Here is a 57,671-nt window from a genome sequence, read left to right as displayed (position 1 = left end):
CGAGCGCTACGTGCTGCCGCTTTCGATCGCGTGGGGGACCGAGACCACGTCGCCGCTCTACATGCAGCTTGCGCTCGCTCGCGTGCGCCGTGGCCGCACCATCGGCCATATCACCGATGCGTTCGCCGTGCCGCAATTCACCTACGGCATCCTGCAGAAGCTCAAGCAGCGCGCCGTCGTGCCGACGGTGCAGAAGAGTGAGATCCGCTTCATTCCGACCGAGCGCTTCGACGAGCTCGACATGAGTCCGGCATCGCCGCCCGAGATTCGCTGGCTCGCGGCGGAGCAGAGCAACAGCTCGCTCGTGATCGGCGACAAGGTCGTGTTGAAGCTCGTGCGGCGCGTGGTCGGCGGCATCCATCCGGAAGCGGAGATGAGCCGCTATCTGACGAAGCTCGGCTATGCGAACACCGGCCCGCTGTATGGCGAAGTCGTGCGCGTCGATCCGCAAAACGTGCCGCACACGCTCGTGATTCTGCAAGGCTTCGTCGACAACCAGGGCGATGCGTGGAACTACGCGCTCGATTATCTGCGCCGTGTCGTCGACGAGCTCGCGGTCACCTGCGAAACCGACGAGACCAAGCCCGACCAGACCGCGCAGGCAGGTGGCTTCGAAGGCTACGGCAACATCGCGGGGATCATCGGCAAGCGGCTGGGTGAGTTGCATGTCGCGCTCGCCACGCCGACCGACGACGAAGCGTTCTCGCCGCGCCGCGCCACCGCGAAGGACGTGAAGGGCTGGGTCGACGGCACGCTGCAACTGCTTACGAGCGCGCTCGACATTCTCGGGCAGAAAGCGGCCAGCTTCAGCGAGCACGACCAGGCGCTCGCGCAAAGCCTGCTGGATCGTCGTGACATGCTGGTCGATGCGGTGAAGAAGCTCGTTCCTTCGGATGCCGATGCATTGTGCACGCGCATCCACGGCGACTTCCATCTCGGACAGGTGCTGATGGCGCAAGGCGATGCGTATCTGATCGACTTCGAAGGCGAACCCGCGCGCACGCTCGATGAGCGCCGCCGCAAGACCAGTCCGCTGCGCGACGTCGCGGGCTTGCTGCGTTCGCTGTCGTATGCGAGCGCCGCCGCTCAGCCGACGACCGAAAACGCGCCCGCACAGACGGCCGACCGCAAGCGCGCGCTGTTCGAGAAGATGCGCGCGTTCGCCGAAGACAAGTTCCTGCGGCAATACCGGCAGGCTATCGAGACATCGCCCGAGACGATTGCGGACGAGAGCGTGTTCACTTCGCTGCTCGATCTCTTCCTCATCGAGAAAGCCGCTTACGAGATCCGTTACGAAGCCGCGAACCGGCCGACGTGGATCGGGCTGCCGCTGCGCGGTCTCGCATCGCTCGCGAGCCGGCTGCTCGGCGACACCGGCGCGCCGCCCGCGCCCGGCACGCGTCACGTGACCGACGCCACCAAGGACAATCCGGATGGAACCCAACATGAATAACCGTAGCGATGCGGGACCGGACACGCGCGACCCGGCGCATGGCCTCAATCCGCTCGATATCGATGCGCTCGTGGAAGCGCGGCATCCCGATGCGTTCTCGATGCTCGGCCTGCATCAGACCGAGCACGGGCATGTCGTGCGCGCGTTCCTGCCGAACGCGTCCGGTGCGAGTGTCGTCGATGCATCGAGCGGTGAGCCGTTAGGCCAGCTGACGCGCATCCACGATGCCGGGCTTTTCGCGGGCTATGTCGAACGTCCCGCTGCATATCGGCTGGCGATCGACTGGCACGGCACGCCGCAGGAAACGCACGACACGTATTCGTTCGGCCCGGTGCTCTCCGACGACTGGCTCGAACGGCTATCGCACGCGGACCCGTATGCGGTGCTCGAATGTCTCGGCTCGCGGCCGATCACGCATGGCGGCGTGGCCGGCGTGCGCTTCGCGGTGTGGGCGCCGAATGCGCGGCGCGTATCGGTGGTCGGCGACTTCAATACGTGGGATGGCCGCCGTCATCCGATGCGTCTGCGTCATAACGCCGGCGTCTGGGAACTGTTCATTCCGGGCATCGGTGCGGGCACGCGCTACAAGTACGAGATCGTCACGCGCGAAGGGCACACGCTGCCGCTGAAGGCCGATCCCTGCTCGATGCAGAGCGAGAGGCCGCCCTCGACGGCATCGGTGGTGGCGGATGCGGACGCCATCGATCATTACGCATGGACCGACGACGAATGGATGAATTCGCGCGCCGCGAAGCAGACGCCGCAAGCGCCGATCGCCATTTACGAAGCGCATGCGGAATCTTGGCTGCGCGTGCCGGAAGAAGGCAATCGCGGCATGAACTGGCATGAGCTCGCGGAGCGACTGATTCCGTATGCGAAGACGATGGGGTTCACGCATATCGAATTCATGCCGGTGGCGGAGCATCCGTTCGGCGGGTCGTGGGGTTATCAGCCGCTCGGGCAGTTCGCGCCTTCTGCTCGCTTCGGCACGCCGGAGCAGTTCGCGGAGTTCGTGAATCGCGCGCATGAGGCGGGAATCGGCGTGATCATCGACTGGGTGCCTGCGCACTTTCCGAACGATGCGCATGGCCTCGTGCAGTTCGACGGCACGCCGCTTTACGAGCATGCCGACCCGCGCGAGGGGTATCACCAGGACTGGAACACGATGATCTACAACCTCGGCCGCAACGAGGTGAGCGCGTTCCTGATCGCGTCGGGTCTGGCGTGGCTGAAGCGTTACCACGTGGATGGCTTGCGCGTCGATGCGGTGGCTTCCATGCTGTATCGCGATTATTCGCGCAAGGCGGGCGAGTGGGTGCCGAACATCTATGGCGGCCGCGAGAATCTCGAATCGATTGCCTTTCTGAAGCGATTGAATCAGGAAGTGCGGCACATTCCGGGTGCGATCACGATTGCCGAAGAGTCAACGGCATGGCCGGGCGTGACGGCGAGCGTGGAGAGTGGCGGGCTGGGCTTCGACTTCAAGTGGAACATGGGGTGGATGCACGACACGTTGCATTACATGCAGGAAGACCCGGTGTATCGGCAGTATCACCATCACCTCTACACGTTCGGCATGGTGTATGCCTATTCCGAGCGATTCGTGCTGCCGCTTTCGCACGATGAGGTGGTGCATGGAAAGGGATCGCTGATTGGCAAGATGCCGGGGGACCGGTGGCAGAAGTTCGCCAACTTGCGGGCTTATCTTTCTTTCATGTGGACGCATCCGGGCAAGAAGTTGCTGTTCATGGGCGGCGAGTTCGGGCAGGTCGCGGAGTTCAACCATGACGAATCTCCGCACTGGCACTTGCTCGACGATCCTTTTCACGGCGGGCTGCAGAAGCTCGTGCGCGATCTGAATCTGCTTTATGTGGGTGAGCCTGCGTTGCACAAGCTCGATAGCGATCCGCGAGGGTTCGAATGGATCATTGGCGACGACAACGCCAACAGCGTGTTCGCTTATCGGCGTACCGACGCCGAGGGGCGGGAGCTGGTCGTTGTTTGCAACATGACGCCGGTGCCGCGCAATGGGTATCGCGTTGGATTGCCTCGCGGCGGGCGTTGGAGTGAGGTGCTCAACTCCGACGCTGCCATTTATGGCGGGTCTAATACGGGGAATGGTGGCGTTATTCATGCTGACGACGCGTTCAGTCATGGGCGGCAGCAGTCCGCTGCTTTGACCCTGCCTCCCCTGGCTACTATCGTTTTGCGGGCCGATTGATTTCTTATGGGCTTCGCATTTTCGCGTCGGTCTATTAGCGCGCCCCGGGGAGGGCCGCACCAATAGACCGACGCGAACAAAAGCCAACCACCAGAAGCGCCGCTAGCAGATAAAGAAAAGACCACAATGCCGAACGCACTCCCCGATAAATTACTCCCGGGCGCCCCCTACCCGCTAGGAGCCAACTGGGACGGCTTGGGCGTCAACTTTGCGGTATTCAGTTCGAATGCTCACCGCATCGAGGTGTGCCTCTTCGACAGTACCGGCCGCAAGGAACTGATGCGCTTCGACCTGCCCGAATGCACCGACGAGGTCTGGCACGGCTATCTGCCAGGCGCCCATCCCGGCACCGTCTACGGCTTCCGCGCACACGGCCCCTATCAGCCGCAGCAAGGGCATCGCTTCAATCCGCACAAGCTGCTGCTCGACCCCTACGCGAAAAAGCTCGTCGGCCCGTGGCGATGGTCCGACGCCCTCTTCGGCTATCGCGTGCATTCGAATCGCCTGGACATGTCGATGGATCGCCGCGACTCGGCCCCCGCCATGCCTAAATGCATCGTTACCGACGACGCCTTCGACTGGTCCCGCGACGTACGCCCCGACACGCCCTGGGGCGAAACCATCATCTACGAAACACACGTGCGGGGGGCATCGATGAACCGCAGCGATATCCGCCAGCACGAACGCGGCTCGTTCGCTGCGCTGTCGTCGCCGTGGTTCATCGAACACCTGCAAAAGCTCGGCATCACCGCCGTCGAATTCCTGCCAGTGCACGCGTTTCTCAACGACCGCTTTCTCGTCGAGCGCGGACTGCGCAATTACTGGGGCTATAACACCGCCGCCTTCTTCGCGCCCGAACCGTCGTATCTGTCGACGCATCGGCTCAACGAAATGCGCATCGCCGTGCGCCAGCTGCATGCGGCCGGCATCGAAGTCATTCTCGATGTCGTCTACAACCACACATGCGAAGGCAGCGAACTCGGGCCGACGCTCTCCTGGCGCGGGCTCGATAACGCCAGCTACTATCGCCTCATTCCCGGCGACGAACGCCATTACATCAACGAGACCGGCTGCGGAAACACCGTCAATCTTTCGCATCCGCGCGTGCTGCAGATGGTGATGGACTCGCTGCGCTACTGGTGCACCGCGTTCAATATCGACGGCTTCCGTTTCGATCTCGGCGTCACGCTCGGGCGTGAAGGCCACGGCTTCGACCCCGGCTCCGGCTTCTTCGATGCAATCCGCCAGGACCCGATTCTCTCGACGCGCAAGCTCATTTCCGAGCCGTGGGATATCGGTCCCGATGGCTATCAGGTCGGCAATCATCCGCCGGGCTTCGCCGAATGGAACGACAAGTTCCGCGACGGCGTGCGACGCTTCTGGCGCGGCGATGCGGGCATGCGCCCCGATCTCGCGGCGCGCCTGACCGGCTCGGCGGAACTGTTCAACCGGCGCTTCAGAAAACCGTGGGCGTCGGTGAACTTCGTCGCGTCGCACGACGGCTTCACGCTCGCCGATGTCACCGCGTACACGCACAAGCACAACGACGCCAATCAGGAAGGCAATAACGACGGCCACAACGAGAATTGCAGCGCGAACTGGGGCGTCGAAGGGCCGACCGACGATCCCGCGATCCTCGATGTCCGCGCGCGGCTCGCCCGCTCCATGCTCGCGACGACGCTGCTCTCGCTCGGCACCCCGATGATCCTCGGCGGCGACGAATTCCTTCGCACGCAGCAAGGCAACAACAATGCGTATTGCCAGGACAACGAGATATCCTGGATCGACTGGGACGCGGCTCACAGCCCGCGCGGCGTGGAGATGACCGAGTTCGTCGCGCGCGTCATCGCCCTGCGAAAAAAATATCCGGTGCTGCGCGAGACGCGTTTTCTCTACGGCGATCGCGAAGTGCTGCCCGGTCTCTACGATGTGAGCTGGTTCGACGAACGCGGCAACGCGCTTGCTATAGAAGCATGGCAAGACCCGGAAGGCCGCGCGCTGACCTTGCGTCGCGCGGGACCCGGAATCAACGGCGAAATCGATGTCATCCTGCTCATGATCAACGGCTCCGCACAGACGCTCACGTTCGCGCCGCCCGCGCCGCACTTGGAATGGAACGTGCTCCTGGATAGCGCGGAGCCCGACGCCGTCGAACGGCCGCTCGTCGGCAGCGCACTGGAACTGGCGGCGCACAGCATCGTCGTGCTGCTCGCACAGCCGACCGGTGAAGCAGACTGGCAAGCCGTATGGATGGCGGGTGCGCATCAGGGTCCGCGTCTTCTGACCGCGCTGCCGCCGGACCCCGGAACGCTTCCCTCGCATCAGGCCCCGGAATCCGATCCGACGCCGTAGCGAGCATCGCGTCACCTATCGAGGCTCGCGGCAGACATCACATCAAATGGCAATGCGGTAGCAACCAGGCACGAAATCATGTCCGAACGTCCGATCGATCCTCACAAGCACCAACACGCGCATTGCCTCCCCTTCGGCGCGCATCTCACCGGCGCGGAGCGCGAGCATCCGCGCACGCGCTTTCGCTTCTGGGCGCCGTCGCGCGACCAGGTGCAAGTCGAGGTTCAGCGACCCGGCAGCGCGACGCCCGAACTCGTCGACATGCAGGCGACCGGCGACGGCTGGTTCGAAGCCGAAGCCGATGCTGCGGCCGGCACGCTGTATCGCTATCGTCTCGACGAAGACCTCGCGGTGCCCGATCCGGCGTCGCGCTTTCAGCCGCAGGACGTGCATGGGCCGAGCGAAGTCGTCGATCCGCGCGCGTATCGCTGGACCAACACGGACTGGCACGGCCGGCCGTGGGAAGAAACCGTGCTCTATGAGCTGCACGTCGGCGCGATGGGCGGCTATGCCGGCGTCACCGCGCGCCTGCCGGAACTCGCGCAACTGGGCATCACGGCCATCGAACTGATGCCGCTCAACGATTTCTCCGGCACCCGCAACTGGGGTTATGACGGCGTGCTGCCTTATGCGCCCGATTCGGCGTATGGCCGTCCCGAAGAACTGAAGCAGCTCATCGACACCGCGCATGGCCTCGGCCTCATGGTGTTCCTCGATGTGGTCTACAACCACTTCGGCCCGGACGGCAATTATCTGCACGCCTATGCGAAGACGTTCTTCCGCGAAGGCGTGAATACGCCGTGGGGTCCCGCCATCGACTTCGAGCGTCCGCAAGTGCGCGACTTTTTCTTCGACAACGCGCTCTACTGGCTGAACGAATATCGCTTCGATGGCCTGCGCCTCGATGCGGTGCATGCGATCAACGACGACGAATGGCTGCGCGAACTCGCGGATCGCGTGCGCAGTTCCGTGGAAGCGGAGCGGCACGTGCATCTCGTGCTCGAAAACGAGCACAACACGGCGAACCTGCTGGAAAAGCACTACAACGCGCAGTGGAGCGACGATTCCCACAACACGCTGCACGTGCTGCTGACCGGCGAGAGCGAAAGTTATTACGGCGCTTACTCGGAGAAGCCCATCGAGAAGCTCGCGCGCGTGCTGTCCGAAGGCTTCGTGTATCAGGGCGATCCGTCGCCGATTCATGACGGCGCGCCGCGCGGCGAAAAGAGCGCGCATCTGCCGCCGACTGCGTTCGTGATGTTTCTGCAGAATCACGATCAGGTCGGCAATCGCGCGATGGGCGAACGCCTGCGCTCGCTCACCGACGATCAGTCGCTGTTCGCCGCGACCGGACTTTTGCTCATTTCCCCGCAAATTCCGATGCTTTTCATGGAAGAGCAATACGGCTCGAAGCAGCCGTTCCTCTTCTTCACCGACTATCACGACGAACTCGCGGACGCGGTTCGCGAAGGCCGCCGTCGCGAATTCGCGAAGTTCTCCGCCTTTGCCGACGAAACGCGCCGCGCGCAGATTCCCGATCCGAATGACAAGCGCACGTTCGAGATGTCGTCCCCGAACGTGGCGGACAAGAGCGATGAACTCGACCGCCTCGACTGGCTGCACTTCTATCGCTCGGCGCTGACGGTGCGGGCGAAGCTCATCACGCCGCGTCTGAAGGGCGCGAAGGCGCTGGGCGCATCGGTGCTTGGCGAGAAGGCAGTCGTCGCGCGATGGAAGCTGGGCGATGGCGAAACGCTGACCATCGCGCTCAATCTCGCGGATGCGCCCGTCGCCCTGTCCGATGCGCCGCAAGGCAAGGTCATCTTCGAGACGCCCGCGCGTGCGCAGGATCGCGCGAGCGAAGGGGAGTTGAGCGCGCGCACGTTCGTTGCGTGGATGACCGGCGACGTGAACGAATACGCGACTGCGCACGATGCGCGTCATCTGGAACCGATCGAAGGACAACGCACGTGAGCGCGAACCAGCAAAAGGATGCGCGTCCGCGCTCCGCCATCGAAACCCTCGCCGAACGCGCGGGCTTCGAAGTGGAGTGGCAGGACGCGCACAAAAACACGCAGCGTGTGCCGGAAAACACGTTGCGTATCCTGCTCGAGAAGCTCGGCCTGCCATGCGGCAACGCCACGCAGATCAGACAGAGCATGGCCGCCGTCGATGCCGAAGCGAGCGGCCGCAAGCTGCCGCCGCTCATCACGGCGGAAGTGGATCGCGGCATTGCGCTGCCGGTGTCGGTCGCGAAGTCGGGCGCGCGTTATCGCGTCGAGATGGAAAGCGGCGAAATTATCGACGGTCGCTTTACATCGCCCAAAGGCGAGACTGCGTTGCTCGCGCCGATTCCGGAGCCCGGCTATCACACGCTCGTCATCAACGACCATCGCACGACGCTGGCCGTCGCGCCCGCACGCTGCTACACGATCGACGATGCCTGGCGCTCCCTCGACGACGACGCGAAAGAAGCGCCGCCGCTCTTCGGCATCGCGGCTCAGGTGTATGGCTTGCGCCGCAATGGCGACGGCGGCATCGGCGACTTCACGGCGCTGGCATCGCTTGCGACCAAGGCGGCGAAGCACGGCAGTCACGCGCTCGCTATCAGTCCCATGCACGCGATGTTCAGCGCGGAGCCGAACAAGTACAGCCCGTATTCGCCATCGTCGAGGCTTTTCTTCAACATCGCGCATGTCGATCCCGCCGCAGTGCTCGGCGCACCGGCCGCGCGCGCAGCGATCGAAAAAGCAGGCGTCGCCGATGAACTCGTCGAACTGGAACGCACGCCGCTGATCGACTGGCCGCGTGCGATGAAGGCGCGCATCGCGGTCTTGCGTGCGCTGTTCGATGCGTTCTCGGAGGACAGCGAATCGGCATTCGCGAAAGACTTTGCATCGTTCGTCGAGGAAGGCGGACGTCCGCTCGAAGACCACGCACGATTCGAAGCGCTGCAAGCCGAACAGATCGCGCAGAACGGCGAAGGTCACTGGCGCAACTGGCCGGAAGCGTTGCGCGATCCGCGCAGCGACGCGGTCGCCGCCTTCGCGGAAGCGCACCGGCGCGAAGTGGACTTCTTCCTCTTCACGCAATGGCTCGCCGCCAAAGGTCTGATGCATGCGCAGCACGCCGCGCGCGATGCGGGCATGGCCGTCGGTCTCGTTGCGGACCTGGCTGTCGGATGCGATAGCGCGGGCAGTCACGCATGGTCGTATCGCGACGAGATGCTGACGGGCGTGTCGGTCGGTGCGCCGCCCGATCTCTTCAATCAGGCGGGGCAATCGTGGGGACTCACGACGTTCTCGCCCCGCGCGATGCGTATGCAGGGCTTCTCCGCGTTCATCGACATGTTGCGCTGCTCGTTCGCGCAGGCAGGCGGCATCCGTATCGATCACATTCTCGGCTTGCGGCGGCTGTGGCTCGTGCCCGAAGGCGAGAGCGCGAAGGACGGCGCGTATCTGCGCTATCCGTTCGACGACCTGCTGCGACTGATTGCGCTGGAATCGTGGCGGCATCGCGCGATCGTCGTCGGCGAGGACCTCGGCACCGTGCCGCCCGGCTTTAGCGAACGTCTGCAGGAGCACGGCTTGCTGGGTATCCGGGTGCTATGGTTCGAACGTGCTGAGGATGGCGAAGGATTCAAGCCGCCTCGCGAATGGAGCAACGGCGTGACCGCGACGACGACGACCCACGACCTGCCCACTGTCACCGGATGGTGGCGCGGGGAGGATATCGAGTGGCGCTCGAAGATCGGCCAGACGATGGCGCGCGAGGATGGCCGCGATCCCGTCGAGGCCGCGATGGAAGAGCGCGGCGAGGATCGTGCGCATCTGTGGCGCGCGTTTCAGGAAGCGGGCGTCGCGCCTGCCGATGTCGATGCGCCGCCGGTCGATAACGCGCCGGTGGACGAGGCGCTTGCCTTCGTCGGCATGACGCCTGCCCCGCTCGTCACGTATCCGCTCGAAGATTTGCTCGGCCTCGCAGAGCAGCCGAATCTGCCCGGTTCGATCGACGAGCACCCGAACTGGCGGCGCCGACTTGCGCTGCCGGTCGATGAACTGTTTCTCGACGATGCCTTCTGCGATCGCCTTCTCGCCGTGGATTCAGCCCGCAAGCGCGCCGTTCACCCCGATAACTCAGACACCCCAACGCCCGAATCGCCATGACCGTACCGCGCTCCACGCTGAGGCTTCAGCTTCACAAGGACTTCACGTTCGACGACGCCGCCGCGCAAGTGGACTATTTCGCGTCGCTCGGCGTGAGCCATGCGTATGCATCGCCGATCACGACTGCAACATCCGGCTCCACCCACGGTTATGACACCGTGGACTACACGAAGGTCAATCCCGAGCTCGGCGGCGAAGAAGGCCTGCGCCGCTTCGTCGACAAGCTGCGCGCGCACGACATGGGCCTGATCGTCGATGTCGTGCCCAATCATATGGGGGTCGGTGGATCGGAGAATGCGTGGTGGCAGGACATTCTCGAATGGGGCCGCCATGCGGCTCATGCGCGCTTCTTCGATGTCAACTGGCATTCGCCCGACCCGGCTTTGCGCGGCAAGGTGCTCGCACCGTTTCTCGGCGCGGCTTATGGCGAAGAATTGCAGGGCGGCAAGATCAAGCTCGCCTATCGTGCGGATGAAGGGCGTTTCGTCATCGAGTATTACTCCCATGTGTTTCCTGTGTGCCCGGTCGATTACCCTTCCGTGCTTCAGGAAGCGCCCGAACTTGCGCAGCGCTTCAACGGCCTGACGACGCAGCCCGTCGATCAGCCGCGCGCCGCCGAAGCGCGCACGGCCCTCGTGACCATCGCGCAGACCGAGGGCGGCCAGGCCGCGATTGCCGCGGTGCTGGCAGCGCATTCGCCGGAGACGCAGGCGGGACGCGAGCGGCTGCATCGACTTCTCGAACGGCAGCATTACCGGCTGGCGTGGTGGCGCACCGCTGCGGACGAAGTGAACTGGCGGCGCTTCTTCGATGTGAGCACGCTCGGCGGTGTGCGCGTGGAGCGGCCCGAGGTGTTCGAGGCATCGCATGCGCTGATTTTCCGGCTCTTTACCGAAGGCTTGATTGATGGCGTTCGCATCGATCACGTCGATGGTCTCGCGGAGCCGCGCGAGTATTGCCAGCGTCTGCGTGCGCGGCTCGAGGAGCTGTCCACTGAACGTCCGGAGGCGTTGCGCAACGGCGATGGCCATACTTATTTCGTAGTCGAGAAGATTCTTGCGCGTGGTGAACCGCTGCGCCGTGACTGGCAAGTGGATGGCACCACCGGCTACGACTTCATGAACGATGTCGGCGCGTTGCTGCACGATCCGGCGGGCGCGGAGCCGCTGGCCACGTTGTGGGCCGAGATCACCGGCAAGAGCAGTGAATTTGCCGATGAAGCGCTGATCGCGCGGCGCAAGATACTCGCCGAGAACCTGGCGGCGGAACTGGATCGTGTGACGCGTGCGTTGCATCGCATTGCGCGCGATGCGCAGACCACGCGCGACTTCACGTTCACGTCGATTCGACGCGTCGTCGCGGAGCTGGTCGTGCATTTTCCGGTGTATCGAATCTATCCGGTCGGCGGCGTGCGCAGCGCCGACGACGAGCGTTATTTCTCGCAGGCGCTGGAGAAAGCGCGGGCATCGCTCGCTCATGCGGATCACGTGATTCTGGATCAGGTTGCACAATGGCTCGGCGGCAAGCTGTCCGACGATGCCGCGGCGGCCGAGCGTAACGAGCGGAACGACCGGCAGCGCGAGCGTGCTGCGGAGCGCGGTCGCGATCGCGATCGTGATCGCAATCAGGCGCAGGCGGGACAGAATCCGCAGGCATCGACCGGCTCGCAGCGTCGCGCGGCACAGACCTTGTTCTCGCAACTGACGTCGCCTGTGGCGGCGAAGGCGGTCGAGGATACGGCGTGTTATCGCTATGGACGGCTCATTTCGCGCAATGAAGTGGGCGCCGATCCGGGGGAGTTTGCGTTATCGGTCGAGGAGTTTCACAAGGGCAATCGCGAGCGTCTTGCCGACTTTCCGCATGCGATGCTTTGCACCGCGACGCACGATCACAAGCGCGGTGAGGACGTGCGTGCGCGCATTGCTGCATTGAGTGAGATTCCCGGTGAATGGGCCGCGACGCTCAGGGCATGGTCGACGTTGAACACGCCGTTGCGGCGCGGTACGGATGGCGGGCAGGACTGGGCGCCCGGTCCTGCCGCCGAAGCGATGCTGTATCAGACGCTGGTGGGCTGCTGGCCGCTCACGCTTGCCCCGGACGATGAAGCGGGCGTTCAGGAGCTTGCCGAGCGCGTGGCGCAGTGGCAATTGAAGGCTTTGCGAGAGGGCAAGTTGCGCACGAGCTGGTTTGCGCCGGACGAGGCGTATGAGCAGGCGTGCCGTGATTTCCTGTTCGATATTGTTTCGCCGCAGCGGCGTAATGGGTTCTTGCAGGAGTTGTCGGCGTTCGTTGCGCGGATCGGGCCGGTCGGTGCGATCGATAGTTTTCAGCAGACGCTGCTGCGTCTTACGGCGCCTGGAGTGCCGGACCTTTATCAAGGTACGGAGCTTTGGGACTTCAGTCTCGTGGATCCGGACAATCGCCGGCCGGTGGATTATGCGTTGCGTCGGCGGTGGCTTGAAGAGATCGATGAGAAAGGTCCGCCTTCGGAGCAGATGTCCAATTGGCGCGATGGCCGCGTGAAGCTGGGGCTCGTGAGGCGGGCGCTGGCTTTGCGCAAGCATTGTGAGTCGCTGTTTGCTCAAGGGGAGTATTTGCCGCTTGCTGTTCAGGGGGAACATGCGAAGCATGTGATTGCTTATGCGCGGCATGCGGGCAGTGCTTATGCGATTGTCATCGCTACTCGGCTTTCTGCTTCGTTGCTCGGGGGAGCGGTTGAGCGACCGCTCGTGGAGCCTTCTGCTTGGGGCGATACGTGTGTTGTACTGCCTGAGGCGCTGCATTCGCGCGCTTTGTTCGATTGGCTCAGTCCTAATGCGCCTAAGGCCGATGGCGAGCGGCTTTTCTTGCGCGATGCACTTGGTGTTATGCCTGTGGCTTTGCTGGTCGAAGAAGGTGTGCCGGGGTGTGGGTGTGGTTGAGGTTTTTTAGGGCTTCGTATTTCCGTGTCGGTCTATTAGTGCGCCCCTCCCCGGGGCGGGGGTCACTTTCTTTGCTGCTGCAAAGAAAGTAACCAAAGAAAGCAGCTTTTCTTCGAACCGCCCAATGCACAGACTTGCCTGACCACTTCGTAGAAGATCGGTGGCACTCAGCTTGACAAAGCCTTGAATCACCTTCCACGCCCACTGACGACTAACGTCCTCCGAGCCCCTTGGCTCGTCAACACCGACGTACGTCACGTGTCCCGCTCTTAACGTAACCATAACAGCGCGACCGTGCCGGCATGAAGGTAACTGCGACTCGCTTTCAAACTTACTCACTACCGCGATGCGGAAAACAGTCATCCCTGTCAGGCCATAGTACTTTGCGCCCCACTGGTGTTGTCGAGCCAAGGGGCTCGGAGGACGTTAATAGTCATTGAGCGTGGAAGGTGATTCAGGGCTCTGTCAAGCTGAGTGCCGCCGATGTTCTACGAAGTGGTTATGCGTACTGTGCTTTGGGCCCGAAAAGCTGCTTTCTTTGGTTACTTTCTTTGCAGCGGCAAAGAAAGTGACCCCCGCCCCGGGGAGGGGCGAGCTAATAGACCGACACGAACACAAGTTTCCAACGCAACGCAACACAACGCAACGCAACGCAACGCAAGCCTGAACCGCAAGAATCAAAGTGCCGACTCAAACAAGAGCCTCCTCCTCCCGAGGATAAACCCGCACGAGCACGATCCGAGGCCCATTCATTTTCTTGACGACGATATCGAACCGATCGAACGCCACGCGTTGCCCTTCCGACGGCAAGTCGCCAAGCGCATTAATGACGAGCCCCCCGACCGACTCCGCGCGTCCTTCATCGATATCGATCCCCAGCGCGCGCTCCAGCGAAACCACCGGCAACGAACCCTTGCCCATCAACGTTCCATCGTCCATGCGCGACCAGTCCGCATCGCCCTGACGGAATTCATCGTGGATCTGGCCCACCAGCGCGCCCAGCAAGTTATCGAGCGTGATGAAGCCAATCGGCTTCGCCCCCTTTCTCCCGACGATCGCGAAATGCGGCGCACCCTTGCGAAAGCGCCTGAACAACTCCAGCGCCGACAGGTTCGGCGCAACATACTGCACAGGCCGCACATGGCGCGACAGCTTCTCCAGCTTCTCGCCATCCTTGCTGAAGCTGAAGCTGAAGGTCTTGCTCCCGGCATCGCGGGCAAGCAATAAATCCTTCAAGTGAATCATGCCGATGACCCGCTCCCCCGACGCGTCCGCAAACAACGGATAACGGCTAAAGCGATGCCGCGCAATCACCGCGAGATTCTCACGCACCGGTAAATCATTGCGCAGACCGACAAGCTCATGCCCCGGCCGCATCAAATCGGAAACCGTCATGCGGCTGAAATCGAGCGAATGAGCAATGGTGTTCCACTCGTCCGCGTTATACGACGATGCCCCGCCAAGCCGGCGCCCTCGCAAAATCAGCTTGAGTTCGTCAGTCGAGTAATGCGCATCGTGACCATGCTCCGCCGATATGCCAAAAAGCCGCAAAACCAGATTCGCACTGGAATTCAGCACCCAGATGAACGGATACATCAGCCAGTAAAAGCCGTAGAGCGGCGTGGCAAGCCAGAGGCCAACCTGTTCAGCGCGACGGATGGCCCACGACTTAGGGGCAAGCTCGCCAACGACGATATGCAGAAAGGAAATGACCGAGAACGCGAAGAACAGCGAGATGGATTCGACAAGCCGCTCCGATTCCACACCGAGCAGCGTAACGAGCGGATGCAGCAGCGAGGCGAAAGCCGGCTCTCCAATCCATCCGAGCCCGAGCGATGCCAGCGTAATGCCGAGCTGACACGCAGAAAGATAGGCGTCGAGCTGCCCGTGAACCTTCGCGAGCAGCCGGCCCGGCAAGCCGTTGGTTCGGGCAATGGCCTTGACGCGCGTCGCCCTTAACTTAACGAGCCCGAATTCCGCCGCGACGAAAAAACCATTCAGGGCGACGAGCAACAATGCGCCGATCAGCGCGACAACCTGAGCCAAAGCAACTCTCTTCGAAAGTGGAAAGCGTCAGTATATGGGCGACAGGCAATCGAAAGTGAAATTACATCCCGGCAACCGCGATACGCGCCGACAGCACCACCTCCGCGCCATCGACGATATTCGCATGTTCGAACGCGCCGCCATGCGCTTCCGTCACGCGCTTGCATAGCGCGAACGCCCACGCAATGCGCCCGCCCTCGCGCGGCTCGAGCGCCTGCCGTCGCGCGAACGCTTCGAGTGCGTGCGGCAACGATGCATCCGTAAGCGCCTTCGCCGATGCCGTGAATCGCACGTCCGTGCGCCACATGTTGCCCTCGATCGCACTCGACACTTGAACACTCGCATCGCGTGCACTGGCTTCGACGGCGAACGCCATCATGAGCCACAGCATCTGCGTCAGACGTTCGGCATCGCCTTCGACCTGCTCTTCAGCAAGCGGCGATTCGAGCGCGATCGCGACGCCACGCTGACGCGCAATGCTGCCTTTCGCAAGCGACACGCCTTTATCGAGCAATGGGCGGACCGCCACCGGCGCAAGCGACAACGCGAGAGCCTTCGTTTCGGCACGGGTCGTATCGACGGATTGTTCGATCAGCTTCACTTGTTGCTCGACACCCGAACGGATGCCCGCAAGCGCACGTTGCGCCGCGGGGTCCTTAGCGTCAACCTTTCGTTCGAGCACGTAACCCCAGCTATGTATCGCATTGAGCGGTCCACGCAAGTCATGCGACACGACGGACAAGACATGATCTCGCATGAAAAGCGATGCCTCAGCCCGCAAATGCGCAAAGCGCTCGGCCTTCTCCTGCGCCTGGGATGCACCCGTGCACGGCGAAACGATCAGCGTGACGGATTCATTCGAAGGCAGCGCAAGAATCGCGAAGCTGCGCGTCGCCTCGTCCTCGTCGATGGACACCTGTGCACGCCGAATGGCGTTGCCCGCGAGCGCGGCATCCGCAGCTTCGGCAAGCGCGGCTGCAAGCGGCTTGGGTAAGGGCGTTTCGTTCAGCGCGCGGCCAGTCAGTGCGCCGGAGCCGATATCGAAGATATGTGCAAAGGAGGCGTCGGCAGAGAGGCAACGCTGGGCGGCATCGAGCACGAGCACGCCATCGTTTCCTGAAGCGGCCGGATCATTTTGCTGCGCGCCTCCGGGCTCGACCGTACTTGAAAAAGACGTGGTCACGGTTGTTGGTCCTTGCGTATATCGATGTTGCGGTTCATGTCGCCAAGAAACAAAGGCATGGTCAAAGCCCGACCAGATCAATTATATGTGAGCGCCTCACGCGTTTGCGAAGCGTAAAACGCTTGATGCATCGAGTCAGCAAGCACCATGCGTGCCGCCGTGAAGCGCTGTCGCCTCTCGTCTATGCGGTCTAAGACACGAAGCGGCCGATGACGCGCCCGGGCATCGTGCGTCGTCGAACACTTTGTGCTTACAAATGACTATAAGCTGCTTCCCAAGATAGCGCACTGGTCGGCCGGACCTGCAGACAGCATGGCCGCGACGGGGAGTCGTACTCCGATCAGCAAACGCCGCTCTCGGCCACGGTAAGCCTCAATTCAAAAACACCAACCGGTGACACGAGTCCATGAAACGCGCCCGCAGCGTCACGCCGACATTGCTGTCGGTGATCATTCCCGCCTATAACGTCGAGCATTTCATCGCCGCTTCACTCGAGTCGGCACTATCGCAACCGCGCGCGAACGAGATCGAAATCATCGTCATCGACGACGGTTCGACAGACTGCACGCTGGAACGCATCCTCGAAATTCAACGCAGCGAACGCGGGCGAAACATCCAGGTCATTCACCAGGAAAACCGCGGCGTGTCCGCTGCTCGCAATCGAGCGATCGCGCTGGCGTCATCGCCGTTTATCGGCTTTCTCGATTCCGACGATGTCTGGTCCGCCGATTTCACCGCGAAGATCATGCCACTGCTCGACAGGAACGTGGCGGACATCATCGAGTTCAATGTCGGCATCATCAATTCGAATGGCAAGGTCATCGAGCATCTCGAGTTGATTCATCCCGCGACCACCGGCCCGCGCACCTGCGACCTGAACGCGCTGCTAGATTTCGCGCGCGTATATCAGGTCTTTCCTGTGGCGCGCGTCTATAGGCGTGAGTTGTGGAACGGCATCGAGTTTCCCGCAGGCCGCGTGTACGAAGATGCTGCCGCGATTCCGCTCGTCTATTCGCGTGCGCAAACGCTCTACCGCCTGGCCGACGACCTCTATTTTTATCGCCGCCGCGCGGGCAGCATCACGACGAAAGCGTCGCCCTTTACGGTGATGAGTCTCACCACATGCGCCGAAGAAACGCTCGCGCGCTGCAACGGCGGTCCGCAAGATCCTTTCTGGCTCGCGATGTTCCATAAGGTCTTTGCCTATGCCTGCCATGAGGCTGCACGCGTCGATGCACGCGCCTTCGCCGAATCGATGCGAATGATGGAAGCGACTGCGGCGCGCTATCGCGTGTTTGCCGGCAATCGCAGGGATACGCCTTCGGCGCTTCGCTTCCATGCGCGGATCGTCGCGGACCGGCGCTGGTTCCAGACCAAGCGCATGGTGAAGCGCGTACTCGGCAAGGAATTGCGAGCGCCGTCACCGGCGCCGCGCGCCGTCGCCGCCGGCAGCCAATGACAAGAACGAATAACAAAGGACAATACGAGGGCGTGACATGCAGATCTATCCGATAAGGCCCGGCTTCACGGCGGGCGACTGGTTCGAGCTCGCGGTGCAACCAGGCTCGCGCTTTTCCATCGCCATTTATCAGCAGGGCAACGATGAAGACCTGACGAGCATCGGCGGTGTCGCCGTGCAACCGGGCGGCAGCGTGCGTGCCGAGATGAAGAACGGCAGGATCGTGTTTCAATCGCCGGGCGATCTCAGGCCCGTGCGTTTCGATGAGGACTGGCGCTGGCCCGTCGTCACCATCAAGCCGAACCAGGACGCACTCGAAAGCGGCGCGTATGTCGCCATCGCCTATGAAGTCGATGCAAGCGGCGAGCCGCTGACCGATCTCGGACGTCGCGTCGCCGCACACAGGCCCGTTTTTGCAGGCCCGCCCGATAGCGACAGCATGGCGCTCATCATCGCGAGACCACGCAAGCCTTCTGCGGACATCGCGTATATCGTGCCGATCAACACGTACCACGCCTATAACTCGATGGGCGGAGGCTGCTATTACGGCGATCCCATTCATCGCACGCGCGCCCAAACGCGGGTAAGCGTCTTGCGCCCGGGCGGCGGTCTCGGCGCTCAGCTCGGCGAGCCGGCCGACCCGTACGACATGCGTTCGCCGCGTCAGCAATTCACGCACTGGGATGCGAAATTCATTCGCTGGCTGCGCGCTGAAGGCATTGCGTGCGACTTCTATACGGACCACGACCTGCATCGCGGCTCGGACCTCAAGCTCGACGCCTATCGCTGCATGCTGAGCGTCGGACATCACGAGTACTGGAGCAAGGAAATGCGCGAGCGTGTCGCGCGTTTCATCGCCGATGGCGGCAATCTTGCGATCTTCAGCGGCAATACATGCTTTCGCCCGATCGACTATGCTAACGCGCCCATCGACGGCGATTACGCGGTGATGAATCGGCTGGGCGAACAATGGCCGGGGCATGACGAATCCGATCTCATCGGTCTCTCATACGGGTACGGCGGCGGCAAATACGGCGTGTGGAAGCGCTTGCGCGGCGGATGGATCAAGCGCGAACGCGAAGCAATCGGCTTTACCGTGCGCAATGCGGACCACTGGGTCTTCGCAGGCACGGGCTTGCGCAATGGACAAACCTTCGGCGCGGTGGACCGGCTCGTCGGCTATGAAGTCGATGGCGTGCCGCCCAAGTCCAACGGTTTCGTCACGCTCGCGGACACGGTGAGGCTCGAGGGCTGGGACATCGGCGGCATGGGCGCGATGGGCGTATATCGTCCGCCGGGCAACGGCAGCGCGAAACAAGGGCTCGTCTTCAATGGCGGCACGACCGACTGGGCCCGCGTGCTGATGGACAAACACGCCGAAAGCCGGCTCATCGTCGATCAAATCACGCGCAACGTCGTACGCAAGTTCGTCGGCCTGCCGCCGCATTACATCAAGCGTGAGGACGCGATCATCGAGGGCACGCAACGCGCGACACCCAAGATAGCCGACAGCGCGTCGGCCTGAGCGATCGTCCGCGGAGCCGCCCTGCTCCGCGGTCGTTTTTCCCGCACAGCACATCGCGCGGCGAATTTGCGTGTGCCAACCCACTGAAGATTTATTTTTTCTCGGGTTTAATGCTCGCTGCGGACGCGTCGCGTCATCTCCGGCGCCTCAAATTGGCCCGCACTGGCGCGCAGTCAGTCCAGCGTTGCATCACCTCTCGCAATGCCCTTATCGCGCATCCGCTGTCAGGCCAAGGCACGGACGCTTTACCCTCCCTGGCCTTGCGCCTCTGTCATGCCGAGATAACGCTTGACGAAACTATTCGTCGCGGGCGTTGTCATGGAATTGCCCGGCTAAAGGGCAAACATGCAGAAGGCAGCATTTTTTGCGTCATCGACATCAGGGCAGCACTTCAAGTCGGGAAAAACCGCTCAATGGCATCTTTTCGAAAGAACTTCACCATTCTGATGACGTTGCAGGTATCGACCTACCTTGCACCGCTTTTGACGCTGCCGTGGCTGGCACGCGTCCTCGGCCCGAGCGAATATGGACGGCTCTCGTTTGCCATGGCTTTTACGGCGTATTTCATCACGCTGACCAACTACAGCTTCTCGCTCACTGCCACACCCAAGATTTCGATCAACCGTGATAACCGCGCGCTTCGCTCAAAGATGTTCTGGGAGACGATGTACGCGCAGATAGCACTGTCGGTCGCCGGCTTCATCGTGCTGCTGCTGCTCACGTTCATCGTGCCGATGCTTGCGGAGAACAGGTCGCTTCTGCTTGTCGGCTTCGGCATGGCGATCGGCTCGATGCTCATTCCTACGTGGTATTTCCAGGGCGTCGAAGACCTGGGTGTCATTAGTGCAATCGTGTTCGTGGGCCGCGCGCTCAGCATTCCCGCGATGTATCTCTTCGTGCGCCATCACGACGACGTCAACAACGCAATGCTGGTCAATACGCTCGTGCCGCTCTTGTCGGGCATCGCGATCTGCGTCTATCTGTATTTCCGGCGCGAGCTCGATTTCGTTCATGTGTCGTTCAAGACCATCATCGAACGGCTGAAGGACGGCTGGAGCGTCTTTATGGCGACATCGCTCGTCGATATCTACGCGTCGAGCAACATCGTCTTGCTGACCTTCATCGCGGGCAATGTGGCGGGCGGATACTTCGCCGCCGGCGACAAGCTGATTCGCGCGGCGCTGAACATGCTGCGGCCGCTCAAGACAGCCGCTTATCCGCGTGTGAGCTTTTTGATGCACCATGCACGCGATGATGCATTCGCGTTCCTGCGAAAGATGTTCGTGGTGCAAGGCGCGATCGTATCGATCATCTCCGTGTGCATTTTCTTCGGCGCACCGCTCGCGGTGAAGCTGCTTTACGGGCCGCAATTCGGACCCACGGTGGATGTCCTTCGGTGGATGGCCTTCGTTCCGCTGATGTCCGGCCTTGCCGATCTCTTCGGCGTTCAGACGATGCTTCCGCTGGGCATGAAATCGCACTTCAGCCGCGTGCTGATTGGCTCCGCGATCCTCAACTTCGCATTGCTCGCGGTGTTGGCGACGCTCTTTCACGAGCAAGGTGCAGCGGCGACAGTGCTGATCGTCGAAACGGCTATCGCGGCAGCAATGGCTTTCACGCTGCATCTCGAAGGCGTGCCGTTGCTCAAGCGTCAGCGTCCGATCACGGAAGGCGCCAATTGAAGACCTCTGGCGCGTTTCGTGCTGCTGGACGTACAGACGTACTCTCTTCGCGCTCCGACGCCGTTCGGAACGTCCGTGCATAAAGCCCTCAAATCGAATACGGCCGCTCTTTAGCAGCGGCCTTGGCGCGTCTGCTTGCTTCGCTACTCCCGAAGTCGCAGCCGTGTATGTGTGGTGGCGCACGGACGGGCCATGGTTCGGGGTTTATGGTACTAGGTAAGAATACTTATTGTGAGCTGCGGCATGAAACCAGACGACCTATCATTTGAACGTGTGCAGAAGCTGGTCGAGCGCGCAGAGAACCTGCGCATGCAATCGGCTGCCATTCCGGTCAAGGATTTGAGGGTGCTCCTCGAAGTGTGCGAGGTCGCCTTCTCGCAACAGGCGAACGCCAAGACCGAACCCGAAGTCAACTGACTTCGTCGGCACGGCCAGAGCACAGCGTCGATCTTGCCGCGCATGTCGGCTTGAGGCGCAACGGCAAGTCACATGTATGGACTTTCAGTGCCGGCTCTCGTCACGCGAATAGGTGCGCTCGTCGAAGCACGCGCTGTCTCTCGACAGGATGGCGCGGGCTTTCATCGCCCGGCCGAATGTCCGGTCTCTTCCGGACTGATCGACGCACCGCGCCATAGTCAATCAAGCGGCAAATACGAGACGTGTTAATCGAACGATAGACATCGCTTTCGATTAATGATGCTGCGCGTCCGCTCTAATTCCTTGTGTTCTGCTTTCAACGTGTATTCGCGCACAGTCCCGCCAGGCTTAGCTCGGGGATATGTGTGCTACCAACTATTGACAGGACCGGCCCGCGCCTATTCTCCATTGCGAGTGCAACGGGGTGCACGGCAATACACTAAAAGAAGAGTCCGGGAATGAAAGAGATCGTCCACATAACCGAGGCGTTCGGTGGCGGGGTGCTGTCCATGCTGACGCAACTGTCGAACCGCGCAGCGGCAGCAGGAATCAGTGTGACGATCCTTCATTCGATCCGTCCGGAAAGTCCCGCGAATTTCGCAAGGCTCTTTCATCCGGCAGTCCAGCTCGTGCACGTGAACATGTGCCGCGAAGTGCACCCCGCGAAGGACTGGGCGGGACTATGGAATCTCGTGCGCGCGCTTCGTCGTTGCAATCCCTCCGTGGTGCATCTTCATTCATCGAAGGCAGGCGTGCTGGGCCGCGCGGCGGCACGCATCGCGACGCCGGATGCGCGCGTGTTCTATTCCCCTCATGGCCTGTCCTTCCTGCGGCGCGATGTGTCGTCCGCCAGGCAGTTGGCTTACCTGAACTTCGAACGTATCGCAGCGCGCATGGGCGGCACTATCGTTGCGTGTTCGGCGAGTGAGTTGCAGGAAATTGAAAGCAAGGTCAATCCACGCAGTGCAATGTTAATCGAGAACGGCGTCGACGTACCGGAGATACCGACGCGCATCGAGAAGGCCGACGATCGCATCGTGATCGGCATGAGCGGGCGCGCGTCGTATCAGAAGAACCACGAAGCATTCGCTACGCTTGCCGCAGACTTACGAACACACTCTGCCAGCTTCTCGTGGATAGGCGGCAATCCCGACGAATTGCCCCAGGAAACGCGCCGCGCGGTTGCATGCAGCGGATGGGTCACGCGCGATCGTGCGCTTGAACTGACTGCGCAGCTCGATGTCTATGTGCAGACATCGCGCTGGGAAGGCATGCCCATCGCGCTCATCGAAGCACAGGTCGCCGGCATTCCCGCTGTCGTCACGGATGTCGTCGGCAATCGCGATGTCGTGAGGCATGGCGTGACGGGCTTCGTTGCGAAGAGCATCGAAGAGATGCGGACATACATCGCCCGTCTGCGCGACGATGCCGCATTGCGTGCGCGCATGGGCGCTGCCGCGCGGCACTCTGCAATTACGCGCTTCTCGATGGATACGATCTTCCGTCAATGGCTTGCGATCTACGAAACAGGCTACGAAGCGGAATCCGACAAGCCCGTGCGCGAACCACTCGGCGCAAACGAAGTCGCATCGTATGAAGCCCGGCCGGACTCACAGTTTTAATCCGCAATCCATGGATACTTCAATCGCAACCAGCAAGCTCGTCTACAACGGGCGATTCACGAGCCAGAAGACGACAGGCGTGCAACGTGTCGCGCGCGAACTCGTCGCTGCGCTCATGAAGCTGCCGGAAGGGGCGCATGTGACGCTCGCCGTGCCTCCGCAGTCCGGACTGATGCCGGTCGACGGCGTGCCTACCGTGAAGCTCGGATTCGGCAAGGGCGTGGTGTGGGAGCAGTTCGTGCTGCCGCTCTTCGCGGGGCGTTCGCGCATCGTCAACCTGAGTAACTCGGGCTCGATCTTCCGCTCCAACCAGATCATCTACATGCACGATGCCGCGGTGTTCGACACACCCGCGCATTTCTCGTGGAAGTTCCGCATGTGGTATCGCGTGATGTTCTGGATTCTTGCGCGCACGTCGAGCTGCGTGCTGACGAACTCGAAGTTCTCGCGCGACCGGCTTGCGCATCATGTGGGCGTGAAGCCCGAGCGCATCGGTGTGGTCCCGCTTGCTGCGGATCATCTCGATCATGTCGTGCCCGATGTCTCGGTTATCGGGGAATTAAATCTCAAGGTCAATCGTTACGTCCTTGCAGTAAGCAGTATGAATCCGACAAAGAATTTCAAGCGGCTGGTCGAGGCGTTCATGCGTCTGAACGATCCTTCAATCGACCTTGTCATCGTCGGTATGAAGAATGCAGCGATCTTCGGCAAGGCACACGACCTGTCGAGCGCGCCCAACATCAAGGAAGCGGGTTATGTGAGCGACGAAAAACTCAAGGCGCTGTATCAGCATGCCGCGTGTTTTCTGTATCCGTCCATCTATGAAGGCTTCGGCATTCCTCCGCTGGAGGCAATGCGCAACGGATGCCCCACGCTGGTCGGACGCGCTGCGGCGCTTCCGGAAGCATGCGGCGACGCGTCGATCTATTGCGATCCATATTCGGTCGATGACATGGCAACAAAGCTGCGCGAACTGCTCGATTCGCCTAAGCTAAGCGAAGAACTCAGGCGCCGTGGACTCGCGCACGCCGAGCGCTATCGCTGGACGGAAAGTGCGCGGCTGCTGATGCAATTCATCAACAAGCAGTGAATACGCGCACGGCGCGCGCTGTTAGGGGAGAAAGCCGGTGAACGTTGGAATCTATTGCGACTCGGGCATCAATGGTGGGCATGAAGAAATGCTCAAGCGATTCATGCTCGCGCTCATCACGAGCGGAAATGTACAAACGCTGCACATCCTCGTGCCGAGGAGCAATGCGGCGCTGCATCGCTATGTGAGCGATCTGGCTCGCCACAATGCGAAGGTGCGCATGGTGAGCCTGTCCTACACCGCTGAATCGATACGCGGCGATCTGTTCGCGCTGTTCCGCGCGATCCGTTCGACGGCTGCGACGCTGCGCACGCTGCAACTCTCGAAGCTGTTGATCGCGCAGGGCACGATCGTATCGGGCATCGCAGGGCTGTTCGCCGCGCGTTATGCGCGTGTGCGTGCATTGAGCTACCTGCCGCTCGTCGATGACGGCCCGGCCAGCGAGAGCGCAACCGAGAAGGTCAAGTGGCTCGTGAAGCGCGTGATGTATCGGATGCCTGATGAATTCGTGACGCTCAACGAACATCTGCGTGGCAAACTGCGCACGCTCGCGCCCCATGCGCGAACGATGATTCTCGAGAACTATGTCGATGACCGCTTCAGCCGCTCGATGCTCACGAAGTCAGCGGCGCGCGCATCGCTCGGCTTGCCCGATGATGGCACCACGGTCATCGCGCATATCGGCCGTATCAACTTCAAGCAGAAGCGTCAGGACTTCCTGCTCGAAGCGATCGAGCGCCATCCGCAAGCGTTCAAGCGGACCATCGTGCTGATCGTCGGTGAAGGCGCGGATGCGTCGAGGCTCGCGGCCATGGTCGATGCAAGTCCGACGCTGACTGCGTGCGTGCGCATCGTCGGCCCGAAGAGCGACGTGCTGCCGTATATCGTTGCAAGCGATACGCTCGTGCTGCCTTCGGCTTTCGAAGGCGTGCCGCTCGTCATGATCGAAGCGGTGCTGGCGGAGCGGCCGATCGTCGTGTCGCGCATTTGCGGGCTCGATTCGTATCTGCCCGATGCGCTGCTTTTTCCGCCCGGCGATCACGACGCTTTCGTCGAGCGTATCTTCGCGGCGCGCGATGTGCCGATGACTGCGCTCACCGGCGACTTCCGCCGCCGCTTCTCGCGCGAAGTCTTCGACGCACAGGCGCAGAACGTGATGATGTCGACGACGCCATCGCGGGGCGCGTACGATCCGGGATCGCCGCAACCTTCGGATCTGCTCGCGAAGTAAGTTCATGCGCCACGCGAGCGGCGATGCTTGCGTGGGGCATCGGCAGACGCCTCATCCTCTTTCCCGCTCCGTTCTACAATGCTGGTTTCGACCATCGGCAACACGCCGTGCAACCAGGGAGCAAACATGTCGACAGTCACGACCGATTCCGGTCTCAAGTATGAAGACGTCACCGTCGGCGAAGGCGCCGAAGCCGTCGCGGGAAAGACGGTCAGCGTGCATTACACCGGCTGGCTGACCGACGGCCAGAAGTTCGATTCGAGCAAGGACCGCAACGAACCCTTCGCATTCGTGCTCGGCGGCGGCATGGTCATCAAGGGCTGGGATGAAGGCGTGCAGGGCATGAAGGTCGGCGGCGTGCGCCGTCTCACCATCCCGCCGCAACTCGGCTATGGCGTGCGCGGCGCAGGCGGCGTGATCCCGCCGAACGCCACGCTCGTCTTCGAAGTGGAACTGCTCGACGTCTGAGGCGCACGTGAGCGCGCCGCTGCCCTCCTCGACGCCCACCGTCTCGCTGCGCCGCTATGAAGCGGTGCAGGCGTCGGACGAGCACGACTTCCATCAGATCGTGCTCGGCTTCGACGGCTCGATGGGCATGGCGGTGGAAGGCAGCGAATCGCAGATCGACCGTCATCGCGCGTGGATCATTCCGGCCGGCGCGCGTCACGAATACTGGGCCGAAGGCGCGAATCGCCAGCTCGTGCTGGACTTGCCCGCGGCGTCGGTAGCGGTGCCGGCGCGCTTCTTCGAACGCGCTCGCACCATCGAGCTCGACGCCCGCATCACGCAGCTCGTCGCGCACGTGGCGACGAGTGCGAACATCGACGACATCACGCTGCCGCGGCGCTTAGCATGGCAAGCGGCCACGCGTCTATGCGGCGCGTTGATGGCCGATGCCGGCGCTTCGCTCGCCGATGAACTGCGCGGACTCGACTTCGCCCGCATCGACCGATGGCTGCGCGCGCATCTTTCCGAGCCGCTGCGCGTGGCCGATCTCGCCGCGCATTGCGGCTTCGGCATGCGGCGCTTTCATCAACTGTTCAACGAAGCGTTCGGCGAGACGCCGCATCGCTATCTGCTTCGCTTGCGGCTCGATACCGCGCTCGCGCTACTTGCCGATCCGCGCATCGCACTGAGCGATATCGCGCTCGATGTCGGCTTCGCCGATCAAAGCGCATTCACGCATGCGTTCTCGAAACGCTTCGGCATTGCGCCGGGACAATGGCGCAACAGCGGGCTCGTGCGCGCGCAATAGATACAACCGACGCAAACGACGCAACCGACCCGACAGACGCAAAAAAGCCCGCTCGTCTCATCGACGCAGCGGGCTTCATCGAAGCCGCCAGCAGCTTACTCCACCGACAGTTGCAAGTGCAGTTGCGAGCGCGCCGCACCGCCTTCGAGCGCTTCGCCCGCGATATCGCGATCCGTTTGCTCTTGCGGCGCAAGACGCGCGGTCTCGATGCGATCAAGGTAATCGGTCGTGACATCGCCGGTGATGTAATTGCCGTCGAAGCACGACGCCTCGAACTCCTTCAACGCCGGATTGATATCGCGCACGGCGCTCTTCAGGTCTTCAACGTCCTGATACACGAGATAGTCCGCGCCGATCATGCGCGCCACTTCTTCGTCGCTGCGGCCATGCGCGACGAGTTCGCCGCGCGTCGGCATGTCGATGCCGTACACGTTCGGGAACTTCACCGGCGGCGCAGCGGACGCGAAAATGACCTTGTTCGCGCCGGCATCGCGCGCCATCTGCACGATTTCATGCGATGTCGTGCCGCGCACGATCGAATCGTTGACGATCAGCACGTTCTTGCCCTTGAACTCGATGCCCATTGCGTTCAGCTTCTGGCGCACCGACTTCTTGCGCACCGCCTGACCGGGCATGATGAACGTGCGCCCCACGTAGCGGTTCTTGAAGAAACCTTCGCGATACTCGACGCCGAGCTTGGCCGCCACCTGCATCGCGGCGGGGCGCGACGAATCGGGAATCGGCATGACGACGTCGATCGGCACGTCGGGCAGGACGCGCTTGATCTTCTCGGCGAGATAGTCGCCCATGCGCAGACGCGCGTTATAGACCGGTACGCCATCGAGGCACGAATCCGGACGCGCGAGATAGACCAGTTCGAAGATGCAGGGATTCAGCACCGGCTTTTCAGCGCACTGGTGGCTGTGCAGATTGCCTTCGGCGTCGATGAAAATCGCTTCGCCCGGCTCGATATCGCGCACGAATTCGAAGCCGATACCCTCGATCGCCACCGACTCCGACGCCACCATCCACTCGACGCCCGTCGACGTTTCCAGCTTGCCGAGCACGAGCGGGCGAATGCCGAACGGATCGCGGAACGCGACGAGGCCGTAACCCGCGATCAGCGAAACGATCGCATACGAGCCCTTCACGCGGCGATGCACGCCCGCGACCGCTTTCCACAACGCGGCGGCGTCGAGCTGCAGGCCGGAACTCGCCAGTTGCAGTTCGTGCGCGAAGACGTTGAGCAGCACTTCGGTATCGGATGCGGTGTTGATGTGCCGGCGATCGATCCGGAACATCTCGTCCTTCAACTGCATCCAGTTCGTCAGATTGCCGTTGTGCGCGAGGATGATGCCGAACGGCGCGTTGACGTAGAACGGCTGCGCTTCTTCCTCGTTCGACGCCGAACCGGCCGTCGGATAGCGCACCTGACCGATGCCGACCGTGCCCGGCAGGCTGCGCATGTTGCGCGTGCGGAACACGTCGCGCACCATGCCGTTGGCCTTGTGCATGTGGAAGTTGTTGCCGTTGGCCGTGGCGATGCCCGCCGCGTCCTGACCGCGATGCTGCAACAGCAGCAAGGCGTCATAGATGACCTGATTGACAGGGCTCTGGGAAACTACACCTACGATGCCGCACATGGCATGGTCCTTCAAAGAGTCGAAACGGGGTCGAAAGGCGTGCCGCCTGCGCGCATCGCCCCGATTCGTGCAAGCCGAATCAGCGGCGACGCAGCCTGGCGTCGCGCGTTCCTCGTGTAGCCAGCCGTTCGTCTATTGTGCGGCGTTTCGCGCCGGATCGCCCGAATCGGGGGCGACGTGCACATACGCGGCGAGCGTATCGGGAAGCAGCGGTTTCAGTTCACGCACGCCCTGCTCGACCGTCGGCCGGAGCAGCGCGTTGCGCCAGAATTCCTTCTGCGGCAATTCGGTCAAGCCGGCAAGGGCGACCAGAATCACCACGAGTATCGCGCCTCTGGCGAGGCCGAACAGCAAGCCCAGCGAGCGGTCCACGCCGCGCAGGCCGGTGACCTCCGTGATGCGCGTCAGGAGCGCCGACAGGACACTCGACAGCAGCAGCACCGCGCCCACCACCAGCAGAAACGCGATAAGCCATTGCGTCAGCGCGCCGCCGGGCCATGTTGACGGGATATACGGCACGACCACGCCGACGAAGCGGCTCGCGATCAGTATCGCAGCGATCCACCCCACCAGTCCAAACGCCTCGGCGAGCAAGCCGCGCCACATGCCGCGCAGGGCCGACAAGCCGATCACCGCCATTACCGCGTAGTCGAAGCTCGTGAACATCGGCGCTTAGTTCGACGCCGGCCGCTTGCCGCCGGCGAGTCCCGCCTGGCGCACCTTCACCAGCGCAGCCGACGCCGCCGCGCGATCCGGAAACGGTCCCGCGCGCAGCAGCGAGCGCGACGATCCGTCCGGCTGCTGGCGATGCTCGACATATGCGGGCACGCCCGCGGCTTTCAACTTGTGGACCCAGTTCTGCGCGGCGGTTTCATCATCGAATGTGCCGATCTGCAGCACGAAGCGGCTGCCTGCAGGAGACGACGGCGTGTTCGCGGCAGCGGATGTAGTACTCGACGTGCTGTCCGTATCCGCTGCCTGCTCGGCGGCGTGCGGCTTCACGGCCGGCTTTGCGGCCACGGCGGGCGCCGATTCCGGCCGTGCCTCCGGCTTCGCTTCGGGCCTGGCCTGCGCAACGGGCGCGGACGCCTGCGTCTGCGTCTGCGTCTTTTGCGCCTGCGCTGCCGCTGGCGCGGAGTCCGTAGCCGGGCCGTCATGTGCGACGCCCGCCTGGGTATCGGCGTCTTGCGCGTCGCGCGATGGCTTCGCGGCCGGCGCGGCACGGCTCGGGATGTCGATGGAAATGTCGTCGGTGACGGGCTTCGGGCGCGAATCCAGCACCATCGGCAGGACGATGACCGCCGCGAGCACCAGCGCGATCGCGCCGACCAGCCGGCGACGCGCGCGCTGTTTCTCAGGCAGGGTCGGGTCGAGCATCATCGCGTCGGCGTCCGTACGCTCGGAGCGGCGCGTGCGGCGTTCCGTGCGCACGGTGTGACGTGAGCCGCGCGGGGAATCGGAGTATGCGTCGCTCGCCGCGCGTGCGTCGTCTTTCTTGCCGAACGAGAAAAGTCCCATGTATGGCTTGGTGCGTGATGCTTGGACGCCGGCCTGGCCGACCGTCTCAGTGATGCTGCGATTTGCGGTAGGCCATGACGCCAGCCACCGTATAGAAACTGCCGAAAACGACGATTCTATCATTTTCGGACGCCCGGCTTAACGCATCTCGAAAAGCGTCGGCAGGGGTATCGAAGCGTGCAACGCTGCTGTCGGGACCTTCGCTGACACCGGCCTCGCGCAGCGCCGCTTCGAGCCGCTCCGCCGATGCCGCGCGCGGCGTCGGCAAGGCGGTCACGTTCCAGTGGTCGATCTCGCCCCGGAACTGGCGGATGACGCCGTCGATATCCTTGTCGTTCATCGCGCCGAAGACCGCGTAGGTGTACGGGAAGTAGCCCATGTTGCCGAGGTTTTGCGCGAGCACGGCGGCGGCGTGCGGATTGTGGGCGACATCGAGGATGATCTGCGGCTTGCCCGGCAGCACCTGGAATCGTCCGGGCAATTCGACGTTCGCGAGTCCGAGGCGAATGTCCTGCGCCGACACCGGCAGCCGGTCGCGCAACGCTTCGAGCGCGGCCAGCGCCGCCGACGTGTTGATGAGCTGATTCGCGCCACGCAGCGCCGGATAGGCGAGCGCCGCGCGCCGCTGCGTGCGCCCGATATAGCTCCATTGCTGCCGTTCGTTGCCCGGCTGAGCCTCGTAGCGAAAATCGCGGCCGACGAGCCACAAGTCCGCGCCGATGGACTCGGCGTGATCGATCAGCGTCTGCGGCGGCGAGGGATCGCCGCACACCGCAGGTTTGCCGGAACGGAAGATGCCCGCTTTCTCGAACGCGATCTTCTCGCGCGTATCGCCGAGATAGTCCGTATGGTCGATGTCGATGCTCGTAATCACCGCGCAATCCGTATCGACGATATTGACCGCGTCCAGCCGTCCGCCGAGCCCGACTTCGAGAATCACCGCATCCAGCCCCCGCGACGCGAAGAGATGCAGGATCGCGAGCGTCGTGAATTCGAAGTAGGTCAGCGAAACCGGCTCGGGCAGGCTCGCCCGTGCTTTCTCGACGGCTTCGAAATGCTCGAGCAGTTCGGCGTCGCCGGCCTCGGCGCCGTCGATCCGCGCGCGCTCGTTGAACGCGAGCAGATGCGGCGACGTATGGCAGCCCACGCGATACCCCGCGCGCAGCAGGATGGTTTCGAGGATCGCGCAGGTCGAGCCCTTGCCGTTCGTGCCGCCCACGGTAATGACCGGGCAGTCGAACGTGAGCCCGAGCGCGTCCTTGACAAAGCCGATCCGCGTCAGACCCATGTCGATTCCGACAGGATGCGCCGCCTCCAGATGGGCGAGCCACGCGTCGAGTGTGGGGAAAGTGTTCATTTTCGAGATGGAGAAAGCAAAAACGCCGCGCGGAACCTCGCGGGTTCACGCGCGGCGCGGCGCTGAACGAAAGCGGCCTCAGGCGACGGAATCGGCGGGCTGCCGCGTCATCAGCGCCATCAACTGCGCAATTTCTTCACGCATCTTCCGGCGATCGATGATCATGTCGACCGCGCCCTTCTGCAACAGGAATTCGGCGCGCTGGAAGCCTTCCGGCAGCTTCTCGCGCACGGTCTGCTCGATCACGCGCGGGCCCGCGAAGCCGATCAGCGCCTTCGGCTCGGCGATTACCACATCGCCCAGGAACGCGAAGCTCGCGGACACGCCGCCCATCGTCGGATCGGTCAGGACGGAGATGAACGGCAGCCTGGCCTCGGACAGCTTGGTCAGCAGGGCGGTGGTCTTCGCCATCTGCATCAGCGAGAGCAGGCTTTCCTGCATGCGCGCGCCGCCCGACGCCGTGAAGCAGATGAACGGCACGTTCTGCTCGAGCGCATTGCGCGCGCCACGCACGAAGCGCTCGCCGACGACCGAGCCCATCGAGCCGCCCATGAACGAGAATTCGAAGCACGCGACCACGCACGGCAGCGTATGGATGGCGCCGCCCATGACGACCATCGCGTCGGTTTCGTCGGTGTCTTCCATCGCCTCTTTCAGGCGATCCGGGTACTTGCGGCTGTCCTTGAACTTGAGGGCGTCGACCGGAACGACTTCCTGGCCGATTTCGTAGCGGCCTTCCGGGTCGAGCAGGCGGTCGAGCCGCTCGCGCGCGCCGATACGCATGTGATGACTGCACTTCGGGCAAACATGCAGATTCGCCTCGACGTCGTTGCGGTACAGCACCGCCTCGCACGACGGACACTTCACCCAGAGGCCCTCTGGAATGCCCTTGCGGCTCTTGGGGTCGGTTTGCTTGATCTTGGGCGGCAGCAGTTTGTCGAGCCAGCTCATCGTTTTTCCTTGACTGTTCGGGGGCCGCGGCGCGCGAGTCGCGCGCGCGGCGGCGAAAATTACCTGGCGGAGTCGAGCGCCGTGCGGATGTCCGCGATGAAGCTCGTCAGCGAGCCCGCGGCCGTTTCGGGCGACGCCTCTTCGAGCAACTGCACGAGCCGGCTGCCGATGACGACGGCATCCGCGACTTCGGCCACGGCGCGGGCGGTCTGGGCGTCGCGAATGCCGAAACCGACGCCGATCGGCAGGGGCACATGCGACTTGATGGCCGGGATTTTACTCGCGATGCGGGAAACGTCCAGATTTGCTGCGCCGGTCACGCCGGTGAGCGACACGTAGTAGACGTAGCCGCTCGCAATTTTGCCGACCGCCGCGATGCGCTCGTCCGTCGACGTGGGCGCGAGCAGGAAGATCGGATCGATGCCGGCGGCGCGCATCGTCGCGCTGAAGTCTTCCGATTCCTCGGGCGGATAATCGACGACCAGCACGCCGTCCACGCCCGCCTGTTTGGCGGCTTGCGCGAACGCTTCGGCGCCCATGCGCTCGATCGGGTTCGCATAGCCCATCAGCACGACGGGCGTCGTGTCGTCGGTTTCGCGAAAGCGCGCGACGTCGGCGAGCACGCGCTTCAGCGTCACGCCGCGCGCCAGTGCGCGCTCAGACGAACGCTGGATAACGGGGCCATCGGCCATCGGGTCGGAGAACGGTACGCCCAGTTCGATGACGTCCGCGCCGCCCTTCGCGAGCGCGTGCATGAACTCGACGGTCTGTTCCGGGTTCGGATCGCCCGCGGTGATGAACGGGATCAGCCCTTTCCTGCCTTGCGCGGCAAGCGCCGCGAACGTGTTCTTGATACGGGACATGGGAATTCTCGAAGTCGTATTCGGTAGGCGTCGATGGACGCAGTCAGCGACGTTATTCGGCGGCTGGCGCTTCGGCGGCAAGCGCAACGGCAGCGGGCTGGACGGGCACCGCGCGCGCCTGCGCGATGCGGGCGTCCGCGATCGCGCAGTAATCGGCGTTGATTTCGTAACCCGTGAAGAGGCGTCCGTGGCGCGCGCACGCAACTGCCGTCGTGCCGCTGCCCATGAACGGATCGAGCACGCGGCCGCCCGGCGGACAACTCGCCAGCACCATGCGTTCGACGATTTCCAGCGGCTTTTGCGTCGGATGATCGACGCGCTCCGCATGCTGCCGGTGCAGCCGCGATACCGACCAGACGTCCTTCGGGTTATAGCCCAGCTCGAGCCATTTGCTGCCTTCGAAGATCTTGCGCGAGCGCGCCTTCTTCGTCACTGCGTCGTAAGGGATGCGCACCGGATCGAGATCGAAGTAATAGTCCCTCGATACCGCGAAATAACCGATGTTGTCGTGCACCGACGTGTACTTGCGCGTGGTCCCGCCCATGCTCGGCACGCGCCGGTCCCAGACGATCTCGTTGACCATCGTCATCCGGCGCTTCAGGAACACGAACAGTTCCGGCGAGTATTGCCAGGTGCAGAAGATATAAAGCGAGCCGCTCTTCTTGAGCTTCGGAATCGCCATGTCCAGCCAGCGATACGTCCACTCCAGAAAGGCGTCGCCCGACAACATGTCCGAGTCGTTCCCGTAATCCTTGCCCAGTCCGTAGGGCGGATCGGCGACGATCAGATCGATCGACGCATCGGGAATGCTCGCGGCATCGGCCAGGAAATCGCGGTTGCGAATGTCGATGCCGGCGCCTTGCAGCGCGCCGGCGGACAACGGTTCGTCGATGACAGTGCGCATCTGCGGCTTAGAACTGAATGCCCGATCGCTCCGCGACCGTGTGCATGTCCTTGTCGCCGCGGCCGGACAGGTTGACGAGCAGCACCTTGTCGCGCGGCAGCGTCTTCGCGAGCTTCGCGCCGTAGGCAAGCGCGTGGCCTGATTCCAGCGCCGGAATGATGCCCTCGATACGGCAGCAGTCGTGGAACGCCTTTAGCGCTTCGTCGTCCGTGATGCCGACGTACTCGGCGCGGCCCGCATCCTTGAGCCACGCGTGCTCGGGACCGACGCCCGGATAATCCAGCCCCGCCGACACCGAATGCGTCTCGATGATCTGGCCGTTGTCGTCCTGCAGCAGGTAGGTGCGGTTGCCGTGCAGGACGCCGGGACTGCCGCCCATCAACGAGGCCGCGTGACGGCCCGTGTCGATGCCGTCGCCCGCCGCCTCGACGCCGATCAGCCGCACGTCCTTGTCTTCGATATACGGATAGAAGATGCCCATCGCGTTCGATCCGCCGCCCACGCACGCGATCACCGCGTCCGGCTGACGGCCCGCCATCTCGGGCATCTGCACGCGGCATTCGTCGCCGATCACGCGCTGGAAGTCGCGCACCATCATCGGATAAGGATGCGGTCCCGCCACCGTGCCGATGATGTAAAACGTGTTTTCGACGTTCGTGACCCAGTCGCGCATGGCTTCGTTGAGCGCGTCCTTCAGCGTGCGCGAGCCGGACTCGACCGGCACGACGGTCGCGCCCAGCAGCTTCATGCGATAGACGTTCGCCGCTTGCCGCCGCACGTCTTCCGCGCCCATATAGACGACACATTCCATCCCGAAACGCGCCGCGATGGTCGCTGTCGCGACGCCGTGCTGGCCCGCGCCGGTCTCGGCGATCACGCGCGGCTTGCCCATCTTGCGCGCGAGCAGCGCCTGGCCGATCACGTTGTTGACCTTGTGCGCGCCCGTGTGATTCAGGTCTTCCCGCTTCAGATAAAGCTGCGCGCCGCCAAGCATGTCGCTCCAGCGTTTTGCGTGATAGATCGGGGAAGGACGGCCGACGTAATGCTTCAGTTCGTAGTCGTATTCGGCCTGGAACTCGGGGTCCTGGCGGGCCGCGTCATAGGCGCGGCGCAGTTCGTCGAGTGCATGAATGAGCGTTTCGGAAACGAATACGCCGCCATACTGGCCGAAATGGCCTCTTTCGTCAGGCAAGTTGTACATTGCGTCACTCTCTCGGTGGCGGGCCGACAGTTCGGGTCAGCGCCGCGTTCGGAATCAGCCGGCGTCCGCTTCGCGCACCGCGCGCACGAACGCCGTCATTCGGGCGGGATCTTTCACGCCCTTCGCGCCCGGCACTTCGATGCCGCTGGAGACATCGACCGCGAACGGGCGCACGCGCCGGATGGCGTCACTGACGTTTTGCGTGTTCAACCCACCACTCAAAACGGCCCGATGCCCGAGATCTGTTGGGATAAGTGACCAATCGAATACCTTTCCGCCGCCGCCGAAGCCCTCGACGAGCGCGTCGAGCAGAATGCCGCCTGCGGCTGCATATTTAAGCGACGATTCTACCAAATCGCTTGCGGCCGCATCAGGCCCGACACGCACTGCGCGCCAATAGGGCAAACCCGCAATCGCGGCGAGTTCGGCGCATCGTTCCGGCGTTTCGTCGCCGTGAAACTGCAGGAGCGAAAGCGGCACGCTGGATGTGACTTCCTCGATCCATTCTGGCGTCGCGTTGACGAACAGGCCGACTGCGGCCACTAGCGGCGGCACGTGCCGCGCGAGATCGACGGCCTGCGAAACGCTCACCGAACGGGGGCTCGGCGGGTAGAAGACGAAACCCACCGCGTCCGCGCCGAGCGCGACGGCGTGCTTCACGTCGTCCGCGCGCGAAAGCCCGCAGAGCTTGACTCTCGTTCTATGCAAATCCTGGTTACTCATGTCTGATCGGCCCAGATGGCGCTCCACGGCATGCTCGCGGTATGCGGCGGCGGCACTCCGAAGCGTTCGGGATAGCCGACTGCCGCCAGATAAAGCCCGTCGGGCATGAAAGTCGGTGCGGCGGCGCGACGGTCGCGGGCGGCGAGAACGTCGGCCATCCACGAAACGGGGTGCCGGCCGCGTCCGATCGCGACGAAGCATCCCATCAGGTTGCGCACCATGTGATGCAGGAACGCGTTGGCGCGAAAGCGGAAGTGGACGAAATTCCCCTGTTCGCGCACATCGATGCAATACACGTGCTTGACCGGCGTCTTCGACTGGCAGTCGGCCGCGCGAAACGACGAGAAATCGTGCTCGCCGACGAGACACGCGGCGGCGTCGCGCATTGCGGCAACGTCGAGCGGCGTGTGCACCCAGCCCGCGCGTTTCGCGAGCATGGGTGAACGCACCGGGTTGACGTACAACACGTAATAGTAGGTGCGCTCGAAGGCCGCGAAACGCGCGTGAAAATCGTCGGGCATCGGCTTGGCCCACTGCACCGCGACCGTTTCCGGCAGAAACGCGTTGGTGCCGCGCACCCAGGAGAATTCGGCGCGATCGAGCTCCGTATCGAAGTGGACGACTTGACCGAGCCCGTGCACGCCCGTATCCGTTCGTCCCGCGACGACCGTCTGCAGCGGCCGCTGTGCAAATTCCGCGAGCGCGCGTTCAAGTTCGTTCTGCACCGTGTTGCCGTGCGGTTGCGATTGCCACCCGCTGAACGCGGCGCCGTCGTACTGAATGCCTAACGCGATGCGCATGTCAGGAATGCGGCGCGAGCGTCGAGAGCAGCGCGGCGGCTTGCTGGCGCGTGGCCGTATCGTTCGATGCGATGACTTCCTGCAGCAACGTGCGCGCGCCGCCGAGATCGCCCAGTTCGATATATTCGACGGCCAGCTCCAGCTTGTTGCGCGCAATCGTCGCGAGTTGCGCCGGGGTCAGCGACGGCAGCGGCTCGCTGTGGCTCGACGGCAAATCCAGGTTGAAATCCAGGCTGAGCGGTCCGAACTGCGTCGCGCCAAGTCCCGCCACGGACGCAGGGCCGGCCGTGCCCGCTTCGATCTGCGCGGCGGCGGACAGCGGCTCCGCTTTCGGCGGATGCGCGATATCCGTCTCGGCGACCGGCTGCGGCACGAAGGGCACCGGTTCGATCGGCGTCTGCCGGTCTTGCAGCGCAGGCTCCGCATCGGCAACGGCGGGCGTCGCGAGCGTCAGTTCCATGCGCGGCGGCAAACCGAGGTCGAGCGAATCCAGCGCCTCGACCGCCTCGGTCGGAAATTTGGGCATCGGGAAACGATCGCCGGGCGCCGGTTCGCCGTCTTCCGCGGGTTCTTCCTGATGCGCGTCGCGATGCGCCGCGTGTTCGGCCTGCGCCTGTGCATCCCGCAATTCGGCCTCGCGCGCGATGATCTCCCGCGCTGCGGCCTCTCGGGCCTGCTGCGCCTGCGCTTCCTGTTCGGCGGCTTCGCGGGCGTCGCCTTCGCGGCGCGCTATTTCAGCGGCGAGCGCATCCCGCGCCGCTGCTTCGCGTGCGCGAATTTCGCGTTCTTCGGCCTCCTGCGTCGCGGCTTGCAGGGCCGCCGCCTGGCGTTCTTCAGCTTCCCATTTTTCGGCCTCGCGTGCCGCGGCTTCGCGCGCGGCGATTTCGCGGTCGTGGGCTTCACGTTCCTGTTCGTCCTCCGAAGCCGCGTGTGGCGGCGGCACGAAGCCGGCGTGAAGCGCGGCGGGCGGCGACGGCACGAACGGCGCGGACGGCGCGGCGGGTTGGGTTCCCGTTTCGACGGACGGGGCGGCATTGTCGTCGGATGGCGCGGCGAACGACTGAGCCGCCTCATAGCTTTCGATGCTCGCCGCCACCGCGTTCAGTTCCGACTCGTCGCGCTGGACCGCCTTGCCTTCGAGATCGGCAGCGCCCGTGTCCGCGAGTCGTGCAGGAAAAGCGGGCGTGACCGTCGGGCGCTGACGACGCTTCGCGTCGGCCTCGGCTTGCGCATTTGCCCGCCGACGCCGCGCGCTGCGCCACATCATCAGGAGGAACAGCAGCACGAGTACCGCGATCGCGAGACCCAGCAGCATCGGATCGAGACCGACACGGCGCGCAGGCGTGGTTTCGGCGATCGCTGCGCTAGCCGCCGGTTCGACGGCCGGCGCGGTCTGTGGCTCCGACGCCGGCTCAACGGCGGAAGCCGGCTCGACGCCCGCTGCCGCCGGCGCAACGTCGGACGCCGCTTCAGCCGTCACTTCCGGCGCAGACGTCGCGGGCGCTGTGGGAGCGGCCACAGGCGCACTGGACTGATCCGTGCCGACAGGACCCTGCGGCGCCGATGCCCCGCCCGTATCGCTCGCCGGAACGTTCAGCACTGCGCCGAGCTTGAGCCTGTTGATGTCGTGGCCCGCGAACGCGTTCGGATTCGCATCGAAGAGCGCACGCGCCATCTTCTCCCTGACGGCGCGCTCTTTGGAACCGGTGAGTTCGCCGGCAACGTCGCTGAGCGACTGTCCGGGCTTGACCGTGTACCGCTGGCCGGGCGCGACGGCCACCGAGGCGTTGTCCGCGGCTGCACCGCTTGCCTGCGCGAGCGCCGCGCCGGGGTTCGTCCAGAGCAGCGTGCAGATGGCGACGCTTGCCGCGGCGAGCGCCGCACGCGATGACGGGATGAAGGACCGGCGGGGTCGTCGAATCATTGAAACTCCAAGGTACGGCAAAAAATTGAAACAGGAACGCAGAACGAGAGCCGAAACCGGTGGCGTCCGGCGTCCGCACGCAGTCGCAAGAACGGGCCGCAGAAAACAAAAAAGCGCCGCGATTAACGCGACGCTTTTTCTTCGAGTCCGCGCTTTCTGGCGCGTAGTTTACTTTACTTGTCCAACAGAATGCGAAGCATGCGGCGCAGTGGCTCGGCAGCGCCCCACAGAAGCTGGTCGCCGACCGTGAACGCCGACAGATACTCCCCGCCCATCGCGAGCTTGCGCAGACGGCCCACCGGCACCGTCAGCGTGCCTGTGACCACGGCGGGCGACAGATCGCGCATCGACGCTTCGCGCTCGTTGGGCACGACCTTCACCCAGTCGTTCGCGGAAGCGAGAATGCCGTTGATTTCGTCGAGCGGCACGTCCTTGTTCAGTTTGATGGTCAGAGCCTGCGAGTGGCAACGCATTGCGCCGATCCGCACGCAGAGGCCATCGACGGGAATCGAACCCGGCTCGCCCATGGCAGGCTTGCCCAGAATCTTGTTGGTTTCCGCGCCGCCCTTCCACTCTTCCTTCGACATGCCGTTGCCGAGATCCTTGTCGATCCACGGAATCAGCGAGCCGGCGAGCGGCACGCCGAAATGCTCGGTCGGCATGGCGTCACTGTTCATGGTCGACAGAACCTTGCGGTCAATGTCCAGAATGGCCGACGACGGATTCGCGAGATCGCCCGCCACGGACGCGTTCAGCGCGCCCATTTGCGACAGCAGTTCGCGCATGTTCTGCGCACCCGCGCCCGACGCGGCCTGATAGGTCATGGCCGTCATCCAGTCGACGAGGTTCTCGCGGAACAGGCCGCCCAGCGCCATCAGCATCAGGCTGACCGTGCAGTTGCCGCCGACGAAATCGCGCCCGCCCTTGACGAGCGAATCCTTGATGACGTTCAGGTTGACCGGATCGAGAATGATGACCGCGTCGTCCTTCATGCGCAGCGCCGACGCCGCGTCGATCCAGTAGCCCTTCCAGCCCGCCGCGCGCAGCTTCGGATACACGTCGTTGGTGTAGTCGCCGCCCTGGCAGGTGATGATGGCGTCGCACTTCTTCAGGTCGTCGATGCTCGTTGCGTCCTTGAGCTTCGTCTCGTTTTTGGCGAACGACGGCGCGTTGCCGCCCGCATTGCTGGTGCTGAAAAACACCGGTTCGATCAGGTCGAAATCGCCTTCCTGCTGCATGCGCTGCATCAGGACGCTGCCGACCATACCGCGCCAACCAACGAGACCTACGTTCATGACTAACCTTATGTGTGGATTCTTCCCCGCATCCTTGCCCGGCGTGGCCGCGCGGGGAAGACGCTCGGACACGAGGGACGATCAGCGAATCGTGATCGCTTTGATGGAGATTTTCGTAATGCGCGTTTTCGACGTGGCAATGACGTCGATGCGCTTGACGATGGCGAGACCCGTCGCGCGAGCGTCGATGCCGCGACCGATGGAATCCGTAGAGAATTGAGAGTGCTTCGCCATGGCCAAACAATATACACGATATGCGGTGCGTTCGTCCGCAGTTACGCCATGCGTCCCGAATCGATTCGGATAACGCGTCAATGCTACCGATTCGGCCGCCCTGAAAGAAACGGCCGATCGTTTCAGCAAGCGATTACAGCGCGGCGAGCACTGCCTCGCCCATTTCCTTCGTGCCGACGGTCTTGCCGTCCTGCGTCGCGATATCGCCGGTGCGGTAGCCCTGCTCCAGCACCTTCTTCACCGCGCTTTCGATGCGGTCCGCCTGCTCGGCTTTCCCGAGCGAATAGCGGAGCATCATGGCCGCCGACAGGATGGTCGCCAGCGGATTGGCCACGCCCTTGCCCGCGATATCGGGCGCGGAACCGTGCGACGGCTCGTACAGGCCCTTGTTGTTCTTGTCGAGCGACGCGGACGGCAGCATGCCGATCGAGCCGGTCAGCATCGCGGCTTCGTCCGAGAGGATGTCGCCGAACATGTTGCCGGTCACGACGACGTCGAACGCCTTCGGCGCCTTGACGAGCTGCATCGCCGCATTATCGACATACATATGCGACAGCTCGACGTCCGGGTATTCCTTCGCGACGTCGATCATCGTGTCGCGCCACAGTTGCGAGGTTTCCAGCACGTTGGCCTTGTCGACGCTCGTCAGCTTCTTCTGGCGCTTCTGCGCGGCGGCGAACGCCACGTGCGCGATGCGGCGCACTTCCGGCTCCGAATAGCGCATCGTGTCGAAGCCTTCGCGCGCGCCTTCGAACGGGCCGTCCGGAGCCTGACGCACCCCGCGCGGCTGGCCGAAGTAGATGTCGCCGTTCAGTTCGCGCACGATCAGAATGTCGAGTCCCGACACGATCTCCGGCTTAAGCGACGAAGCGGCCGTCAATTGCGGATAGCAGATAGCCGGGCGGAAGTTCGCGAACAGTTGCAGATGCTTGCGCAGTCCGAGGATGGCCTGTTCGGGACGCAGCGCGCGCTCGAGCGTGTCGTACTTCCAGTCGCCGACTGCGCCGAAGAGGATTGCATCGGCTTCTTTCGCGAGCGCAAGCGTCGATTCCGGCAGCGGATGTCCATGGGCTTCATAACCCGCGCCGCCGACGGGCGCTTCTTCCAGCTCGAACTTTTCGCCGAGCGCGTTCAGGACTTTGACCGCTTCGGCCATGATTTCGGGGCCGATCCCGTCGCCGGGGAGCACTGCAATTTTCATCGTCTCTTCCTTCAACGTGTGCGCGCGCCGATTATCCGATCACGCGATTATTCAACCACGGCTGCTTCGCGAGCCGCTCCGCTTCGAACGCCTTGATCTTGTCCGCATGACGCAGCGTCAGACCGATATCGTCGAAACCGTTCAGCAGACAGAATTTGCGGAAGCCGGGGACTTCGAACGGATATTCGGCGCCGTCGCCGGTTCGCACGACTTGGGCTTCGAGATCGATCGTCAGCTTGAAGCCGACGAACGCATACGTCTCGTTGAAAAGTTTGTCCACCTGCTGCTCCGACAGCACGACCGGCAACAGGCCGTTCTTGAAGCAGTTGTTATAGAAAATGTCCGCGAAACTCGGGGCGATGATCGCGCGAAAACCGTACTGATCCAGCGCCCACGGCGCGTGCTCCCGCGAACTGCCGCAGCCGAAGTTCTTGCGCGTCAGCAGAATCGACGCGCCCTGATAGCGCGGCTGGTTCAGCACGAAGTCCGGATTGAGCGGACGCGTGCTGTTGTCCTGCCCGGGCTGGCCGACATCGAGATAACGCCATTCGTCGAAGGCATTCGGGCCGAAGCCCGTGCGCTTGATGGACTTGAGAAACTGCTTGGGGATGATCGCGTCGGTGTCGACGTTCTCGCGATCCAGCGGCGCCACGAGCCCGCTATGAACAGTGAATTTTTCCATGGTCTTTCTCAGTATCCCGATTGATCACGCGAGCTTGCGAACATCGACGAAATGGCCTTCGATCGCGGCGGCGGCGGCCATCGCCGGACTGACCAGATGCGTGCGGCCGCCCGCGCCCTGACGTCCTTCGAAGTTGCGGTTCGACGTGGACGCGCAGCGCTCGCCCGGATCCAGCCGGTCGGCATTCATCGCGAGGCACATCGAGCAACCCGGCTCGCGCCATTCGAAACCGGCGTTCGTGAAGATCTTGTCGAGCCCTTCGCGCTCGGCCTGCGCCTTCACGAGACCCGAACCCGGCACCACCATCGCGAGCCGCACGCTCGGCGCAACGCGCTTGCCGAGCGACTTCACCACATACGCCGCCGCGCGCAGGTCTTCGATGCGCGCGTTCGTGCATGAGCCGATGAAAATCTTGTCCGGCTTGATCGATTCGATCGGCGTGTTCGGCTGCAGCGCCATGTAGGTCAGCGCGCGTTCCATCGCGTCGCGCTTGACGGGATCTTTTTCACGCTCGGGATCAGGCACGCGGCCGTCGATCGACGTCACCATTTCCGGCGACGTGCCCCACGTCACCTGCGGCACGATCTCGGCGGCGTTGATCTCGACGACGCGATCGAACTGCGCGCCATCGTCCGAGTTGAACTGACGCCAGTATTCCACCGCCTGATCCCACTCGACGCCCTGCGGCGAATACGGCCGGTCCTTCAGATAGTTGATGGTCGTATCGTCGACGGCGACCATGCCCGCGCGCGCGCCCGCTTCGATCGCCATGTTGCAGACGGTCATGCGGCCTTCCATCGTCAGCGAGCGGATGGTCGAGCCGCCGAACTCGATTGCGTAACCCGTGCCGCCCGCCGTGCCGATCTTGCCGATGACCGCGAGCACGATGTCCTTCGCGGTGCAACCGCGCGGCAGCGGCCCTTCGACCTTGACGAGCATGTTCTTGCTCTTCTTCTGCAGAAGCGTCTGCGTGGCGAGGACGTGCTCGACTTCCGACGTGCCGATGCCGTGCGCGAGGGCGCCGAATGCGCCGTGCGTCGACGTATGCGAATCCCCGCAGACGATGGTCATGCCCGGCAGCGTCGCGCCCTGTTCCGGCCCGATGATGTGCACGATGCCCTGACGCAGATCGTTCATCTTGAACTGCGTGATGCCGAATTCATCGCAATTGGCGTCGAGCGTGTCGACCTGCAGCTTCGAGACCGGATCGGCGATGCCGTGCGAGCGGTCGGTCGTCGGAACGTTGTGGTCGGAGACGGCGAGATTCGCGCTGATGCGCCATACGGGGCGCTCGGCCAGCTTCAGACCTTCGAACGCTTGCGGGCTCGTGACTTCGTGGAGCAGATGACGATCGATATAGAGGATGGAGGTGCCGTCCTCTTCCGTGTGGATGACGTGCGTGTTCCACAACTTGTCGTAAAGAGTCTGTGACATGGTGAGCGCTTTCGTGGGTGACTGCGGGGTGTATTGGGAAGCGGCTTGTTGGACGATTATGCCACCTCCGCGCCGGCGCGTGGTACTAGGCTAGGCGAAAAAAGCGTGAAGAAACAGTGGGTTATCGTAGTGGTGGCGATACCTGGATGGGGAGTACCTGCCTGGGCGTTGTTGTTGCACCCGGATGCAATCAATGTCCAAGCATCGCGGCCAGACCAAGCTCCGATGCGACCTTGTGCAGGCGCTTGTCCCGCGTCCAGATGCTCACGCCCGCGCTTAAACGAGCGGACGCCAACAACGACGTGTCGACGAATCCAATGCCCCGGTTGAACAGCTTCTCCCGCTCGATCAGGAAAAAGACTTCCTCAGGCGTCGCCACAGACGCTTGGGGCAGATCGCGCAGCGCACCGAGCACGATATCGCGCGCGCGTAGGCTGCCGAGCGATATTTCCCCGATCACGAAGGGATGTGCCAGGACGCGTTCCTCGCTGAGCAGATCGACGAGCACGGGTTCCGAGGCGTTGATGTGGTCGATCCACACGGATGTATCGACGAGAATCATTCGGCGTCCTGCCGGCGACGCGGCGCTCCTTCGACGCCGGGCTGGCTTCCACCCAGACTGGCGAGGCGTCGGGCGGCCTCCCGCTGGATCAGGGCTTTGAGCGCCTCGCGGACGAGCGCCGATTTCTCGGCGACGCCGGTATAGGCTTGCGCCTTAGCGAGCAAATCGTCGTCGAGTGCGATGGTTGTACGCATGGATATCTCCTTTGTCAGGCACACATCGTAGCATCAAACGATGTCACCATGCGTGCCGATGGTGTCCACGCACAGGCCGCGCAAAAAGCAAAAAAGCCCCGGCAGTCACCCGCCGGGGCTTCGAAACGCACTCTGCTCTACCGCATCAACCGATCAACGCTTGTCGACAGCCTTCGCTTCACGCGGCGTCTGGCCGATGAACAACTGGCGCGGACGGCCGATCTTCTGCTCGGGGTCGGCGATCATCTCGTTCCACTGCGCGATCCAGCCCACCGTACGCGCCATCGCGAAGATGCACGTGAACATCGACGTCGGGATGCCCAGCGCGCGCTGCACGATGCCCGAGTAGAAGTCGACGTTCGGGTACAGCTTGCGCGACACGAAGTATTCGTCTTCCAGCGCGATCTTTTCCAGTTCCATCGCGAGCTTGAAGAGCGGGTCGTCGTGCAGGCCGAGCTCGTTCAGCACTTCGTGGCAGGTTTCGCGCATCAGCTTCGCGCGCGGGTCGTAGTTCTTGTAGACGCGGTGACCGAAGCCCATCAGCTTCACGCCCGAGTTCTTGTCCTTCACCTGCTTGATGAACTCGGGAATGTTGTCGACCGAGCCGATTTCCTCCAGCATGTTCAGCGCGGCTTCGTTCGCGCCGCCGTGCGCCGGGCCCCACAGACATGCGATGCCCGCAGCGATACACGCGAACGGATTCGCGCCCGACGAACCCGCGAGACGCACCGTCGACGTCGACGCGTTCTGCTCGTGGTCCGCGTGCAGAATCAGGATACGGTCGAGCGCTCGCACGAGCACGTCGTTGACCTTGTACTCTTCGCACGGGTTCGCGAACATCATGTGCATGAAGTTCGCGCTGTACGACAGCTCGTTGCGCGGATACACGAACGGCTGGCCGATGCTGAACTTGTACGCCATGGCGACGAGCGTCGGCAGCTTCGCAATCATGCGGATTGCGGAGACTTCGCGGTGACGCGGATCGTTGATGTTCAGCGAGTCGTGATAGAACGCCGACAGCGCGCCGACCGCCGCCGTCAGGACCGCCATCGGGTGCGCGTCGCGACGGAAGCCGCGGAAGAAGAAGTGCATCTGCTCGTGCACCATCGTGTGACGCGTTACCGTGTCCACGAATTCCTTGTTCTGCGCAGCCGTGGGCAACTCGCCCTTCAGCAGCAGATAGCAGGTCTCGAGAAAGTCGGCGTTCACGGCCAACTGCTCGATCGGGTAGCCGCGATACAGCAGCTCGCCCTTGTCGCCGTCGATGTAGGTGATCGCCGAATTGCACGCCGCCGTTAACATGAAGCCCGGGTCATACGTGAACTTGCCGGTCTGACCGTACAACTTGCGGATGTCGATCACGTCGGGGCCCATCGTGCCCTTGTAGATCGGCATTTCGACGCTCGGCGAGTTGTCGCTGAACGATAGCGTGGCTTTAACATCTGACGGGGTCATAGCACATCCTCAATCGAAGTATGGATACAGGTTTTCGATAATTTGCACGACGGAAGCTGCGCGGCAGGACTGCACGATCGACCGCTGTCTGCTCTCGGCCGCCTGGCGCCCGGACTCAGGGCGCATTGTGCAAAACTCCGGGGATTTCTGCCGAAATCACACGGAACGCAGCATCTGAATCACGCGAATCACGTCCGGCGTGGCAAGCTCGCCTTCCGGCTCGGTCCGTGCGAGCAGCAGGTCCATCAGTTCGTTGTCGCTCAGCTCCAGCAGGCGGGTCAGAGCGGCCACGTCGGCGTCACTGAGGTCATGCTCATATCGGCTGAAAAAACGCTCGAAGATCAGATCGTTTTCCAGCAGGCCGCGCCGTGCGCGCCACCGAAGGCGCGCGCGGCGAAGAGGGTCGGACTGGTGAGCGCTGTCTTGCTTGTCGACCATTGCATCGTCCCTTTCAGACAGCCCGGCGCACCATCAATTCCTTGATCTTGCCGATCGCCTTCGTCGGGTTGAGCCCCTTCGGGCACACGTCGACGCAGTTCATGATCGTGTGGCAACGGAACAGACGATACGGATCTTCCAGGTTGTCGAGGCGCTCGCCGGTTGCCTGGTCGCGGCTGTCCGCGATGAAGCGATAGGCTTGCAGCAAGCCCGCCGGTCCGACGAACTTGTCCGGATTCCACCAGAAGCTCGGGCACGACGTCGAGCAGCTCGCGCACAGAATGCACTCGTACAGGCCGTCCAGCTCGTCGCGCTCGACCGGCGACTGCAGACGCTCCTTCTCGGGCGGCGGCGTGTCGTTGATCAGGTACGGCTTGATCGAGTGATACTGGTTGAAGAACTGCGTGAAGTCGCAAATCAGGTCGCGCACGACCGGCAGGCCCGGCAGCGGACGCAGCACGATGCGCTCCGGCAGATCGTTCAGGTTCGTCAGGCACGCGAGGCCGTTCTTGCCGTTGATGTTCATCGCGTCCGAACCGCACACGCCTTCGCGGCACGAACGGCGGAACGACAAGGTTTCATCCAGCGCCTTCAGCTTTACCAATGCGTCCAGCAACATGCGTTCGTGCGAGTCGATTTCGAGCTCGTAACGCTGCATGCGCGGGGCCGCGTCCTTGTCCGGATCGTAGCGGTAGACTTCAAAAATACGTTTTGCCATTTCGATTCCCTTGCCCTTAGAAGGTGCGCGCCTTCGGCGGCACCGATTCGACCGTCAGCGGCTTCATCTGGACCGGCTTGTAGTCGAGGCGATTGCCTTCGCTGAACCACAGCGTATGGCGCATCCAGTTGTCGTCGTCGCGATGCTCGTAGTCGCTGTGCGCGTGCGCGCCGCGGCTTTCCTTGCGCGCTTCGGCCGAGACCATCGTCGCGCGGGCGACTTCGATCAGGTTCGCCAGTTCGAGCGCTTCGACCTTAGCGGTGTTGAACACCTTCGATTTGTCTTTCAGATGCACGTGCTTCACGCGCTCCGCCAGTTCCGCGATCTTGCCGACGCCTTCCGACAGCAGCTTCGACGTACGGAACACGCCGGCATGCGCCTGCATCGTCGAGCGGATGTCGTTCGCGATGTTCTGCGTGTATTCGCCCGAGGTCGACTTCTCCAGAACGGCGAGACGCTCGAGCGCGAAGTCGGCGGCATCGGCCGGCAGCGGCTTGTGCTCGCGCGATTCCTTCGCGTACTTGATGATGTGATTGCCCGCCGCGCGGCCGAACACCACCAGGTCGAGCAGCGAGTTCGTGCCCAGGCGGTTCGCGCCGTGGACCGACACGCACGAGCATTCGCCCACTGCGTAGAAGCCGTTCACCGGTTCGTTGTAGCCGTTCGACGTGCCGACGACCTGCCCGTGCATGTTCGTCGGAATCCCGCCCATCTGATAGTGGATGGTCGGAACGACGGGGATCGGCTCCTTGATGCAGTCGACGTTCGCGAACTTCAGCGCGATCTCGCGAATGGACGGCAGACGCTTCATGATCGTCTCGGCGCCGATGTGCGACAGGTCGAGCAGCACGTGATCCTTGTTCGGACCCACGCCACGGCCTTCCTTGATTTCCTGGTCCATCGAGCGCGAAACGAAGTCGCGCGGCGCCAGGTCCTTCAAGGTGGGCGCATAGCGCTCCATGAAGCGGTCGCCGTTCGAATTGCGCAGAATGCCGCCTTCGCCGCGCACGCCTTCGGTGATCAGCACGCCCGCGCCGGCCACGCCGGTCGGGTGGAACTGCCAGAACTCCATGTCCTGCAAAGCGATGCCCGAACGCGCCGCCATGCCGAGGCCGTCGCCCGTATTGATGAACGCATTCGTCGATGCCGCGAAGATGCGGCCCGCGCCGCCCGTGGCGAACAGCGTGGTCTTGCCTTCGAGGATATAGACTTCGCCCGTTTCCATCTCGAGCGCGGTCACGCCGAGCACGTCGCCGTCGGCGTCGCGGATCAGGTCCAGCGCCATCCATTCGACGAAGAAGTGCGTCTTGGCCGCGACGTTCTGCTGATACAGCGTGTGCAAGAGCGCGTGGCCGGTACGGTCCGCCGCGGCGCAAGCGCGCTGCACCGGCTTTTCGCCGTAGTTCGCGGTGTGGCCGCCGAACGGGCGCTGATAAATGGTGCCGTCCGCGTTGCGGTCGAACGGCATGCCCATGTGTTCGAGTTCGTAGACTGCGTTCGGCGCTTCACGGCACATGAACTCGATCGCGTCCTGGTCGCCGAGCCAGTCGGAGCCCTTGATCGTGTCGTAGAAGTGATAGTGCCAGTTGTCTTCGCTCATGTTGCCGAGCGATGCGCCGATGCCGCCTTGCGCCGCGACGGTGTGCGAGCGCGTCGGGAACACCTTCGACAGCACCGCGACCGACAGGCCCGCCCGCGCGAGTTGCAGCGATGCGCGCATGCCCGAGCCGCCCGCGCCGACGATGACCACGTCGAAACGGCGACGCGGCAGGGAAGTCTTGATTGCAGCCATGTTCTTTAAACTCTCCAGAGAATCTGTGCAGCGTAGCCGGCGCATCCGATGAGCCAGAGCACGGTCAGCACCGTCAGGAACAGGCGCAGGCCGACCGGCTTCACGTAATCCATCCAGATGTCGCGCATGCCGACATACGCGTGATAGAAGAGCGAAAGCAAGGCTACGAAAGTGGCGAGCTTCATCCACTGCATTGCGAAGATGGACGCCCAGCCTTCATAGGAGAAGTTGCGCGCGCCGAAGAACAGCACGAGCAGGACGAGCGTATAGACAGCAACGACGATGGCGGTAATGCGCTGCGCGAGCCATTCACCGAGGCCGTAGTGCGCGCCGACGACCAGGCGCTTCGGGCCGACTCTGTTTTGCGTACCCATTATTAGAAGGCTCCGAAAAGTTTCAACGCGACGACGAACGTCAGCAGCAGCGACACGACGAGCACCGCCAGCGCGGTCTGACGGCCGCCTTCCTTGTTCACGGCGACGTGGGTGTCGAGCACGAGAAAGCGGATGCCGGCGCAGAAGTGATGCAGATACGCCCAGGACAGCACGAGCGTGATGATCTTGACGATGGGGTGGGCCAGAAAGCCTTTGAATGCGTCGAAACTAATTTCCGACGTCAGACTCTGATCGAGCAGATAGAGAAGGAACGGCAGTGCAACGAAGAGCAGCAAGCCGCTGATACGGTGCAGGATGGAGACCTTCCCTGCTAGCGGCAAGCGATATTTCGCAATCTGTCCAAGCCCGATGTTCCGGTACTCGGGCCTTGGTTTTTTTACGGCTTCAGCCATGCTAGACCCCAACTTGTTATTACACTAACCCGCGATTTTAGCGCCTTTTTATTTCACGCTGCAGGGAAAACCCGCCCAAGAGACTATTGCTGCACGCGTGAAAATGGCGAACGTGAATGCTTTGTCGATGCTCCGCGAGTCCTTCAGCCGATGCCCGCGGCCCCAGTATTCATTCGGTCAACTCAAGTCGTTCTGATAGTAATAGCCGGTCGTGACATACCAGCCGCGACGCACTTCCACCGGGCGATCGCCGTAGGTGTAGGAGATCCGCTCGACCGACAGGAGCGGAAAACCGGGCTGTACTTCCAGCAATTTCGCGACCGGCTCGTCGGCCGCCACCGCGCGGATCTTCTCCGACGCCCGGATCATGCGCGTGCCGAAGTCGGTCTCGAACATCGCGTAGAGCGGACCCTTGTAATCGGCGAGCCGCTCCGCCGTCAGCCCGCGGAAGATTGCGCCCGGCAGCCAGATTTCGTCGAACACGGTCGTGACGCCGTCGAACTGCAGCAGGCGCTTGATGAGCACCACGGGATCGGCGGGCTTGAGATCGAGCTGACGCGCGATTTCGGCAGGCGCACGCAGGCGCCGGCATTCGAGCAGGCGGCTCACGTGGGGATGGACGTCGCCATCGTCGGGCAGAAGGCGAAGGAAGCGGAACTGCACGCGATCTTCGCTGTGCGTCGCAACGAACGTGCCCTTTCCCTGGCGGCGCACGAGAAGATTGTCGGCGGCGAGTTCGTCGATAGCCTTGCGGACCGTGCCCTGGCTTACCTTGTAGCGGGCAGCCAGTTCCACTTCGCTCGGAATGATTTCGCCCGGCTTCCATTCGCCCGATTCGAGGCCCTGCGTGATGAGCGCCTTGATCTGCTGATACAGCGGGCTGAATGTCGGCGACGGCGCGCCCGCGGCTTCGGCCGACTGTGCGTTGCCGTTCGGTGGGGTGGTGCTCGCCGGGTTTGCCGCGTTGGAATTCATGCCGCGCATTTCAACACAAACGGCTGTCGCGCGTCCACATTTTCACGCACGATCCTATGTCTTATATAAGACATAAGATACTGTTGACTTTGCCTCCGACCAATCCTACACTCCTTGTCGAGCAAGGGTTTGCGGGTCGCTGCGCAGTCCGTGGAAAGTTCGTTCAGACCGGTTTTTTCGGCGGTTTTCGCCGCAAAGGCGCGGCGTTCGGCCAGTCACGGGGCGCGTCGCCAACCGCCAGGCACGCCCTTTCGCTTCCGCCTCACGCCGATCGGCCAATCGATTCGCGCGCCGCTGCCTGTCTATCGCCTCGCAACGTTCAGCGCCGTCTCGAAAGGGCGCTTGTCCGTCAGACTCTAGCGAATGGCCGTCCCCTCACGTCATACCGCGCAATCTCTCGCTTGAAGAAGAATTCATGGCATGACAGCCATGCCGTCACGCTTTCATGCCGCGCCATGCGTGGCGCCCCTACCGGGACGAGCGGCGGCATGGCTGGCATGTCTTCATCAACGCTTCGCGTAACGCGCATAAAATGGCGTTTTTCCCTAGCGTTCCACGCACCGTCAGGAGAGTTTCAATGGCTAAGTCCGCAAAGCGCGTTGCCGTCACCGGCGCCGCAGGTCAAATCGGCTACTCGCTGCTGTTCCGCATCGCCAATGGCGATCTGCTCGGCAAAGACCAGCCCGTGATCCTTCAGTTGCTCGATCTGCCGCAAGCGCAAGCCGCCGTGAAGGGCGTCGTGATGGAACTGGAAGACTGCGCGTTCCCGCTGCTCGCGGGCGTGGTCGTCACGGACGATCCCAAGGTCGCGTTCAAGGACGCCGACATCGCGCTGCTCGTCGGTGCGCGTCCGCGTTCGAAGGGCATGGAGCGCAAGGACCTGCTGTCGGCGAACGCCGAAATCTTCACGGTTCAGGGCAAAGCGCTGAACGAAGTCGCCAGCCGCGACGTGAAGGTGCTGGTCGTCGGCAACCCGGCGAACACGAACGCGTACATCGCGATGAAGTCGGCTCCGGATCTGCCGAAGAAGAACTTCACCGCGATGCTGCGTCTGGATCACAACCGCGCGCTGTCGCAACTGGCCGCCAGGTCGGGCAAGCCCGTTGCGTCGATCGAAAAGCTCGCCGTGTGGGGCAACCATTCGCCGACGATGTACCCCGACTTCCGCTTCGCGACCGCCGAAGGCGAGAACCTCACGAAGCTCATCAACGACGACGAATGGAACCGCAACACGTTCATTCCGACGGTCGGCAAGCGCGGCGCGGCGATCATTGAAGCACGCGGCCTGTCGTCGGCGGCATCGGCGGCTAACGCGGCCATCGATCACGTGCGTGACTGGGTGCTCGGCACGAGCGGCAAGTGGGTCACGATGGGCATTCCGTCGGACGGCTCGTACGGCATTCCGGAAGACATCATCTACGGCGTGCCGGTCACGTGCGAAAACGGCGAGTACAAGCGCGTCGAAGGCCTGGAAATCGACGCGTTCTCGCGCGAGAAGATGGACGGCACGCTGAACGAACTGCTCGAAGAGCGCGACGGCGTGGCGCATCTGCTGGGCAACTAAGCCCGGCATCATCGGGAGCCTTCGCGGTTCCCGTCAGCGCGAGCGCTTCACGGCGTTCGCGGCTGATTCGATCGCGCTTGAACGAACGCCAACGGCATTCGAGCGCGGCCGAATCAGAAGCACGAGCAGCATCGAACTCTCTTTCCAACCGGAGCCGACGCCGACAATGCCCGCTCTCACCCCCGCCGAAGTGCTGTTCGACGGCGAGCCGCAACCCGCCGTCCTGCCGCCTTGCGACCACTACGCCGGCAGCGAGAAGCTGATCCGGAAGTCGCTCGCGCTGCAGGCCGAACTCGGGCCGGTGTTCGACATCACGCTCGATTGCGAAGACGGCGCGCAGGTCGGCCAGGAAGCCGAGCATGCGGAGATGGTGGCGTCGTTCGTCGGCGGCGAGGACGACCGCTTCGGGCGCGTCGGCGTACGCATCCACGACTTCCATCATCGGGCATGGCGCGAGGACGTTCGCATCATCCTTCGTCAGGCAAAGAAAGCGCCTGCTTTCGTGATGCTGCCGAAAATCCGCAGCGTGTTCGACGCCGCCGAGATGGTTGCGTTCATCGAGGCATCGCGTTGCGAGTTCGGCATCGCGCGGGCCATACCGTGTCATCTGCTGGTCGAAACGCACGGCGCGCTCGCGGAAGTCTTCGAACTGGCCGCGCTGGCCGGCGTCGAATCGCTGAGCTTCGGGCTGATGGACTTCGTGTCCGCGCACAACGGCGCCATTCCCGATACCGCCATGCGCTCGCCCGGCCAGTTCGAGCATCCGCTCGTGCGCCGTGCGAAGCTGGAAATCGCGGCGGCGTGTCATGCGCACGGCAAGGCGCCGTCGCATAACGTATCGACGGAAGTGCGGGACATGAGCATCGTCGCGAACGATGCCGCCCGCGCCCGCAACGAGTTCGGCTACACCCGCATGTGGAGCATCCATCCGTCGCAGATCAGGCCTATCGTCGATGCCTTCTCGCCGCGCTCGGACGAGATCACGCTTGCCGCCGAGATCCTCCTCGCTGCGCAACGCGCGCAATGGGGGCCGACGCGCCACGGCGACACGCTGCACGACCGCGCGAGCTATCGCTATTACTGGTCGGTGCTGCGTCGCGCCCAAGCCACCGGCCACGCGATGCCGGACGAGTGCGCCCCGCTCTTCGGAGCGGCTTCGATGGGAAGCGCGGCTTGAATGCAAGGGTTTCGTTACGCCGCGTACGGGCCGAATGTCCGACGCGCCTTTCAAGCAGAAGAGACGACGCTCTTTCACGAGCGTTCACAGGAGACTTGAGGCAATGAGCGACACCGCAACGACCGACGCGCCCGCCGCAGCGGGTGGTTTCAAGCCGAAGAAATCCGTCGCCCTTTCCGGCGTGACGGCGGGCAATACCGCGCTGTGCACCGTCGGCAAAACCGGCAACGACCTGCACTATCGCGGCTACGACATTCTGGATATTGCGACCACGAGCGAATTCGAGGAAATCGCGTATCTGCTCGTGCACGGCAAGCTGCCGAACGTCGCGGAACTGAGCGCCTACAAAGCGAAGCTGAAGGCGCTGCGCGGGCTGCCCGCGAACCTGAAGGCGGCGCTCGAATGGATTCCGGCGTCCGCGCATCCGATGGACGTCATGCGTACCGGCGTCTCCGTGCTCGGCACGGTGTTGCCCGAAAAGGACGATCACAACGTACCCGGTGCGCGCGACATCGCGGACAAGCTGATGGCGTCGCTCGGCTCGATGCTGCTCTACTGGTATCACTATTCGCACAACGGCCGGCGCATCGAAGTGGAAACCGACGACGATTCCATCGGCGGGCACTTCCTGCATCTGCTGCATGGCGTGGCGCCGTCCGAGTCGTGGGTCAAGGCGATGCACGTCTCGCTCAACCTCTACGCCGAGCACGAGTTCAATGCTTCGACGTTCACGGGCCGCGTGATCGCGGGAACGGGATCGGACATGTATTCGGCAATCACCGGCGCAATCGGCGCGCTGCGCGGCCCGAAGCACGGCGGCGCGAACGAAGTCGCGTTCGAGATTCAGTCACGCTATCAGACGCCCGACGAAGCCGAAGCCGACATTCGCCGCCGCGTCGAAAACAAGGAAGTGGTGATCGGCTTCGGCCATCCGGTCTATACGATCTCCGATCCGCGCAACAAGGTCATCAAGGAAGTCGCGAAGTCGCTGTCGGCCGAAGCGGGCGACACGAAGCTCTTCGATATTGCCGAACGACTCGAATCGGTCATGTGGGACGCGAAGAAAATGTTCCCGAACCTCGACTGGTTCAGCGCGGTCTCGTATCACATGATGGGCGTGCCGACCGCGATGTTCACGCCGCTCTTCGTCATTTCGCGCACGTCGGGATGGAGCGCGCACATCATCGAGCAGCGCATCGACAACAAGATCATCCGGCCGAGCGCGAACTATACGGGGCCGGAGAATCTGAAGTTCGTGCCGATAAATAAGCGAAAATAGCGGGCTTGCGCGATCGGAAGTGCGTCGTGAAGCGTTCCAATCCGCGCAACAACCGCCAATCAACCCCAATGTCTTTGAAAGGTTTTTAGATGAATAAGCTTCTGATCGCTGCAATCGTCGGCACGCTCGCCACCACCAGCGTGTTCGTGAGCGCCGACGCCTTCGCCGCGACAACCGAGTCGGGCGCGAGCAAGGCCAAGCGCCCCGCCCCGGCACGCCGCATCATCAAACGCTCTCCCAAGGCGGCGGCAGCAGCAGCAGCCAAGACCGACCCGATCCCCGAAGGCTCGGTGAAGTGGGCCTGCAAGGACGGTCTCGCTTTCTATCTGAAGGGCGACATGAAGCGTGACGCGATCGTCACGGTCAACTGGGCGAAGAAGGACTACAAGCTGCCGCGTCAGGAAACGACGACCGGCGCGGATCGCTTCCACGATTCGGCAACGGGCATGGACCTTGTCGTGATCCCGACCAAGGCGATGCTGTTCTCGGACAAGGATTCGTCGCGCCTCGCCGACGAATGCATGACGTCCGACATGGCCGCAGGCGCCGCAGCGCCGACGCAGTCCGAAGCGCTGAAGCAGAATCCGCTGCTGCTCAAGCCGGCGGAATAAGCAACGTCAGCATCCAAACAGGGAATCCTCGATGTCCGCACCGATCTCCAATGTCCGCCCCGAGCCGGACAAGGTACTCGTAGACATAGTCGACTATGTTCTCAACTACAGCGTCGACAGCACGCTCGCGCTCGAAACGGCGCGCAACTGCCTGATCGACACGCTCGGTTGCGGACTCGAAGCCCTCTCCTATCCCGCCTGCACCAAGCTGATGGGACCGATCGTGCCCGGCACGATCGTCCCCAACGGCGCCAGGGTGCCGGGCACCCAGTTTCAGCTCGATCCGGTTCAGGCCGCCTTCAACATCGGCGCGATGATCCGCTGGCTCGACTTCAACGACACCTGGCTCGCCGCCGAATGGGGCCATCCGTCGGACAACCTGGGCGGCATCCTCGCCACCGCGGACTGGCTCTCGCGTAACGCGATCGCGTCGGGAAAGACGCCGCTCACCATGAAAGACGTCCTGATCGCGATGATCAAGGCGCACGAGATCCAGGGCTGCATCGCGCTCGAGAACTCGTTCAACAAGGTCGGCCTGGATCACGTGCTGCTCGTGAAGCTGGCTTCCACGGCGGTGGTCGGCCAGATGATCGGCCTCACGCGCGAAGAACTCATCAACGCGGTATCGCTCGCGTTCGTCGATGGTCATTCGCTGCGCACGTATCGTCATGCGCCGAACACGGGCTCGCGCAAGTCGTGGGCCGCCGGCGATGCGACCTCGCGCGCCGTGCGTCTCGCGCTGATCGCGAAGACCGGCGAAATGGGCTATCCGTCCGTGCTGACCGCCAAGACCTGGGGCTTCTACGATGTCCTCTTCAAGGGCAACGAATTCCGGTTCCAGCGTCCGTATGGATCGTACGTGATGGAGCACGTCCTCTTCAAGATTTCGTTCCCGGCCGAGTTTCATGCGCAAACGGCGGTGGAAGCGGCCATGACGCTGCACGGCAAGCTGAAGGAAGCCGGCAAGGGCGTCGAGGACATCAAGAAGATCACGATACGCACGCATGAGGCGGCCATTCGCATCATCGACAAGAAGGGGCCGCTCGATAACCCCGCGGACCGCGATCACTGCATCCAGTACATGATCGCCGTGCCGCTGATCTTCGGCCGGCTGACCGCCGCCGATTACGAAGACATCGTCGCGAAGGACCCGCGCATCGACACGCTGCGCGCGAAGATGGAATGCGTGGAAGACCCGCAATTCACCCAGGATTATTTCGACCCGGACAAGCGCTCCATCGCGAATGCGCTGACCATCGAGTTCAACGACGGCAGCACGTTCGATGAAGTCGAAGTCGAATATCCGATCGGTCACAAGCGTCGCCGCGCGGATGGCATTCCGCTGCTCGTCGAGAAGTTCAGGACGAATCTCGCGCGCCGCTTTCCGACCAGGCAACAAGACGCGATCCTCGCGGTATCGCTCGATCAGGCAAAGCTGGAAGCAATGCCGGTCAATGAATACGTCGATCTGTACGTGATTTAGTCGATCGACTCGGTCATACAGAAACGTTGCATCGAAGCATTTCCTCGTTTAGTCCTAGGAAAACAACCATGGCCCACAATCTCCACAATACGCTCAAGGAATTCGACAGCGGTTCCGGCAAAGGCAAGTTCTACTCGCTGCCGCAACTCGGCGAAGCACTGAAGATCGACATCCAGCGCCTGCCGGTTTCGATCCGTCTCGTGCTCGAGTCGGTGCTGCGCAACTACGACGACAAGAAGATCAGCGAGGAGCACATCAAGCAGCTCGCGAACTGGAAGCCGAACGCGGCCCGCGTCGATGAAATTCCGTTCGTCGTCGCGCGCGTGGTACTGCAGGACTTTACCGGCGTGCCGCTGCTCGCCGATATCGCCGCGATGCGCGGTGTCGCGAAGCGTGCCGGCAAGGACCCGAAGGCAATCGAGCCGCTCGTGCCGGTGGACCTCGTCGTCGATCACTCCGTCCAGATCGACCACTTCCGCGAGCCGAACGCGCTCGACCTGAACATGAAGCTGGAATTCCAGCGCAATAACGAGCGCTACCAGTTCATGAAGTGGGGCATGCAGGCCTTCGATACGTTCAAGGTCGTGCCGCCGGGCGTCGGCATCGTGCACCAGGTGAACCTCGAATACCTCGCGCGCGGCGTTCACAAGAAGGCCGAAGGCAACGACACCGTGTACTACCCGGACACGCTCGTCGGCACCGACTCGCACACGACGATGATCAACGGCATCGGCGTCGTGGGCTGGGGCGTGGGCGGCATCGAAGCGGAAGCGGGCATGCTCGGCCAGCCCGTGTACTTCCTCACGCCGGACGTGGTCGGCGTCGAGCTGAAGGGCAAGCTGCGCGAAGGCTGCACGGCAACCGACCTCGTGCTGACCATCACCGAGATGCTGCGCAAGGAAAAGGTCGTCGGCAAGTTCGTCGAGTTTTTCGGTGAAGGCACGGCGTCGATCGCGGTTCCGGACCGCGCGACCATCGGCAACATGGCGCCCGAGTACGGCGCAACCATGGGCTTCTTCCCGGTCGACGAAAAGACCATCGACTACTTCAAGGGCACGGGCCGCACGGACGCCGAAATCGCCGCGTTCGAGAACTACTTCAAGGCGCAGAACCTGTGGGGCGTGCCGAACGCCGGCGAGATCGACTACACGAAGACGCTGACGCTCGATCTGTCGACCGTCGCGCCGTCGCTCGCAGGTCCGAAGCGCCCGCAGGATCGCATCGAGATCGGCAATGTGAAGAGCACCTTCACCGACCTGTTCTCGAAGCCGGTCGGCGAAAAC

48 protein-coding genes (2 of these 48 cut by a window edge) are annotated in these 57,671 nt (G+C 62.9%); 21 read left to right on the top strand and 27 right to left on the bottom strand.

The features are described 5' to 3' along the window. From treS to treY, 6 genes are all read left to right on the top strand, one after another. Positions 1-1,453 carry the final stretch of a maltose alpha-D-glucosyltransferase gene (gene treS, locus P9255_RS04555; RefSeq protein WP_309765733.1) on the top strand. 1,928 nt of this gene lie to the left of the window's left edge, so 1,453 of the gene's 3,381 nt are visible here — the last part of the coding sequence; its start codon lies off the left edge, out of view; its stop codon occupies positions 1,451-1,453. Continuing rightward, the gene (gene glgB, locus P9255_RS04550; protein WP_309765732.1) at positions 1,446-3,674 is read left to right on the top strand and encodes a 1,4-alpha-glucan branching protein GlgB; all 2,229 of its coding nucleotides are present in this window, start codon (positions 1,446-1,448) and stop codon (positions 3,672-3,674) included. Before treS ends, glgB begins: the two co-directional genes overlap by 8 nt. Positions 3,675-3,800: 126 nt before the next feature. Beyond that, positions 3,801-6,026: a glycogen debranching protein GlgX gene (gene glgX, locus P9255_RS04545; RefSeq protein WP_309765731.1), complete on the top strand. Its 2,226-nt coding sequence runs from the start codon at positions 3,801-3,803 to the stop codon at positions 6,024-6,026. Between the two features lie 78 nt (positions 6,027-6,104). Then, positions 6,105-8,000: a malto-oligosyltrehalose trehalohydrolase gene (treZ, locus tag P9255_RS04540; RefSeq protein WP_309765730.1), complete on the top strand. Its 1,896-nt coding sequence runs from the start codon at positions 6,105-6,107 to the stop codon at positions 7,998-8,000. Next, on the top strand, positions 7,997-10,192 hold the full coding sequence (gene malQ / locus P9255_RS04535) for a 4-alpha-glucanotransferase (protein ID WP_309765728.1): 2,196 nt from the start codon (positions 7,997-7,999) through the stop codon (positions 10,190-10,192). Before treZ ends, malQ begins: the two co-directional genes overlap by 4 nt. Continuing rightward, entirely contained in the window at positions 10,189-13,113 is a 2,925-nt protein-coding gene (treY, locus tag P9255_RS04530) for a malto-oligosyltrehalose synthase (protein WP_309789195.1), read from the top strand. The genes malQ and treY overlap by 4 nt, the downstream gene beginning before the upstream one ends. A 690-nt stretch (positions 13,114-13,803) precedes the next feature. Here the strand turns inward: treY and P9255_RS04525 are convergent. After that, complete coding sequence (locus tag P9255_RS04525; RefSeq protein WP_309765726.1) at positions 13,804-15,159, bottom strand: hemolysin family protein; 1,356 nt, start codon at positions 15,157-15,159, stop codon at positions 13,804-13,806. Between the two features lie 61 nt (positions 15,160-15,220). Continuing rightward, positions 15,221-16,342 carry a HAMP domain-containing sensor histidine kinase gene (locus tag P9255_RS04520; RefSeq protein WP_309765725.1) on the bottom strand — a complete coding sequence of 374 codons (1,122 nt, stop codon included), beginning with the start codon at positions 16,340-16,342 and terminating at the stop codon, positions 15,221-15,223. 406 nt (positions 16,343-16,748) lie between these two features. Between P9255_RS04520 and P9255_RS04515 the strand changes: the two genes are divergently transcribed. From P9255_RS04515 to P9255_RS04475, 9 genes are all read left to right on the top strand, one after another. Beyond that, entirely contained in the window at positions 16,749-17,801 is a 1,053-nt protein-coding gene (locus P9255_RS04515) for a glycosyltransferase family 2 protein (protein WP_309765724.1), read from the top strand. A gap of 37 nt (positions 17,802-17,838) precedes the next feature. Then, a complete protein-coding gene (locus tag P9255_RS04510; RefSeq protein ID WP_309765723.1) occupies positions 17,839-19,326 on the top strand; it encodes a N,N-dimethylformamidase beta subunit family domain-containing protein in 1,488 nt (495 codons plus the stop codon). 413 nt (positions 19,327-19,739) lie between these two features. Beyond that, positions 19,740-21,008: a flippase gene (locus P9255_RS04505; RefSeq protein ID WP_309765722.1), complete on the top strand. Its 1,269-nt coding sequence runs from the start codon at positions 19,740-19,742 to the stop codon at positions 21,006-21,008. Between the two features lie 243 nt (positions 21,009-21,251). Next, positions 21,252-21,425, top strand: coding sequence for a hypothetical protein (locus P9255_RS04500; protein WP_309765721.1), 174 nt, complete (start codon positions 21,252-21,254; stop codon positions 21,423-21,425). A gap of 458 nt (positions 21,426-21,883) precedes the next feature. Next, positions 21,884-23,047: a glycosyltransferase gene (locus tag P9255_RS04495; RefSeq protein ID WP_309765720.1), complete on the top strand. Its 1,164-nt coding sequence runs from the start codon at positions 21,884-21,886 to the stop codon at positions 23,045-23,047. 10 nt (positions 23,048-23,057) lie between these two features. Further along, complete coding sequence (locus P9255_RS04490; protein ID WP_309765719.1) at positions 23,058-24,137, top strand: glycosyltransferase family 1 protein; 1,080 nt, start codon at positions 23,058-23,060, stop codon at positions 24,135-24,137. Between the two features lie 37 nt (positions 24,138-24,174). Continuing rightward, the gene (locus P9255_RS04485; protein ID WP_309765718.1) at positions 24,175-25,368 is read left to right on the top strand and encodes a glycosyltransferase; all 1,194 of its coding nucleotides are present in this window, start codon (positions 24,175-24,177) and stop codon (positions 25,366-25,368) included. Between the two features lie 126 nt (positions 25,369-25,494). Further along, positions 25,495-25,836 (top strand): FKBP-type peptidyl-prolyl cis-trans isomerase, encoded by a 342-nt coding sequence (locus P9255_RS04480; RefSeq protein WP_309765717.1) that lies wholly within the window; start codon positions 25,495-25,497, stop codon positions 25,834-25,836. A 7-nt stretch (positions 25,837-25,843) separates the two neighbouring features. Then, positions 25,844-26,623, top strand: coding sequence for an AraC family transcriptional regulator (locus P9255_RS04475; protein ID WP_309765716.1), 780 nt, complete (start codon positions 25,844-25,846; stop codon positions 26,621-26,623). 95 nt (positions 26,624-26,718) lie between these two features. On the opposite strand, the gene purF is transcribed toward P9255_RS04475, so the two are convergent. The 25 genes from purF to P9255_RS04350 all read right to left on the bottom strand — a co-directional run bounded on the left by purF (position 26,719) and on the right by P9255_RS04350 (position 50,274). After that, a complete protein-coding gene (purF, locus tag P9255_RS04470) occupies positions 26,719-28,266 on the bottom strand; it encodes an amidophosphoribosyltransferase (RefSeq protein WP_309789194.1) in 1,548 nt (515 codons plus the stop codon). 132 nt (positions 28,267-28,398) lie between these two features. Further along, on the bottom strand, positions 28,399-28,932 hold the full coding sequence (locus P9255_RS04465; protein WP_309765714.1) for a CvpA family protein: 534 nt from the start codon (positions 28,930-28,932) through the stop codon (positions 28,399-28,401). A 6-nt stretch (positions 28,933-28,938) separates the two neighbouring features. Then, a complete protein-coding gene (locus P9255_RS04460) occupies positions 28,939-29,784 on the bottom strand; it encodes an SPOR domain-containing protein (protein WP_309789193.1) in 846 nt (281 codons plus the stop codon). Positions 29,785-29,830: 46 nt separating this feature from the next. Further along, positions 29,831-31,141: a bifunctional tetrahydrofolate synthase/dihydrofolate synthase gene (gene folC, locus P9255_RS04455; protein ID WP_309765712.1), complete on the bottom strand. Its 1,311-nt coding sequence runs from the start codon at positions 31,139-31,141 to the stop codon at positions 29,831-29,833. Positions 31,142-31,219: 78 nt separating this feature from the next. After that, positions 31,220-32,092, bottom strand: coding sequence for an acetyl-CoA carboxylase, carboxyltransferase subunit beta (accD, locus tag P9255_RS04450; RefSeq protein ID WP_309765711.1), 873 nt, complete (start codon positions 32,090-32,092; stop codon positions 31,220-31,222). A gap of 59 nt (positions 32,093-32,151) precedes the next feature. Next, a complete protein-coding gene (gene trpA / locus P9255_RS04445; RefSeq protein WP_309765710.1) occupies positions 32,152-32,955 on the bottom strand; it encodes a tryptophan synthase subunit alpha in 804 nt (267 codons plus the stop codon). Positions 32,956-33,007: 52 nt separating this feature from the next. Next, positions 33,008-33,859, bottom strand: a complete 852-nt coding sequence (locus tag P9255_RS04440; RefSeq protein WP_309765709.1) for a site-specific DNA-methyltransferase — start codon at positions 33,857-33,859, stop codon at positions 33,008-33,010. 7 nt (positions 33,860-33,866) lie between these two features. Continuing rightward, positions 33,867-35,060 (bottom strand): tryptophan synthase subunit beta, encoded by a 1,194-nt coding sequence (gene trpB / locus P9255_RS04435; protein ID WP_309789192.1) that lies wholly within the window; start codon positions 35,058-35,060, stop codon positions 33,867-33,869. A 54-nt stretch (positions 35,061-35,114) separates the two neighbouring features. Further along, a complete protein-coding gene (locus P9255_RS04430; protein WP_309765707.1) occupies positions 35,115-35,783 on the bottom strand; it encodes a phosphoribosylanthranilate isomerase in 669 nt (222 codons plus the stop codon). Next, positions 35,780-36,583, bottom strand: a complete 804-nt coding sequence (truA, locus tag P9255_RS04425; protein ID WP_309765706.1) for a tRNA pseudouridine(38-40) synthase TruA — start codon at positions 36,581-36,583, stop codon at positions 35,780-35,782. Before truA ends, P9255_RS04430 begins: the two co-directional genes overlap by 4 nt. A gap of 1 nt (position 36,584) precedes the next feature. Then, positions 36,585-38,507, bottom strand: coding sequence for a FimV/HubP family polar landmark protein (locus tag P9255_RS04420; protein WP_309765705.1), 1,923 nt, complete (start codon positions 38,505-38,507; stop codon positions 36,585-36,587). Between the two features lie 173 nt (positions 38,508-38,680). Beyond that, complete coding sequence (gene asd, locus P9255_RS04415; RefSeq protein WP_309765704.1) at positions 38,681-39,802, bottom strand: aspartate-semialdehyde dehydrogenase; 1,122 nt, start codon at positions 39,800-39,802, stop codon at positions 38,681-38,683. A gap of 81 nt (positions 39,803-39,883) precedes the next feature. Beyond that, complete coding sequence (locus tag P9255_RS04410; protein WP_309789191.1) at positions 39,884-40,117, bottom strand: hypothetical protein; 234 nt, start codon at positions 40,115-40,117, stop codon at positions 39,884-39,886. 52 nt (positions 40,118-40,169) lie between these two features. After that, complete coding sequence (gene leuB / locus P9255_RS04405; protein WP_309765702.1) at positions 40,170-41,237, bottom strand: 3-isopropylmalate dehydrogenase; 1,068 nt, start codon at positions 41,235-41,237, stop codon at positions 40,170-40,172. Positions 41,238-41,268: 31 nt separating this feature from the next. After that, positions 41,269-41,919 (bottom strand): 3-isopropylmalate dehydratase small subunit, encoded by a 651-nt coding sequence (leuD, locus tag P9255_RS04400; protein WP_309765701.1) that lies wholly within the window; start codon positions 41,917-41,919, stop codon positions 41,269-41,271. Between the two features lie 24 nt (positions 41,920-41,943). Next, complete coding sequence (gene leuC, locus P9255_RS04395) at positions 41,944-43,353, bottom strand: 3-isopropylmalate dehydratase large subunit (RefSeq protein ID WP_309765700.1); 1,410 nt, start codon at positions 43,351-43,353, stop codon at positions 41,944-41,946. A gap of 190 nt (positions 43,354-43,543) precedes the next feature. Further along, positions 43,544-43,915, bottom strand: coding sequence for a PIN domain-containing protein (locus P9255_RS04390; RefSeq protein ID WP_309765699.1), 372 nt, complete (start codon positions 43,913-43,915; stop codon positions 43,544-43,546). Further along, complete coding sequence (locus tag P9255_RS04385) at positions 43,912-44,109, bottom strand: type II toxin-antitoxin system VapB family antitoxin (protein WP_309765698.1); 198 nt, start codon at positions 44,107-44,109, stop codon at positions 43,912-43,914. Before P9255_RS04385 ends, P9255_RS04390 begins: the two co-directional genes overlap by 4 nt. A gap of 153 nt (positions 44,110-44,262) precedes the next feature. Next, the gene (gene gltA / locus P9255_RS04380) at positions 44,263-45,564 is read right to left on the bottom strand and encodes a citrate synthase (RefSeq protein WP_309789190.1); all 1,302 of its coding nucleotides are present in this window, start codon (positions 45,562-45,564) and stop codon (positions 44,263-44,265) included. Between the two features lie 156 nt (positions 45,565-45,720). Further along, entirely contained in the window at positions 45,721-46,002 is a 282-nt protein-coding gene (locus tag P9255_RS04375) for a succinate dehydrogenase assembly factor 2 (RefSeq protein ID WP_309765696.1), read from the bottom strand. 13 nt (positions 46,003-46,015) lie between these two features. Next, positions 46,016-46,720, bottom strand: coding sequence for a succinate dehydrogenase iron-sulfur subunit (locus P9255_RS04370; protein ID WP_035968879.1), 705 nt, complete (start codon positions 46,718-46,720; stop codon positions 46,016-46,018). A gap of 16 nt (positions 46,721-46,736) precedes the next feature. Then, complete coding sequence (sdhA, locus tag P9255_RS04365; protein WP_309765695.1) at positions 46,737-48,512, bottom strand: succinate dehydrogenase flavoprotein subunit; 1,776 nt, start codon at positions 48,510-48,512, stop codon at positions 46,737-46,739. 5 nt (positions 48,513-48,517) lie between these two features. Then, complete coding sequence (gene sdhD / locus P9255_RS04360; RefSeq protein ID WP_309765694.1) at positions 48,518-48,886, bottom strand: succinate dehydrogenase, hydrophobic membrane anchor protein; 369 nt, start codon at positions 48,884-48,886, stop codon at positions 48,518-48,520. Between the two features lie 2 nt (positions 48,887-48,888). Continuing rightward, a complete protein-coding gene (gene sdhC / locus P9255_RS04355) occupies positions 48,889-49,299 on the bottom strand; it encodes a succinate dehydrogenase, cytochrome b556 subunit (protein WP_309765693.1) in 411 nt (136 codons plus the stop codon). A 177-nt stretch (positions 49,300-49,476) separates the two neighbouring features. Next, positions 49,477-50,274, bottom strand: coding sequence for a GntR family transcriptional regulator (locus tag P9255_RS04350; RefSeq protein ID WP_309765692.1), 798 nt, complete (start codon positions 50,272-50,274; stop codon positions 49,477-49,479). Positions 50,275-50,851: 577 nt separating this feature from the next. On the opposite strand from P9255_RS04350, the gene P9255_RS04345 reads away from it, so the two are divergent. From P9255_RS04345 to acnA, 6 genes are all read left to right on the top strand, one after another. Next, on the top strand, positions 50,852-51,838 hold the full coding sequence (locus tag P9255_RS04345) for a malate dehydrogenase (protein ID WP_309789189.1): 987 nt from the start codon (positions 50,852-50,854) through the stop codon (positions 51,836-51,838). A 166-nt stretch (positions 51,839-52,004) separates the two neighbouring features. Then, the gene (locus tag P9255_RS04340; RefSeq protein ID WP_309765690.1) at positions 52,005-53,015 is read left to right on the top strand and encodes an aldolase/citrate lyase family protein; all 1,011 of its coding nucleotides are present in this window, start codon (positions 52,005-52,007) and stop codon (positions 53,013-53,015) included. A 103-nt stretch (positions 53,016-53,118) separates the two neighbouring features. Next, positions 53,119-54,294: a 2-methylcitrate synthase gene (gene prpC, locus P9255_RS04335; RefSeq protein WP_309765689.1), complete on the top strand. Its 1,176-nt coding sequence runs from the start codon at positions 53,119-53,121 to the stop codon at positions 54,292-54,294. An 89-nt stretch (positions 54,295-54,383) separates the two neighbouring features. Continuing rightward, entirely contained in the window at positions 54,384-54,905 is a 522-nt protein-coding gene (locus P9255_RS04330) for a hypothetical protein (protein ID WP_309765688.1), read from the top strand. Between the two features lie 31 nt (positions 54,906-54,936). Beyond that, positions 54,937-56,388 (top strand): bifunctional 2-methylcitrate dehydratase/aconitate hydratase, encoded by a 1,452-nt coding sequence (locus P9255_RS04325; protein WP_309765687.1) that lies wholly within the window; start codon positions 54,937-54,939, stop codon positions 56,386-56,388. A gap of 68 nt (positions 56,389-56,456) precedes the next feature. Next, positions 56,457-57,671 carry the 5' end (the start) of an aconitate hydratase AcnA gene (acnA, locus tag P9255_RS04320; RefSeq protein ID WP_309789188.1) on the top strand. 1,503 nt of this gene lie beyond the right edge of the window, so 1,215 of the gene's 2,718 nt are visible here — the first part of the coding sequence; its start codon is at positions 56,457-56,459; its stop codon lies off the right edge, out of view.

It is taken from the genome of Caballeronia sp. LZ019 (assembly GCF_031450825.1).
In the GTDB taxonomy this organism is placed as follows: domain Bacteria; phylum Pseudomonadota; class Gammaproteobacteria; order Burkholderiales; family Burkholderiaceae; genus Caballeronia.
Note: the sequence above shows the minus strand (reverse complement) of the source record. Positions and strands in the feature narration are given on the sequence as shown.

Excerpts from the sequence above, each read along its gene's own strand:
- glgB (WP_309765732.1), top strand. The coding sequence starts at position 1,446 with ATGAATAACCGTAGCGATGCGGGACCGGACACGCGCGACCCGGCGCAT.
- glgX (WP_309765731.1), top strand. The coding sequence starts at position 3,801 with ATGCCGAACGCACTCCCCGATAAATTACTCCCGGGCGCCCCCTACCCG.
- treZ (WP_309765730.1), top strand. The coding sequence starts at position 6,105 with ATGTCCGAACGTCCGATCGATCCTCACAAGCACCAACACGCGCATTGC.
- treY (WP_309789195.1), top strand. The coding sequence starts at position 10,189 with ATGACCGTACCGCGCTCCACGCTGAGGCTTCAGCTTCACAAGGACTTC.
- P9255_RS04515 (WP_309765724.1), top strand. The coding sequence starts at position 16,749 with ATGAAACGCGCCCGCAGCGTCACGCCGACATTGCTGTCGGTGATCATT.
- P9255_RS04510 (WP_309765723.1), top strand. The coding sequence starts at position 17,839 with ATGCAGATCTATCCGATAAGGCCCGGCTTCACGGCGGGCGACTGGTTC.
- P9255_RS04505 (WP_309765722.1), top strand. The coding sequence starts at position 19,740 with ATGGCATCTTTTCGAAAGAACTTCACCATTCTGATGACGTTGCAGGTA.
- P9255_RS04500 (WP_309765721.1), top strand. The coding sequence starts at position 21,252 with ATGAAACCAGACGACCTATCATTTGAACGTGTGCAGAAGCTGGTCGAG.
- P9255_RS04495 (WP_309765720.1), top strand. The coding sequence starts at position 21,884 with ATGAAAGAGATCGTCCACATAACCGAGGCGTTCGGTGGCGGGGTGCTG.
- P9255_RS04490 (WP_309765719.1), top strand. The coding sequence starts at position 23,058 with ATGGATACTTCAATCGCAACCAGCAAGCTCGTCTACAACGGGCGATTC.
- P9255_RS04480 (WP_309765717.1), top strand. The coding sequence starts at position 25,495 with ATGTCGACAGTCACGACCGATTCCGGTCTCAAGTATGAAGACGTCACC.
- purF (WP_309789194.1), bottom strand. The coding sequence starts at position 28,266 with ATGTGCGGCATCGTAGGTGTAGTTTCCCAGAGCCCTGTCAATCAGGTC.
- P9255_RS04465 (WP_309765714.1), bottom strand. The coding sequence starts at position 28,932 with ATGTTCACGAGCTTCGACTACGCGGTAATGGCGGTGATCGGCTTGTCG.
- P9255_RS04460 (WP_309789193.1), bottom strand. The coding sequence starts at position 29,784 with ATGGGACTTTTCTCGTTCGGCAAGAAAGACGACGCACGCGCGGCGAGC.
- folC (WP_309765712.1), bottom strand. The coding sequence starts at position 31,141 with ATGAACACTTTCCCCACACTCGACGCGTGGCTCGCCCATCTGGAGGCG.
- accD (WP_309765711.1), bottom strand. The coding sequence starts at position 32,092 with ATGAGCTGGCTCGACAAACTGCTGCCGCCCAAGATCAAGCAAACCGAC.
- trpA (WP_309765710.1), bottom strand. The coding sequence starts at position 32,955 with ATGTCCCGTATCAAGAACACGTTCGCGGCGCTTGCCGCGCAAGGCAGG.
- P9255_RS04440 (WP_309765709.1), bottom strand. The coding sequence starts at position 33,859 with ATGCGCACTGTCATCGACGAACCGTTGTCCGCCGGCGCGCTGCAAGGC.
- trpB (WP_309789192.1), bottom strand. The coding sequence starts at position 35,060 with ATGTACAACTTGCCTGACGAAAGAGGCCATTTCGGCCAGTATGGCGGC.
- P9255_RS04430 (WP_309765707.1), bottom strand. The coding sequence starts at position 35,783 with ATGAGTAACCAGGATTTGCATAGAACGAGAGTCAAGCTCTGCGGGCTT.
- truA (WP_309765706.1), bottom strand. The coding sequence starts at position 36,583 with ATGCGCATCGCGTTAGGCATTCAGTACGACGGCGCCGCGTTCAGCGGG.
- P9255_RS04420 (WP_309765705.1), bottom strand. The coding sequence starts at position 38,507 with ATGATTCGACGACCCCGCCGGTCCTTCATCCCGTCATCGCGTGCGGCG.
- asd (WP_309765704.1), bottom strand. The coding sequence starts at position 39,802 with ATGAACGTAGGTCTCGTTGGTTGGCGCGGTATGGTCGGCAGCGTCCTG.
- leuB (WP_309765702.1), bottom strand. The coding sequence starts at position 41,237 with ATGAAAATTGCAGTGCTCCCCGGCGACGGGATCGGCCCCGAAATCATG.
- leuD (WP_309765701.1), bottom strand. The coding sequence starts at position 41,919 with ATGGAAAAATTCACTGTTCATAGCGGGCTCGTGGCGCCGCTGGATCGC.
- leuC (WP_309765700.1), bottom strand. The coding sequence starts at position 43,353 with ATGTCACAGACTCTTTACGACAAGTTGTGGAACACGCACGTCATCCAC.
- P9255_RS04390 (WP_309765699.1), bottom strand. The coding sequence starts at position 43,915 with ATGATTCTCGTCGATACATCCGTGTGGATCGACCACATCAACGCCTCG.
- P9255_RS04385 (WP_309765698.1), bottom strand. The coding sequence starts at position 44,109 with ATGCGTACAACCATCGCACTCGACGACGATTTGCTCGCTAAGGCGCAA.
- gltA (WP_309789190.1), bottom strand. The coding sequence starts at position 45,564 with ATGACCCCGTCAGATGTTAAAGCCACGCTATCGTTCAGCGACAACTCG.
- P9255_RS04375 (WP_309765696.1), bottom strand. The coding sequence starts at position 46,002 with ATGGTCGACAAGCAAGACAGCGCTCACCAGTCCGACCCTCTTCGCCGC.
- P9255_RS04370 (WP_035968879.1), bottom strand. The coding sequence starts at position 46,720 with ATGGCAAAACGTATTTTTGAAGTCTACCGCTACGATCCGGACAAGGAC.
- sdhA (WP_309765695.1), bottom strand. The coding sequence starts at position 48,512 with ATGGCTGCAATCAAGACTTCCCTGCCGCGTCGCCGTTTCGACGTGGTC.
- sdhD (WP_309765694.1), bottom strand. The coding sequence starts at position 48,886 with ATGGGTACGCAAAACAGAGTCGGCCCGAAGCGCCTGGTCGTCGGCGCG.
- sdhC (WP_309765693.1), bottom strand. The coding sequence starts at position 49,299 with ATGGCTGAAGCCGTAAAAAAACCAAGGCCCGAGTACCGGAACATCGGG.
- P9255_RS04350 (WP_309765692.1), bottom strand. The coding sequence starts at position 50,274 with ATGAATTCCAACGCGGCAAACCCGGCGAGCACCACCCCACCGAACGGC.
- P9255_RS04345 (WP_309789189.1), top strand. The coding sequence starts at position 50,852 with ATGGCTAAGTCCGCAAAGCGCGTTGCCGTCACCGGCGCCGCAGGTCAA.
- P9255_RS04340 (WP_309765690.1), top strand. The coding sequence starts at position 52,005 with ATGCCCGCTCTCACCCCCGCCGAAGTGCTGTTCGACGGCGAGCCGCAA.
- prpC (WP_309765689.1), top strand. The coding sequence starts at position 53,119 with ATGAGCGACACCGCAACGACCGACGCGCCCGCCGCAGCGGGTGGTTTC.
- P9255_RS04330 (WP_309765688.1), top strand. The coding sequence starts at position 54,384 with ATGAATAAGCTTCTGATCGCTGCAATCGTCGGCACGCTCGCCACCACC.
- P9255_RS04325 (WP_309765687.1), top strand. The coding sequence starts at position 54,937 with ATGTCCGCACCGATCTCCAATGTCCGCCCCGAGCCGGACAAGGTACTC.